This is a genomic window from Aquimarina sp. BL5, from assembly GCF_003443675.1.
Classification (GTDB): domain Bacteria; phylum Bacteroidota; class Bacteroidia; order Flavobacteriales; family Flavobacteriaceae; genus Aquimarina.
This window is the reverse complement of the sequence record NZ_CP031963.1, coordinates 2,749,973-2,807,643: the sequence shown is the minus strand read 5'-3', so window position 1 is coordinate 2,807,643 and position 57,671 is coordinate 2,749,973. Positions and strand designations below refer to the sequence as shown.

Here is a 57,671-nt window from a genome sequence, read left to right as displayed (position 1 = left end):
AGACTTTTCCAAATAATGCTTTTTTCATCATTTTCTTCAACAACTAACCATTGACCTTTTTTTGTTGGTAAAGCAAGTGCTTTGATACCATCAAGAACAAGATATTCTGAAGTTAGAAGAAGTTTACCGTGGCTATAAAAAGATTTTTTCATCAACTTGTTAACGTCTCAGTTTTTCGATTTGTTGTACTACCTCACTATGTGTTACTGTATTCGTTTTAAAATAGTTTACTAATTGTTCCTTTTCTTCATTGGTGGCTTGAAACTGATTTAGGATATTCATTAGATGCATTTTCATGTGCCCTTGCTGGATTCCTGTGGTAATAAGTGAGTTAATCGCGCCAAAATTCTGGGCAAGACCTGCCACAGCTGTAATCTCCATAAGTTTTTTAGCGTTCGGACTTCCAAGTAGGTGTAAAGCTAATTTTACCAAAGGATGTAGTGCGGTTAGTCCGCCAACCGTACCAAGAGCCAATGGTATTTCTATTGAGAAATGAAAAACATCATTCTCAATTTTAGCATTTGTTAGACTTGTATATTGTCCATCTTTTGAAGCAAATGCATGTGCTCCCGCTTCTATAGCCCTAAAATCATTTCCAGTCGCTAATACAACCGCATCAATACCATTCATAATACCTTTATTATGTGTCACGGCTCTATAAGGTTCTACTTTTGCAATTTGGACTGCTCTTACAAATTTCTCTGCGTATTGTAGAGGAGATAATTCTCCTACTTTAGGTAGCTCATTTACAGGGCAGGAAACATATGTCCTAACCAAGCATTCCGGAACATAATTAGAGAGAATACTCATAATAATTTCTATGTTCTTCTCTGCTTCAGAAAAGTCATTATATTCAGAAGCTGCTTTGGTTAAAAAATCAGCAAATTGCTCCAAACAAGAATTGATGAAATTAGCTCCCATAGCATCAGCTGTGCCAAATGTGCAATGCAGCTGATAGTAATTTTCAATTTCCGAAGATTTATCCCTAAGTTCTATATCTATAATGCCTCCACCGCGTTTCTCCATGTTTTTAGTGATGTGAGAAGCGGATGAAATAAGCTCAGCTTTAATGCTATCGAAAAATGTTTTTAGTTTTTGGAGATCTCCTGTATATGTAAAATGTACTTGTCCAACTTTTACAGTTGATAATACTTCTGCTTTAAACCCACCTCTATGCTGCCAAAATTTTGCTGCTTTACTTGCAGCGGCAACTACAGAGCTTTCTTCTATAGCCATTGGGATGGTAAAGCGTTTACCATTAATCAAAAAATTAGGTGCTACAGAAAAAGGTAAATAATAATTAGAAATGGTGTTTTCTGTAAATTCATCATGCAATTGCTGAAGTTTATGATCAGAATTCCAATACGTTTTTAGGGTGCTAACCGTATTTTGGTCATTGTTAAAATGATGTTCAACCAACCACTTAATTTTATCAGATTTAGAAAGCTTAGAAAAGCCTGAAACCACTGGAGCCATATTATTTTTTTACTGTCAGGCTTCAAATATACTATTCTGTTTTTTATCAAACAGTTTTACCAATTCTTAAAATGCTTTTGCTTACATATTTTCAAATTATAGTATCTCATGAATTATAGCGGTTTGGTTGATGATATGCTAATAAATATTCGTTTCTCGGGAAGCTTTTTATTGTATTTAACGTCAATTGTTGTATTTTTCACGGATTTTTTAGTATTCTTGGCGCTAACAATTTTTTATAAAAGTACAATATGAGAATAACCAGATTGTTTTTTGGAATTATAATATTATTAAGCACTGTGACCATTGCACAGGACAAAGCTTTTACTCTAGAAGAAATATGGGGAGGAACTTTTAGAGCAGAAAGGTTGCAATCTTTGCACTCTATGAATAATGGGAAGGAGTATTCTGTTTTAGAAAGAGACAATACTAGTGGAGATACATCCATTGAAGTCTATGACTATGCTACTGGAGAAAAAGCAAATACATTAATAAAATCATCTAATATAGATGACCTTAAATATATTCAAGGGTACGAATTTAGTAAAGATGAAAAAAGAGTCTTACTTTCTAGCGAACTAGAACAAATCTATCGCCGTTCTTCAAGAGGGATTTATCATATTTTTGATGTTCCTTCTAATAGTAGTTTCAAAATTAGTGATAAGAAAATACAGTCTCCAGCTTTGTCTCCTGACGGAAACAAATTGGCATATGTATTTGATAATAATATTTTTGTGCTGAATTTTGTAAGCGGAGAGGAGATCCAGCTAACTGATGACGGTAAGAAGAATGAGATTATAAATGGTATTACGGATTGGGTATATGAAGAAGAATTTGCTTTTGTAAGAGCATTTGATTGGAGTGCTGATAGCAATAAAGTGGCTTTTATAAGATTCGACGAGAAAGATGTTCCAGAATTTTCTATGGATGTATACGGGGCTGAGTTATATCAAAAACAAGATGTTTTTAAATATCCTAAAGCTGGAGAAAAAAATGCAGAAGTTTCATTGCATATAGCCGATTTAGGAAGCATGTCTTTAGATAAAGTAAATCTAGGTGATTATAAAGACTTCTATATTCCTAGAATAAAATGGTCTTCCAATCCAGATATTTTGAGTGTACAAGTTTTAAATAGACACCAAAATAATCTGGATTTAATTTTTGTAGATGCTAAAACAAAAACTCCAAAGGTTGTTCTAAATGAAAAAGATGAAGCTTACATCGATATTACGGATAATCTAACTTTTCTAGAAGACAATAGTTTTATATGGACTAGTGAAAAGGACGGATATAACCATATCTATCACTATAAAGAAACAGGAGAATTGATTAATCAGGTTACTGTTGGTTCTTGGGAAGTAACTGATTATTATGGATACGATGCTAAAAATAAAAGCATTTTTTATCAGAGTGTAGAAAATAAGAATATCAATAGAGATATTTATTCAATTGGTTTAGATGGAAAAAACAAAAAGAGATTAAGTACTAAAGAAGGAACCAATGATGCAGATTTCAGTGCAGATTTCAGTCAATACATCAATTATTTCTCAAGTGCATCTACTCCTTTTGAATTTACCTTAAATAATGCCGCGGATGGAGCGGTAATTCGTGAGATTAAAAACAACAAAGGGTTATTAGATAAGCTTGGACAATACGATGTAAGACCAAAAGAATTTTCTACTATAGATATTAATGGCGAAACATTAAATATGTGGACGATTAAACCAAAGGATTTTGATCCTGCTAAGAAGTACCCATTGTTTATGTATCAATATTCTGGACCAGGATCTCAATCGGTTAGTAATTCTTGGAACAGAAGCAACGATTATTGGTATATGATGTTAGCGCAGCAAGGATACATTGTTGTTTGTATAGATGGAAGAGGTACTGGTTTTAAAGGAGCAAAGTTTAAGAAAGTTACTCAGAATGATTTAGGGAATTTAGAAGTTCAGGATCAGATTGCAGCAGCAAAGCAATTAGGAGCACTAGACTATATCGATGCATCAAGAATTGGAATATGGGGATGGAGTTACGGAGGTTTTATGTCTAGTAACTGTTTATTTAAGGCTCCAGATACTTTTAAAATGGCAATAGCAGTAGCTCCGGTTACTAGTTGGAGGTTTTATGATACTATCTATACGGAACGATATTTGATGACTCCACAGGAGAATGCAAAAGGATATGATGATAATTCTCCAATCAATTTTGTAGATGGGTTAAAAGGTAAATTTTTATTAGTACACGGTAGTGCAGATGATAATGTACATGTACAGAATACGATGCGTTTAATTGAAGCATTGGTGCAGAAAAACAAAGATTTTGATTGGGCAATATATCCTGATAAAAATCATGGAATTTACGGAGGTAACACTCGATTACATCTGTATAATAAGATGACTAATTTTATTAAAACGAACTTATAAATCATTAAACAACTCATAAATTTTACTAACTTAATAATTGAATATGGAATTTAAATTTGGAGGTTCAGAGATAAACCAAAGAACCGTTTTAGGACATCCTTCAGGGCTTTTTGTTCTCTTTTTTACAGAAATGTGGGAACGTTTTTCTTATTATGGAATGCGTGCTTTACTTGTTTTATTTCTTGTAGCTTCTATCGTAGATGGCGGCTGGGGCTGGGAAAGAGATAGTGCATTATTGCTTTATGGATGGTATACGGGATTGGTTTATATCACTCCAATTTTAGGTGGTTTGATAGCTGATAAAATTATGGGGTATAGAAACGCTGTTATTTTAGGAGCGCTATTAATGACATTAGGTCATGCATCAATGGCTTTAGAGGTTACTGCAGACTTATTCTTTTATGCTGGATTAGGGCTTCTAATTATTGGTAATGGACTTTTCAAACCAAATATTTCTTCAATGGTTGGTCAGTTATATAAAACTCAAGGAAAAGAAAAAGACGCAGGGTACACCATTTTTTATATGGGGATTAATGCAGGTGCTTTTCTTGGAATTTTGCTTTGTGGATATATTGGAGAGAAAGTAGGATGGCACTATGGGTTTGGGCTAGCTGGAATTTTTATGTTTGTAGGAATGCTACAGTTTTATTTTGCACAAGGGATTTTTGCTAATATTGGAATTTCGCCTAAAAAAATGGAAGATTTAGATGATGTAATAGAAGATTCAATAGAAGATACCCAGGATGCAATTGAAGATGTAATTGATGAATCTAAAAAATCAAAAGTTACTAGAGATCGATTAATAGTGATTGGAGTTTTCTCATTCTTTGTAATATTTTTTTGGTGGGCATTTGAACAAGCAGGTGGTTCTATGACCATATTTGCTTCAGATTACACTGATAGAGTTCTAGAAGGTGATGGAGCAATGATTTTTAAGATATCAAATGCGGTGTTAACGGTGGTTCCTATGCTAATAATCACTTGGGTATTAGCCATGTTGTTTAAACAAACATTTGGAAAGTATTCTTTGTCTAATATTTTGTTAGGAGTTGGATTTGCAATTATATGGGGTATTGTAATATGGATGTTACAAAGAGAGTTTGTTGCTGATTCTACTGATGTTCCAGCTTCTTGGTTTGGGATATTAAACTCGTTCTTTATTATAGCATTTGCACCACTTTTTTCTAAAATATGGCAAAGTAAATACAATCCAACTGGACCTGTAAAATTTGCAATCGGATTAATGCTTTTAGGTTTAGGATTTGGAATATTGGCTTTTGGTTCTATGGGTATTCCATTAGGAGCAAAAACAGCGTCTGTGAGCATGATCTTTTTAATATTAGCATATTTATTTCATACACTGGGTGAACTTTGTATATCGCCAGTAGGTCTATCATATGTTAGTAAATTAGCACCAGTTAAGTTTGTTGGGTTAATGTTTGGGATCTGGTTTGTCGCTAATTTTATAGCGAATTTAGCTGCGGGAGTAACAGGTAGTTTTATAGACCCTATTGTAGATGAATATGGAATGAGCATTTTCTTTTTAATGTTCACAGTGATACCCGTTGCAGCTGGATTAGTGATGTTAATTCTTAATAAAACATTATTGAGAATGATGCACGGAATTCGTTAATACTAAAAATACTACTTTACCCGTTACCCAAAACGGGTAAAGTTTTTAATAAGGAACAGTTTTTGTTTCGACTAATGTATAAATACAAATTTTAAGCACATGAAAAACCTACTTTTTCTAATTGGATTTCTTTTTGTTTTGCCTACCCAGGCACAAGAGATAAAATGGATGTCGATGAACGATGCATTGGAGGCGCAAAAGAAAACTCCGAAGAAAATTTTTATGGATGTGTATACCAATTGGTGTGGACCTTGTAAATTATTGGACAAGAATACTTTTCATAATAAAGATGTGGTTGAATACGTGAATTCCAATTATTATGCTGTGAAGTTTAATGGCGAAGGAACCGAGGAAATTCGTTATAATGATTTTACTTACACCAATCCTAATCATAATCCAGATAGAAAAGGAAGAAACAGCCAACATTTTTTTGCGAATGCATTAAAAATCAGCGGATATCCAAGTATAGTCTTTTTTGATGAAAAAGGAAATTTAATAGCACCTGTTGTAGGATATAAGACACCACAACAGCTAGAGATTTATCTAAAGATGATTCATACAGATGAATATAAAAAATTGACTAGTGCAGAAGCTTGGCAGCAATATGAACAATCATTTGTGAGTACATTTAGTAATTAAAAAAAATACTTTACTAGAAAAAACTTCTTTTATCATAATTGGTAAAAGAAGTTTTTTTTTTGAATTTTATTGATTGGTTTAATAAGTAAGGTAACCCAATCTACTTTTCTGATACTATGCTACTCCACTATTTTTTTATCCTATTTCATAGCTGATTCTAGAAAATAAAATAGCTAAACATACTAGGAATTATTCCTAATTTTGTATCTTTGTTTTGGAATTATTCCTAATCATAGAGGTTCGTTAAACTTCATTAAAAGAATCTTAAAAACACAATTATGGAGTGCGTTTTGCTATTATAGAGTAAAACAGAGTATATGCATAGCACCAATACCTAATAGAAGAAATATGCCTTATGAGCGGTATTAAGTATGAAATACAGAACAGGAAGCTTAGATCTTATAAGCACACATTCGATTATAACTTTTGTAAGCAAAAGTATGATGAATATGCTCTTATGGATTTAAGTAAGTTTAAAAAATGTTTAAAGAAACCTGAGAAATTAGGTGAGATAGGACATTTGTGTAGTTTTATTCTTTGGGTAAAAAATAAAGATCAGGACGAGTATCGTGATTGTTTAGGAGATTACGGGTTAATTCACCTATTATTTCATTGTCTTGAGAGTAAACATAATGCTGATATTCACGCAGAATATATACATACTCTGTTTAAAGAAGATATAAAACTGGTTTGAGTGTAAGATGTGTTTCTTTTATTGAGATATATGTACATATTATTTTTTGATGATTTTATCAATATACTCACCCTCTTTCCAAAGACCTTGCTTGACTATAGTGCCGTTACTACCAAAGACTTTTCCTTTTCCATTTTTCTTGTTGTGTTTCCATTTTCCCTGATGTTTAGACCCATCAGTTTTGTATAAGGTTCCTTTGCCGTTCATTTGATTTTTTCTAAATGAACCTTCATAACGATCGCCATTAGGCCATGTATAGGTTCCTCTTCCCGAAACTTGGTTATTATAAAAGGTACCTGAGTATGTAGCTGTGTCAAACCAAAAAACATTCCCTTTAATTAAAGTGCCATTTAGTACTTCTACATCAAAGGTTACGCCTTCAGAAATAAACTTATGCCACCCACTTGGTAATTGACGAATCTGTTTTGTAGGGATTGTGTTTATTTGTTGTGCATTACTAGTAAACATAACACCAATAATCAGTACCAATAATAAAAGACCTCTTTTCATAGTATTTTTTAATAATTGTCGCAAATAGATAAGTCATACTTACAGGCTACTGTGTTTTTTGTAAATAACCTGAGTTAAATTGGTGCAACATGTAAATTATAATTCCATTAAAGAGAGTTTTTTCTTACAAAAAAATGCTAAAAACGTAGATTGTTAAATAAATAAATGTTAAATTTTGTAAAAAAACGTATTTCAACGATGATATTTGCACATAATCGTTATATTTGATCAAAATTGAAATAAATAATAAACCAAATCGTTTAATAAAAGTATTTAAAACCCTCCCTATTTTTTAAAGTTTTAAATATTCAACTGAGCTTAACCTATTATGAAAAAACGCTTCATCATTGCCCCTTCAATGCTGTTATTAATTGGATTGCTTTTTCCTCTTATTTCTGCTAATAAGATAGATCCTCCCAAACCTTCTAAAGAACTAAGTCAAGTTCAATCATCTACAGACTTTTTTAAGAATCCGATTTCGGATATGCAAAAAGAACTTTTGGTGGAAGCCATAGAATCTTATTTTAATCAAGCATTAAAGCAACATAAGATTGTTGGAGCTGGTGTTGGTATAGTGAAATGTGATTCGGTTATCTATTTAGGCGGTTTTGGAAAAAGAAATGCTTCCCTAAATGATACTATAAATGCAGAAACTCTTTTTAGAATTGGATCAGTTTCTAAAGGGTTTGCAGGTGTGCTTTCTGGAATGTATGTGGAAGAAGGATTACTTAATTGGGAAGATAAAGTACATGATTATGTCCCATCCTTTCAGTTGGCGAGTAGAAAATGGACAGATAGTGTAACACTTTCGCATATATTATCTCATTCATCAGGACTACCTTATCATAGTTTTACCAATCTAGTTGAAGATGGTGTAGACTTAAATACAATTGCAGGTCAGTTTAAAAGTATTCCAACAATCGACAAGCCAGGAAAAATATATAGTTATCAAAATGCTGTATTTGCGCTTAGCGGCGAGATGATAGAAAAAGTGACTGGCAAATCATATGGCGATGCAATTGCAGAAAAGATTTTTAAGCCACTTAACATGAATACTGCTTCTACAGATTATAATTCATTAAAACTATCTACTAATGTAGCAATGCCCCATAGAAAATATGGTAGACGACGTTGGAAGTCTTTAAAACTAAATCAAAAGTATTATAATGCTATTCCAGCCGGAGGAGTGAATGCCAGTGTAACAGATATGGCTAAATGGATGCGATTTTTGTTAGGCCATAATCCTAATGTGATGAGCGCAGATGGCTTAAAGAATGTTTTTAATCCGGTGATTAACCTTCCTGGTAAAAGGAAATATTATCAGAGATGGGACGGTCATCAAGGATCACACTATGCTCATGGATGGCGTATTCATGATTTTAAAAATAGAGAAACAGGAGAATCAAATAGAATGATTCATCACGGAGGTCACGTAAATAGTTATAGAAGTGAAATTGCTATATTTCCTCAGGAAGACCTTGGGATTACAATCCTTTTTAATAGTCCTACGAAATTAGCAAGAACAGTAATTCCTGACCTTCATAAAATTGTTAAGCAAGTTATGGAAATGCCAGAAGAACAATTATTGGCAGAGGTATCTGACCTAAAAGATATTATATTGTAAATTATATTTATTTAAAAATATATGCTCCCTTTTTATCAGTGCGATGAAAAGGGATTTTTTTTTGCTTACATGTTAGTTCCCATTTATCAAGATAGCTTCTGTAGTTACTTCCATCAGCAATAATCTGTTTAGGTTGTAGCGTTTCGATTACTCTATTTAAATGAATTTTTGGAGAGTTGGTTAAAATAACAACATCAGGATGTAGTTCTTTGATATTATAAATACCAATACTATCTATTACTAGCATTGTTTTCTCCTTATAACTATAAACATTGTTTAACTTTTTATTAGCGGTAAACCGAGAGTTGTTTTCGATGAGATAACCATTCAATAAAAAATTTTTAGACATAGTAGAAATAGAATCTTTGCTGTAAATAGTGAGAGATTGGTTTTGCAGCATGCCTAGAGTTGTATTACGTTGGTTATGAAAAACAATCAGCTCTTCCTTTTCATTATTTTGTTGTTTTTCATACATCAAATTAAACAACAAAAGAATTATACTTACTATGAAGACTACGATTCTCCTTAGATTAAACTTTTTAAACGCAAATATCAACGAGATTATAAGAATGTAGCCAATTAAGAGCATTCTCCAGGAAAATGAAATATGTGTTACTAAAAAAGTTTCTTGTTTTGATACCCAATGGACAACATAATTCATTGCATTTATACAATTTCCAAAAGTGGATGCTATCCAATTAGGTAATATCTTAACTTCTGCTAATATGATTACTAATATTCCAAAACCGAGTATGATTCCTAATACGGGAATGATCACAAGGTTCGCTATAAAAAACAAAAGTGGAAATTGATGGAAATAAAATAATGTTAAAGGTAAGAGGCCTAGTTGAGCAGCTATAGTAACTGTGAAAGTTTCCCATAATACTTTGTCAATATAAAATTTAGGTCTGTATAATTTGGCAATAGATGGCTGTATCCATACAATTGCAAATACAGCTAAATAGCTTAGTTGGAATCCGACAGAAAATAGCAATAACGGACGTAAGCATAATAATATAAACATCGAGACAATCAATGCATTATAAATACTGGTTTTGGATCGAATATGCATTCCTATTGCGATAAAAGAAAACATAGTTACAGCTCTAAGAACAGACGGGGATAAACCTGCGATAACTGCAAAACACCAAAGTAATAAAATGATGATAAAGGTTTTGATAATCTTACCATTTTTCCGAAATCTGTTCAGAGGGTTAAGAATAAGGTTTAGTATTATAAGAAGTATGCCAACATGTAATCCCGAAACTGCAAGGATATGAATGGCACCCGCATCTCTGTAATCTGCGAAAGTTTCACTATCAATATTCTGTCTTTGTCCTAAAAGTAATGCATTGATAATGGATAACTGTTTTTGGGTAAAATGATAACGAGCAAGTTTTTGATTGATATCATTCCTAATGAAAGCGGCTATACGATAGATAGAAATTACTGAAGCTTTCGTACATATTAACTGGTTAAAACCAATTGTGACTTTGTGAAAAATATATTGTTGGGATAGATAATGTGCATAATCAAATTGATTAGGATTTAGGGGTTTTGAGATAGATTGTATTTTAGAATACGTTAGATAGGATTCTCCAGTTGTAAGAGGTGTTTCTAGGTTCTTTTTAGGTATTTGTAACAGTAGATATCCTATTACCTTTTTGTTTTCGATTGATTGGAGAGTAATTACATACTTTTCATAGTAGGAGGTAGGTTTTAGTCTTTCCTTAATATAAAAACGGATCGTTACTGGAGTTGCTTGGTATTCATTCGTAGATAGATTTGTGTAATGATTTGGGTCGTTTTTAGGATGGTGAATTTGTACTAAGATAATTCCGAAAAAAATAAAAGTGATGATTACAAAAACACTAAAAGCATTAGAACTATGAAATGGCTTTTTTGCATACCACCAAGAAATTGCCAAACCTATGAATGATATTGTTAGGTACATGGACACTGACCTAATGTTAACAGAAGTATAATAACCAAAGACGATTCCAATGATCAATGAAAAAGTAAGAATCAGGAAAGGAATATTAAGTAATTTATGCACAGAGTCTAAAGGATTAATTGTGGAGGGTTTTTAGTCCCTACAATTAATCGTGTTATCTAAGAGGCATATGTTACCAGTAAAATCTTGGTTTTTTTAATAAAGAAGTTATAAAAGAAGTTTTTAGTGTAGATTAGCGTAGATAATTTTACGTGTTTCTTTGATAATTATATAGCGCGATATACCCAATATAAATTGTTCCTAAGGGGAGCATTTTTTGAGCATCTTCTTAAAAGTAAGATTTGGAGAAGGAAAAGATTTGTTGATTAAATAGCAACAACTATATTAAATTAAATCGAAAATTACGGTAAGCTGTATCTAAAACGTTTTATACACTGTATATATTTTTAGGAGATACTATAAAATTGATAATTTATTTTTATTAATTATTGCCTATTAACAGGTCTTAGACCTCGTCTTGTTAATTTCATTTCTCTGTTTATAATCGTGACCCTTCCTGCATCTATTTTTACAGTATAATCAGGGTTTGGTCCGTGTGGATCCACATCCAAAAGGATATGCAGAGACGAATTTGATGTCGGGCCGAAGTTATAGGTTTCTTGATACCCTTCATGTGTTAGTGCATCTATTCTTTTTCCGTCATGACGGATAATCATTTCAAACTCACCACCAATGCCAGTTTCATTATCAGGGCGTAAGAATTTTCTACTATAAGGTTGGAATCCTAGAAGACTACCAAAATATTGAGGTTTAGGAGTATGAAACCAATTCTTAAATCTTGGAGCTTCCTCCCATATGAACCCTCTATTATCTCTAAATCTATTAGACATCAAATGGGTCAATGTGGTAACTTCTTTTTTCACATTAAAATGATTTCTATTCAGATGGTAATAAATGAATTGTTCTTCATCATATTCTTCTCCATTTACTTTGGCATCGATAATTTTTTTTACTTCTGAAGGCGCTAAAGAGTATTCCATAATAAAAATGAGTTTTATAGTATACTAATATAAAATTATTTAGGGGAAAAAAACAAAAAAGTTACTAAGAAATAGAAGTTTTATTGATTATAAAATCCTTCTAACTCCCGCAAAACACTTATTCCAATACTTTTCTTCAAGACTTGATATGGTTACTCCTTTAGAAGTAGATGCATGTATAAATTCAATACGCTTTCCAGTAGTAACGACCAATCCTACGTGATTTACAACATTTTTATTTTTGTTAGTCTTAAAAAATAAAAGATCACCAATCTTCACGTTTTTTAGAGAAATTTTGTTTCCTTGCTTAGCCATAGCTTTGGAAGTCCTTGGCAGTATGATTTCTCCTTTCTTAAATGATGTATATATCAATCCAGAACAATCCATTCCTTTTTTAGTCGTTCCTCCATATTTATATCGAGTTCCTTCAAAAGTTTTCGCGTAGTTTATAATACTTTTGATCTTTTTGTTTTTAGGGTTTACTCGGGCTTTCTTACTTGATGTGCTTTTAGTTCTTTGAGTAACGGAAGAGCTTTTTTTAGAGCCTCCACAAGAGGAAAGTGTTATACATATTACAAGTAAAAAATAAAATAGCTTATTCATTTTGGGGTGCTTTATTTTGTGGTTTCTACAATTAAGTTAGCAGTTTTATCACTAGCTCCTTTTCCACCAAGTTTCTTTTCTAAATCGTAATAATCTAAAAACATAACAGCTCTGTTATAATCATCTAATATTTTTGTAAGCTCTTCTTTTAGTTTTTTTGTGTTGAAATCATCCTGAATTAACTCCGTAACTACAGGTTTATCCATTATTAAATTTACTAAAGAAATATACTCTAGGTTGATAATTCTTTTGGCAATATGATATGAAATGGTATTTCCTTTGTAGCAGACTACCTGTGGAACTTTAAATAATGCAGTTTCTAATGTTGCCGTTCCAGAAGTTACTAAAGCTACATTGCTTAAACTTAAAATATCATATGTCCGATTCATAATTAAATGTACTCCTTCTTTTTTTATAAAAGGCTCATAAAATTTTTCTTCTTGGCTTGGAGCACCAGCAATTATAAATTGATAAGATGGGAAATCATCGACTATACTAAGCATAACTTCCAGCATTTTTTTTATTTCTTGTTTTCTACTTCCAGGTAATATTGCAATAATTGGTCGCTCATCTAAGTGATATTGTTTTTTAAAAACATCTGGTATTACTTGATGATGATCAGCGATAGCATCTATAAGTGGATGTCCAACAAAATTTACATCATAGTTGTATTTTTTATAAAAATCTGATACAAATGGCAGTATGACATACATATGATCCACATTGGCCTTGATGGTTTTCACTCTTCCAGCTCTTGATGCCCATACTTGAGGACTAATATAGTAATGAGTAATATAGCCTTTTGGTTTAGCCCACTCGGCAATACGAAGATTGAAACCAGAGTTGTCGATTAAAATAAGTGCATCAGGATTATAGTGTTCAATGTCTTTTTTACATTGCTTTATAAAACCTAAAATTTTAAATAGATTAAGAATGACTTCAAAAAACCCCATAAAGGCCCTTTCTTTGTAGTGCAGAACCATAGTACCACCCACTGATTGCATTAAATCTCCTCCCCAAAACCTGAATTCTGCATCGGGATCTTCTTTAAGGATAGATTTCATAAGGTTGGAACCATGTAAATCACCGGATGCCTCTCCTGCTATAAGATAATATTTCATCTTCAATAAACTTTCTTCATATATTAACTAAATTTACTAATTGCTATACAAACAGCTGCAATAAGTGTAGCAAGAAGTACACCACGTGCTCTATAAGGTTTGTTTTGTTTTAAAAATAAAAAGAAGATTATCAAATTAAGAATAGCTCCTAAAGCAATTAAACTTCCTAAAAAATTATTTTGTTGAGCAGCTTTTAATGTTTCAGTGATACTCAATTCAGAAAATAATAATATATATAAAATGATACCAATGCTATTTGCAAATATTCCAGTAAAAAAACCAATAAGAATTTCTTTTTTAATCATGTAATGGCCAATTGTTTAGTTCTTGTATAAAATGATGTGCGGTAAGATCAAATTGTGTAGGAACGATAGAAACATATCCGTTGTGTAACGCCCATTCATCTGTATCTTCCCCTTTATCTTCATTAATAAATTTTCCTGACAGCCAATAATAGTCTCTACCCATAGGGTTGGTTCTTTTATCAAATTCTTCTACCCAATGTGCATTCGCTTGTCTACAAATTTTAATCCCTTTTATATCTTTTTCATCTAACTTTGGGATATTAACATTGAGGACAATACCTTTTGGCAGTCCGTTTTTAAGCACATTTTCTACGATTGCTTTTACAAATTTCTTAGAAGGTTCAAAGTTGGCATTCATACTATAATCTAATAAGGAAAAGCCAATGGCAGGAATTCCTTCGATTCCAGCCTCTACCGCAGCACTCATCGTACCGGAATAAATTACATTAATAGCAGAATTAGAGCCATGATTGATTCCACTGACACACAAATCAGGTTTTCGCTTCAATATTTCTCTGGTTGCCATTTTGACACAATCTACAGGAGTTCCAGAACAACTATATTCTTTCTGGGGAGCATTTTTGTCAATAGTAATAGGATCGCAGTATAATGTGCTGTTTATTGTAATTGCGTGACCCATAGCACTCTGAGGGCTGTCTGGAGCTACGACAAATACATCGCCAATTTCATTCATAATACTAATCAGAGTCCTTATTCCAGGAGCTGTAATACCATCATCATTCGTTACTAAAATCAACGGTTTTCTTTGCGACATAGAAATGTTTTTTTCACTGGTAAAAATACATTTTTTTTATTCTAAATATATTATTCATAATCAGTAGTGTAGATTATTAGTTCTTTTAAGAAAAATTTAGTATTATTACGGGATAATGGCACGATTTTTAATGTATTTTGCCAGGAACACCCCTAAATTAAAAATGAGCGTATGAAAAAGAGTTTTTTGGTATTGATGCTTACCATAATTGTTTCAGCTGCTTCCTGCAGCTTTACAACAAAAGTTGACAATGATCCTGATAAAGATCGAATACTGATTGATTTAATCAGTTATGTGTTAAGTAAAGGACATTATGATGCAAAGGATATTAATGATGATTTCTCCAAGAATGTTTTTGTTGATTATATAGATGCCTTAGATCCTTTAAAGCGCTATTTTTATAAAAGCGATATAGAAGAGTTTAAGAAGTTTGAAGATTTAATCGATGATCAAATCAGAGATAAAGAGATCGATTTCTTTAACCTTACTTACGAGAGACTACAACAAAGAATGACTGAGGCTAGATCTCTGTACAAAGAAATATTAGAAAGTCCTTTTAATTTCGAAAAGCAGGAAGATATAAATACAGATTATGAAAAGTTGGCATATGCTGGTAATAAAGATGAAATGAAGAACCGCTGGAGATTACAGCTTAAGTTCAATGCATTATCCAGCTATTATGACAAAGTTGATGAGCAGGTAGATTCTATAACAAAAAACAAAGAGTTTAAAAGGAAGTCTGCTGTTGCGTTAGAAGAAGAGTCTCGTGAATTGACAAAAACTTCATTAAAAGAATATTTCGAGTTTGCCGATGATTTAGAGAGAAAAGATTGGTTTTCTATCTATATAAATTCTATAGTAGAAGAATTTGATCCACATACGTACTACTTTGCTCCGCAAGATAAAGATCGTTTTGATATTGCGATGTCTGGAAAGTTAGAAGGAATAGGCGCCAGACTGCAGAAAAAAAATGATAATGTGAAAATTGTTGAAATTATTTCTGGTGGACCCGCTTGGAGAGGAAATAAAGTAGAGGTGGGTGATCTCATTATGAAAGTAAAACAAGAGGATGAAACAGAACCAGTAAGTATTGTGGGAATGAGACTAGATGATGCAGTAAGTCTTATCAAAGGTCCTAAAGGAACTAAAGTTGTTTTAACTGTTAAAAAAGTTGACGGAACAATAGAGAATGTGGAGATTGTGAGAGACGTTGTTGAGTTAGAAGAAACTTATGCGAAGTCTTCTTTAGTTAAAAAAAATGATAAGAGTTTTGGGATAATCAATTTACCAAAATTCTATTTTAATATGCAAGATTACAACCAACGTAATGCAGCAAAAGATGTGAAGCAAGAAATTATTCGTCTTAAAGAACAAGATATGGAAGGTCTTGTCATAGATCTTAGAGATAATGGAGGGGGATCTTTACAGACCGTTGTAGATATTGCAGGTTTGTTTATTGATAAAGGACCAATTGTTCAGGTAAGGACGAAAGGAGAGTCTCCAGAGGTTTTAAGTGATAAAGATCGAAATATTTTATGGGATGGACCATTAGTTATTTTAGTTAATGAACTTTCGGCTTCTGCTTCAGAGATTTTGGCTGCTGCAATGCAAGATTATAAAAGAGCAATTATCATCGGAAGTAAGCAGACGTATGGAAAAGGAACTGTACAGAACGTTATGGATCTTAATCGATGGATGCGTAGTAATGATTTTGGAGACCTTGGAGCATTAAAATTAACAACTCAGAAATTCTATCGAGTAAACGGAGGTTCTACACAACTGGAAGGTGTAAAAAGTGACGTAGTAGTTCCGGATCGTTATAGCTACATTGATATTGGTGAGAAAGATCAAGAAAATCCGCTTCCTTGGGATAAAATACCAGCTGCAGATTATGATTTATGGGATGGTTATATTGACTTTGATCAAACTATTAATAATAGTAAAGCTCGTATGGCAACTAATGAGCAATTAAAACTGATTGAAGAAAATGCAAAGTGGGTAAGAGAAAAGAGAGATGTAAATAAATATTCTCTAAACTATAATGAATACAAAGCGAATATCGAGTTAAACGAAAAACAAGCAGAACGTTTTGAACGCCTAAATGATTATAAAACTAATCTTACTTTCGAATCATTACCATATGAAAAAGATCTTATGGCAAAAGATTCAATCCTTAAGGAAAAAAGAAATAGATGGCATCAAAGCCTAAGTAAGGATGTATATGTAGAGGAGGCATTGAGTGTACTTGAAGATATGAAAATCAACAATATACGTAAATCAAAAAATCCACTTACACTAAAGAATTAATTTGCTTTAATGCAAAAGACAAAATCAAATTCATTATCAAAGCTAGCGCTCCAAAGATTTAAGAAAAATTTTTGGGGCGTTTTGAGTTTTTGGTTTATTATTATTTGTGCTTTCTTGGCTATTATGGCATATGTATTAGCACCGGATAATTCTATGAATGCAAATCAGATGCATTTATCCATTCATTCCAAAGAACCTGGTTTTTCGGTAACAATGTTGACCATACCTTCAGGAACGGGAAATGATCAATCTTACGTTAATAGAATATTCTTTGGTACAAAAAACACGGATACCGAAATCCCTATTGAATCATATAGTTTTAAAGAGACATCGATAGAAATTATCCCATATACTGAAGGAGAGCTTACAGGGATTGCTAAAAATATTGAATTCACAAGTTTTTCTGGTCACTTTCAAAAAGAAGAAATAGAACAAGAATTTATTAAAAACCAAACCTTCATTTTAGGTACGGATAAATATGGAAGAGATTTATTAAGTAGAATGCTTATCGGAATTCGAATTTCTTTTTCGATTGGTTTTATTGCGGTATTAATTTCCTTGCTATTAGGGATATCTTTAGGAGCTATAGCAGGTTATTTTGGAGGAAAGGTAGATGTTTTCATCATGTGGTTGATTAACGTAACCTGGTCTATACCTACCTTACTTTTGGTTATTGCTATTACATTAGCCTTAGGAAAGGGTTTCTGGCAAGTTTTCATAGCCGTTGGGTTAACGATGTGGGTAGAGGTCGCCAGAGTTGTTAGAGGGCAAGTTCTAAGTATAAAGCAAATGCAATATGTAACTGCAGCAAAAGCATTAGGGTATAATCATTTTAGGATAATCACAAAACATATATTACCTAATAGTTTAGCACCGGTAATTGTAATTTCTGCGGCCAATTTTGCTGCAGCTATTCTAATAGAAAGTGGATTGAGTTTCTTAGGTATTGGAGCACAACCACCAATGGCTAGTTGGGGAGCTATGATTAAAGATCATTATTCTTATATCATTCTAGGGAAAGCATACCTGGCGATTATTCCTGGTTTAGGTATTATGAGTCTTGTAATGGCATTTATGCTTATCGGTAATGCATTACGAGATGCATTGGATGTTAAGGGGTAGAAATGTTAAAGGGATTTCAGACATTAGATCATTTCATCCAGTTTTTAAATATCTTTTTTTACTATTCACAAGTTTTATAGCTTCATCTTTACAATAAATATTTAGCTTTTCGTAAATGTTTCTTATATGATATTTTACAGTATTGCGACTTACATAAAGTTTTTCTGCAATAGTAGAGTAACTTTTACCTTTAGTTAATAATTTAAGTATTTCATTTTCTCTTTTAGTGAGTTCTTTAAAATCGTGATCCTGAAAAGATTCAATAACCATTCGTGAAATAGCTGTACTCATCGGAGCACCTCCTTGCTCTAATTGTTCTAGAGCTTCAATAATTTGTAGGTTTTCATTTTTTATAAGATATCCAAGAACACCAGAAGATAGTACATCAAAAACGAATGTATGTTGTTGGTTTTTTGTCAAAATGATTATCTTGATTTCAGGAAATATGTTTCTAATATGTTTTATGTTATCAATGCCATTAATAGCTGGTATATCTATATCTATAAGAATAATATCAGGATGTGATTTTTCGATGTTTTGTAATGCTGATTCATAGTTTTTAAAATTGGCAATTACTTTAAATCTTTTGGAGTTATTTATTACGGGAGTACAATTTGTCTTTAAAAAAGTGCCATTTTCGATTAATGCAATTGTTTTCATACTGTAGATTTGACGTTTTTTGATTGATGAATAATGGCTCCAACTATAGTAGTTGAAAATGACCATCTATGTGGTAGTTATCTATCTTGTGATTTCTTACCCATAAGAAAATGTTAAAATGAGAAAAGTGCATTGAAAATAGATTCCATACGCTTTTAAAGGAGATAGTAAGGTTTTATTCTTTTTAAGAATCTCTCTTTTTAGATCTTCTATATAATACTATGCAAATGAAGAGAATAATAGGTAATAAGATAAGTGACCAATAAGCATATGGATAGTAATGGATTGATATCGGACTAGTATCGCCTAATAAAACAAACGTAGCCCAAAAATGTGGAGAGCTTTCTGATAAAGAGCTATTCCTAAGATATTTTAGTTTAGCCTCTCTTAAAGCTTGTGATTTAGTTTGTTGATTTTTTAAGTTTTTGTAAAACTCGTTCATTATATAGGATGTGGATCTATCATCAACATTCCATAAAGAAGAAACTACACTTTTGGCACCAGAATGAAAAAAACCTCTGGCTAGACTCATCACTCCTTCTCCAGTTTCTTGTTTGCCGAGTAATGTATTGCAACCACTTAGTACTACTAGGTCAGCTTGGTTTTTAGTAAGATATAATTCTTCAAGGTCTAATTTATTATTACTAAAAGCAATCCAAGGCGAAATAGAATCTAGAGCATCTGCATGTGTTGCCAGATGTATGATGTTTTGATCTTTTAGTTTAGTAAGAAAATTTTCTTTAGTAGCATTATCATTTATCAATACTTCTCCAGAAAAGAGGCTACTGATATTATTAACCTCATTCCTATTGTTCTCAATAGGGGGTAGGTTATATTTTTCAAAATTACCTGGAGCAAAACCTAGAAACGAAACTTTACTTTTAGGAGAAACAATATCTGATGAATTTTTCAGGAAGAAATTTGAATATCCATAACTGATCTCCGAATCTTCAATCAGGTATTTAGGCTTTTTAGCTAAATTGCTAGTAGTTACTAATGCTTCAAAAGGAACATAGTTTAAATAATTGTCAGGAATAATAATTAGTTTTTTGCCAGATATAATTTCCTTGATCTTTTCGTTAGGAAATAGATACTTAAAAACTTTATGCCCAATATCAGAGTATGATACAATATCTTTTTCTGTGCCAAAAGGAATAGCGGATTTTTTGATGAATAAATCAACAGTGTTTTTTAGGTTATCGATATTGGGTAATTGTATGAGATGGCTCTCGTCGTTAGTAATGTAAACAAGGTATCCTTTAGAATACTCTCTTTTGCCATAATCACTTCCTTCGTAGATTGGAGTATAACCATTATCATCATCAATAGATTTAAAATCAATGTGGTTAGATATATTGTATTCTACAAGAACGGTTTGATCATCAAGTTTTTTTTGGATAGATTTAAGACTGGTAATAGGAGAAGACTGAACGTTAAACTTAGAGTAATCCGAAAAAATATCTTTTATACTATCCTGTAATTTTTTTAAATTTCTTTTAAGATCTAAAATTTTTATGGTAATAATATCGAGTTCTTTTTTATTGGAACCCTTATTTTTTAATTTATTAAGTAAGTATATATTTTTCTGAAGTTTAATTTCTCTGTTTACTATATTTTCTGGTAGTAAAATTGACTGTTTAAGTCTGTTGTTCGTTATATCTTCTGTTAAAATTAACGCCTTATTTTTTTCCATAAAATAAAAGGCATTGTCGATATCCTCGGCAAGAAAACAAGCTTCTATTGCTCGTCCATATAAGGCAGAACTATGTTTACGCCAATATAGTTTGGATTGAAATTCCTGACTCTCAATACGAATTAGATCGATCATTTCGTCAGCGAGTAAAAATGTATTAATTGATTTATTAAGAGACAATTGATCATCTGTAGATCGATAATGTTTTAAATACGCATCTGCTAGATCCTCTAAAGTTGTTAAAAGATGCGATGAATCTAATGTTTCAGACAATATATTTGTTTGCGAGGAAACTTCCCGGTTATTTAGTTTTTGTCCTGTAAAATAACTAATAGCCTTTTGATAATGAGTAAAACCTTCTTTAAATTTCTGCTGCTCCACCAAACAAAATCCAATATTGGATATGCTAATCGCCAAAGATACGGAGTCATTTTTTGTAAAGTTTCGAATAGCTTTTTGATGGTATTGAATTGCTAGATCCTGATCTACAGTGTTGTAAAGGTTTCCCTTAAGTTCATAAGTTTTTGCGATTAGGATTGAATCCTTAAGATCTTTAGCTATAGACAAAGCTTGATCATAATAGAAAGAAGCTTTTTTCGTGTTTAGATTATCATCCTGATTATAAAGTGTTCCTAAAATAATTTTCAGATTGTATCTTGTTGTTGCTCTTGATTTAATTTGTAATGATAAGGAGTCTGCTATTAAAGCATTTTTAATTCCTTTTTTCAAACTATTTACAGTGCCAATTTTTATATATAATTTACCAGCATTAATGGCATTGGCCACAATGCTTCTATAATCTTTATTATCCCAAAATAGAGAATTTGCTAGTTCAAAATGAACTACAGCATTATGATAATCGTAAATATTAGTATAGCATCTACCTAATTTAGAATATGCATCTGCAGCATAATCGTTTTTAGAATTAATAGCAATTATCTCTTCATTATATGCAATACTTCTAGAATAATTACCTTGTTTATAAGCGAAAAACCCAAGATTTTTTAATCCATGCTGAATTAATGAAGGGTTGGTAGGAGTCATTTTTTTCTTTAATTCTAAAGATTGCTTTGCTGTTCGTATTGCAAGGTCTAGAGAAGTATTTTTATAGTGCCATATAGCATATTTATGGGTTATGCGCTCCAATAAAGAATCGTTTCCTTGTTTTTTGTAAAAGCTAACTAAAGAATCAATTTTAGTACGCTTTTGTACTATAGTTAGATCCGAAGCTAAAATAGTCTCCCAATTGGTAGCAGTTTGTGCATTAGAGTGAAGATAAAGAATAAAAAGTGTTAGGAGTAAATAGTAACTTTTTAAATGCATCAATAAAAAGGGTATATAGTTCTACTCCAAGATAAAAATTATATACCCTTATACCACTTATTTAATATATTTTTAAAACTTATATGAAGTTTTATTATTCATATATATTAATTCTGTCATTTGATCTAATTTTTGAAATAATGTTTCTATATTCATATAAAAGATCAATTGTACTTGGATCGTCATCTTCTTCTGGTAAATCTTGTGCGCCTCTAGAATAATCTATTCCAGACAAGTATGTCAAAAACCAATGTTCTACTTCAGATTCTGGTGTTGCTATTTTGACCAAGACTAAATCAGAATGTTTATTTGAAAACTCCCTACGAATTTTTGTTCGCTTATCTTCGTTTTCTGTATGATATACTAATTTTATTATTAAGCCTTCACCTTCATAACTATTATCGAAAGGCATGCCGTATTCATGTTCTTCTCCTAGATCTTCTGGATCGAAATAGAAAGATTTATTGAGTGAGTTTTTCGTGTTTTTTTCATTTTCAATGAGGGAGTCATCTGTAGAACAGCTTATAGTGATAAATGAAATCAACAATCCCCAAATTACTTTTTTTGTTTTCATACTAGTTTTTAAAGTTTAAATATTATCTATTCTTTATATAATATAGTTACAACAAATTGAAATTCTTACCCTAAGAGTTTATGATTTTTTTCATTCTTAGGAGCGATTTTTGCTAAATGAATTATATAAAGAATTGATAATATATTAGTTTAGTCTTTCTTTAGAGTCAGGTTATAGATAATATTAATAATAAATATCCTCAGAAGATTACGAAAATGCAAAAATTAGAAAGTAAAAACTATTTGGAAGGTCTTTTATCTGGTGATCAATCTGTGATTGACGAGATTTATAAGAATAACTTCCAGCCAGTTTTATCTTTTGTAAGAAAAAATAAAGGAGGTTATCAAGATGCAGAAGAGGTTTTTCAAGATGCTTTATTTCAGTTAATTGTTAGATTAAAAGTTAGAAAATTTGAAATCACATCCACATTCGAAGGATATTTATTTACCGTTTGTAAAAATCTTTGGCGTAAAGAATTAAATAAACGAAAAAATAGGGTAAGAAATACAGATGTAAAAGAACTAGTCATTGAAGAAAATAAACATAGCTCGTTTATTTTGGAACAAGAACGTTGGGAACTTTTTGAGGAAAAGATGAATCAACTCTCGGATAATTGTATCAAACTTTTAAAGGATTATTTTAATAAAGTGTCGTATGATATAATTGTAGAGAAGTTTAATTATTCATCAGAAAATGTAGCTTTCCAAAGGGTTTTTAAATGCAAAAAACGCTTAGCAGAGCTTATTAAAAGAGATAGTAAATATCAAGATTTAAGTTAAAAATGGACGAAGAGATATATAAGAAAATTGAAGCCTATTTGTGTGGTTATATGACTTCTGAAGAGCAAGAACAGTTTGAGCTAATGATGTCAAAGGATATGGAGTTGAAAAAGGAGGTGAATTTAGCTAATGAAATTAATCATCATTTAAACAAGGAAAGCTGGCTTTCTTTGAAGGGAACTAAAAATAAACAGGCAAGAAATGATATAGAAGATTACATTAAGAGTAATGAAGCTACTGAAATAAAATCCAATATAAGTACTGCAGGAAAAAGGTATAAAAAATCACAGTATTCGTTAAGAAGACGAATATTCATTACTTCTATTGCTGGTATTTTTACCATTGTATTATTATCTGCTATTTTTTTAAATCAAAATTCATCTACCACTGATTTGTACTCAAAATATTATACAGAAAATGATCTTCCTTCTATAGTTAAAAGAGGATCTCAAAATGAATTTTTGAATAATGGGATTATAGCCTTCAAAGCTAAGAAGTATGAAAAAGCGATCACTTTTTTCGAAGATTATTTAAAAGAAAATAATGATCCGTTAATATATAGTTATATAGGAATTTCATATCTCGAATTAGATAAGACAAAAGATGCGCTAAGTAGTTTTGATAAGCTATTGCATTCTGTTTCTTTAGATAAATCTAAGGCTTTATGGTATAAAAGCTTGATATATTTAAGGATGAATGATAAGGTAGAATTAAAGAAAACACTTTCTAGTATAATTAGTGATTCCACTAATTTTAATTATAATAAAGCAAAAGAGTTGTTATTGGTTATAGACTAATAGCGATATAATCACGAATTAATTATATCAAAGAAGAAAAAGGATTAAATCATTGATTTAATCCTTTCATAAAATCTTACGTCTTGCTCTTTAACAAAACGGAAATTTCTTAGAAACAAGGAGGTCCTTGTACCCATGTATATCCATTATGATAGCAACAACTTAGTGCTGGATCACAACGTCGTCTTCTGTTTTGATTTTTAGCAAGAACATATACGCCGCCAGTTACATCCTGTTGTTGTTTTTTAGAAAGTGTTTTAGCTCCTTCTAACTTTTTGATTTGTTTCATAATTTCTAGGTTTTTTTAGAGTTTTGATATTGAAAAATATTGCATTCTAACATGCGAAGTAAATGTATTTACTTCTATAATGTTAGCAATCATAACAAACGCCGTCCATACAAATACCAGGATTTCCTGAAGGAGTATCGAAACAAGTTTGTCCGTCAGTCTCCATAGTGCATATAATGATGTTCCCAAAACCACCATTTACAGAGTGTTGTTCTTTTTTACTTAGTCTTTTCGCTTTTTTAATTTTTAGAATTTGATTCATGATTTTTAAGTTTGAAAAGTTTTTATATGATAATATTGATTTCTTATTTATTGGGTTAATAAGGCCCACCTGGATATGTGCAAATACAACCAACACAGATTTTTCCAGGACAACAATTGCTATCAGTAATACACTCTGTAGGACATCCTGAACTACTTCCATTAATTGATTTTTGATCTTCTTTTTTAAGAAGCTTGATTCCGTTTAATTTTGAAAAATCGTTTAACATAATTAATTTGTTTTAAAGTTTTGATATTGAAAAGGATAAAATCCAATAAGTATGGCAATAAAAAACCACACTGACATTCTTCACTATAATCGAATGGATTATTGAGAAGACAAAACAGTTTACGTTTTATTTAATTAATTGGTATTGGGGTTAAACTATTTCCTGATTTAAAGGCTTCGAGATTATTTTCTGTTTAGAAATGAAAACTTATCAAGCTCATTTATTAATTACACACGTCGTAAGTGCAAGTGTAATAAGGATCATTTCCTAGAAAGGGATATTGCTGAATCCACCACCCTTGAGAACGTGGTCCACAACAGAATTGTTCTAAGGTAGGTATATAGCCTCCAGAAATTAATTTTTGTTGTGTCTTGTTTAATGTTTTAACCTCGGTAAGATTTAAAATTGATTGTAACATAATTATAGGTTTAAGAGTTAAAAAAAAATATTCCCCAAAAGTTTAAAGACATTCGGGGAAATATCTGAGTGAGTGTGTGAAGAAAAAGAGTATATAATACTTCTTTTCGTAATTTAGCTTTTCTAAAAAGAAAAGTTTCTTTTCTGGTTTATAGGAAATTTTTAATTGTTTAAAATCCTAAGCCGCCAATTGGATCAGTACCATCAGGACATGTGCTGCTGCAGGATACTGCGATAATTTCAAGATATCCATTACGTCCCATAACGATACATCCACAATCATCTGATACAGGAAATGTAATACCTCCTTTGACCGATCTTTGTTGTTTTTTGTTCAATTCCTGAACACCTTTTACTGCTAAAATTTTTGATAACATATAATTCGATTTAAGTTGGATTGTATTTTAATCAAACACCTACTGATTTTTCTTCAATTTCATAATCGTGTTCATTTTGATTTTCAATCATCATACTAGTAAAGTGAAAAAACTCATCATAGCTATACTTTTTAGGGTATATCGAGGTGTTTATAAGAGAAGCAGGAGTATAGAATAAATTATTCTTTTCTGCCCATTCGGATTGATTTTTAAGAACTCCAATATGGTGTTCATTATTTTTTGGAGTTCCATACTTTTTTATCCAGGTACTAAAAGTTCTATCATTAAACCATTCACTATATGCATTAATAAAACTATCAGATCCGTTATCATGATATAGCTCCATTAATCGTAAACTTATCTGAGTCGCTTGATTATCAAGATCATCTAATGATACTTTCAATCGTATAACGATTTGTAATTGTTCGCTCATCGTCCTTAATACGCGAGTGTATGCTTCAAAAGCACCTTTGCAGTAACCACACATAGGATTGGTTAGACTTACAATCTTAAATTTAGCATTAGGGTTACCTAAGACAATTTCATTAGCAATTGAAGTATTGTCTTCTATTTTATCAGATATACTTAATAAGTAATCAAATATCTGTCTATCACGCTTAAAGTGATTAAGCTTTATATTATCGCCTTTATAATCTTTGTTCTCGACCATATTCTCTTTCACATGAATATAACCTAAAGTAGCCAGTGCAGAAACCATGACAAAAGCAGCAATGGATACTAAGGTGAAGTTAAAAGAAAGACCAAGTAAAGCAACTACAATTAAACCAGTAGATATGGTACTAATAGCTATACATATTGCACACCATTTTTTTATAATAAATGCTTGAGAATATAGGGAATATACAATGAAGGGGATTCCGATAAGGGTTGGCAATAGTAAGGTACTATCAAAGCCATAAAATAGTTGGTATATGGTTAGAATGCCAAAAAATACAATACTTGCGTCTGCTAATGAAAAGTTCTTAAACAGTTTCCCTGTATTGTTATTAATTACATCCCCACAATTAGAGTTCCCTACAGATGTACAAAACTGATGCATAGTATTAGACTGTATACCTAAACTTTCTCTAACAGCAAAAAGACTAAAAACAACTCCAGAAATAGATAATAATAAAAATAGTATTTGGTAAAGATCAAACGGTTTAAAAACTAAAGCGATAATTGAACTCACTAACAAAGCTCCAAACAGAACGTTCTGAATAAGAGATTCTTTTGAGAAAATAGCACTTTTTCCTGTGTTATGCTCTACGGCTATTACCTTAGGAACCCATATTTTCTTAAATTCTTCATAGGTGAATTTTGTATTCTCAAGATCTGTATGTTTCAATTGAATGCTTCCATTCTTATTAATAACAGAAACAATCTCTTCTGTGTTATCCTTTTGTACTAATGAAACAAAACTTTTAGGGAGTTGGTCCAAAGCGTCTATAGGAACTTCTACAGCAATATTATCGATATTAAAATAATCCAGTGTATCTGTAATAGATTGAAAACTTGGATAATTGGGATGTATTTGTAATTGTAGTTCTAAATCCTTTTTGTCGTAGTTGCTGATCCTGTTCTGAATTAAAACAGTTTCAACTATATTTTCAATGTTGTTTTTCATGTATCCTTTAAGATGATTTTGTTTTCGTGTGCTTCACTTCTGATAAAGATACTATAAAAGTTGATCGCCCCATGTCAACTTATAGGCTGATTTCTCTTGATATCAGATATTTCGAAAAAATAATTTTCAAAATTAAAAGCCTTCTAAATTAGAAATTTTAAAACGTATACTCGACGAGGATACTACATAAAATAGGAATGGAATAACCGTAATTTTATAATTTATTTATGTTAATTTACAGTATTAAGATACTGTTATTCAAATGTTTATAGTTTTTTAAAACACTCCAAAAACGTAGTGCTTGATTTGTGTTAAAGTTTGGTTTTATTCGACACTTTGCGCTTCAGACAATAATAGATAGTAACTTTCTTGATTAATTATAATCTAAAAAAACAAACCTTATCTGAATGTAGGTTGATTTTGATACTTTTGTGAATTGACTAGTGATAATCATTAAAAATCGAAATTTGAAAAGAAAGTTTATATATCCGTTGTTGGTTATTATTGTTACCGTTGGCTTCTATTATATAGAAAAAAAAATAGATGTAACTAATACGAAAGATGCAACGGAGCAGATAGTTAAAAATAAAGAACTTAGTTTTTTTTATCTTCCAACATCCACAACAGGTATTGTGGTATCGCATGATAACTACTCTTTATCCTATTCCGAAAAACATGAGCAACCAGAGTGGGTAGCTTATGAATTAAAAAAAGAACATCTAGTCAAAAATGAATTCAAGAGACCTTTTTTTGAAGTTGATAATAAGGTAAGGTCGTCTTCGGCAGATTGGAGAAACTATAAGAACTCAGGATATGATAGAGGCCATTTATGCCCTGCTGGGGATAGAGGGTTTTCGTATGATGCTTTTGAGGAAACTTTTCTTACTTCTAATGTTTCTCCTCAGAATCATGAGTTTAATGCTGGTGTTTGGAATTATTTAGAGCAAAAAGTCCGGTATTGGGCAAGTAAGTATGATGGTGTTTATGTGATCACAGGGGGAGTTTTAACGGATGATCTTAAGACAATTGGTTATGAAGCGGTTTCTGTGCCGAAATATTTTTATAAAGTAATTCTTAATAAGAACTCTAAAAACTCAAAAATGATAGCATTTTTGATTCCTCATGAGGATTCAGATAGGCCTTTAGAAGATTTTGTTGTTACTACCGATAGCATCGAAAAACTAACCGGGATTGACTTTTTCCAGGAGTTACCAGATACTATAGAAAATAAACTAGAAGCGTCTTCTAATAAAAACGGCTGGAAATTCTGATGACTACCATTCGTTAACCCGATTCGCATCTAATTTTACAAAGATAAAAAGTAGAAGTGTAAACCCCCACAATCCTGAACCACCATAACTAAAAAACGGAAGAGGAATTCCTACTGTCGGAAGCAAACCTGTAACCATTCCTACATTTACGGCAAAATGTACAAATAGAATACCTACTACGCTATATCCATAAACCCTACTAAATTGGGATTTCTGTCGTTCGGCTAAATACAGAAGTCTTATGAGTAAGCCAATAAACAGTATAACCACGGTAGCTGCACCAAGGAAACCCCACTCTTCTCCAACAGTACTAAAAATATAATCTGTATGTTGTTCTGGTACAAAGCCACCTTTAGTCTGTGTACCTTCTTTCCATCCTTTTCCAGTCCATCCTCCACTACCAATAGCAATTTGACTTTGATTTGTATTATAACCAATACCTTTAGAGTCTACTTCTTTTCCGAGAACAATGTTGAAACGATCTCGATGTCTTTGTTCGAAAACATTATTAAAAATATAGTTTACGGAAAAGCAAAATCCCGTAATCACCACAATAGTTAGTAAATATCTGGAGTATCTTGGTTTTTGTTTTCTGTTTTTAATTAAAATTAGTAGCATAACGGCTCCAATACCAAGAACTACCCATAAAGGTGTAAATAATAAAGTTAGTATGAATAGGGCAGCAGCAGAGGCTCCAATAATTAGATAGGTAGCTGCAAGACCTTCTCTGTATAATGGAAAGAAAAATGCAGCATATACTAACGCACTTCCAGGATCTGGCTGAGGTATAATAATCAACGCTGGTAATGCTATAATTAAGAATGCTCTTAGCTGATGGTTAATCAAATTAATATTTGTTTGCATATCACTTAAGAACTTCGCTAGTGCTAACGCAGTAGCTGCTTTTGCAAATTCCGATGGTTGCAGCCCGACAGGGCCAAAAGCATACCAAGATGTTGCTCCATTTACATTTTTTCCGAAAATAAAAAGTCCTAAAAGTGATACCAAGGATACTACAAAAATTAGGCCTGCAAATCGTTCATAAAATTTGGTTTCGATTGCTTGAGTGATAATTACAATTATAACACTTAAGACGATCCAGTATAATTGTTTTACATATGGTCTGGAAAAATCGGTCAAAGAGAAAACTTCATCATCATAAGATGCAGAATATATATTTACCCATCCAAAACCGATTAATGATAAAAATAGAAACACAGTTAACCAGTCTATGGCTACAATAGTCGATTTAGCCATTATTGGTTAATTTTAAAAGGTTCTCCGCTATATGGCTTTGCATATTCTTCTTCAAGACTGTGGGTTAGTACCCAGTCTTCAAGATCGGTCCTGGATATGGACCTTTTTATGTGTTTTTCTATCATTAAACTGGCAATTTTACCAGCGTATCTAGATCCCCAATATCCATTTTCTATAAAAACTGCGATAGCTATTTTAGGGTTTTTTTTAGGTGCAAAAGCAATAAATACGGAATGATCTGTTAATTGCATTCTTTGTCCATTAACCTTCGTGTAATTTTCTGCGGTACCTGTTTTTCCGCAAATTTCTATATCCTCTATTTGCAAAGACTTAGCAGTACCCTGAGTGTATACTTGATGCATCCCTTCAATTACAGGTTCAAAATGTTCTTTGTCTATGGTGGTGTATTTTGGTTTTGTAAAGTTTTCTATTTCTATAGGTTGACCGTCAATGGCTTTGATTATATGAGGAGTATAGAAATAGCCTCTATTGGCTATAGCGGCAGTCATATTAGCCAATTGTATAGGTGTTGCTAATACTGCTCCCTGACCAATAGCATTAGATATGGTAGCGGTAGCATACCATTTGTATTTTGGATATTTATATTGCTTGTTGTATAATTTAGAATCAGGAATTAATCCTTTACTACCACTGGATAGATCATTACCTAAATAGTTTCCTAATCCAAAGCTTTCCGCATGTTTTTTCCAATTGTCGATACCCTCTTGCGGAGTGTCATATTTGTTAATACTTCTTAGATATACATTCGCAAAATATGCATTACAAGATTGCGCAATACCGGGAATCATACTTAATGGGCTTCTGTGAGAATGACAACCAAGTTTAGCTTTTTTTCCATATCGAAATCCATGATTACAAGAAAAACTTTCTCTGGTGTCTACAACGCCTTCTTGTAACCCAATCAGTGCGGTAATAGCTTTGAATGGAGATCCTGGAGGATATTCACCTTTTACACCTCGATCAAATAATGGTCTGGAAATAGAATCATAGTGCAGCCTTGTGTAATTAGGAGATCTTTTTCGGCCTACTAATAATTCTGGTTTATAACTTGGAGCGGTAATTAAAGTGAGAATTTCTCCGGTAGCAGGATCTAGTGCTACAATACCACCACGTTTATTTTCCATTAGTTTTTGTCCATATGCCTGTAGTTCCTCATCAATAGTAATGGTTAGATCTTTTCCATTAACAGGTAGTGTATCATATTTGCGATTTTTATAGGGACCAATATCTCGGTTAAATCTATCTTTTTGAATCCTTTTTATTCCTTTTATTCCTCTAAGTTCGTTTTCATATTGTTTTTCTACTCCTTGCATTCCAATCAGATCGCCAGAAAGATAGTAAGGATCCTTTTTTATCAACCCATCATTTACTTCTGCAATATATCCAAGTACATTAGACGCATTTACTGTGTGATAATCTCTAAGAGAACGTTTCTGGATATAAAACCCATCAAACTTCCTCATCTTTTCCTGTAAATAAGCATACTCATCTTTTGTTAACTGAGGAATAACTACAGAAGGAACACGAGGAGAATATACTCTGGCTTTATTCAATTGTTTTACAAGTTTCTCTTTTGTTATTTTAAGGATAGAACAAAATTCTAGAGTATCAAAAGGCTTTAATTCTCTTGGTATTACCATAACATCATACGATGGTTGATTGGTAACTAAAAGTTTACCATTCCTATCATAAATTGCTCCACGTTGTGGATAATCGTATAATACTTTGATAGCATTGTCATCTGAGAGAGCAGCAAAAGAAGTGTTGTAAATTTGTAGATAAAAGAGTCTGGCAATAAAAACAATACCAGTGCTCATTATAATAAGATAAAGTAATAATTTTCTCATGAATCTTTTCTTCTAAACAATACCAAAACCAACATAATTACGATGATGGAGAATAGACTAGAAAATAACGTTTTTTTTGCTATTATTAGTGTATGAGAATAGTTAAATATTTCTAATGAAAAAAGTATAATATGGTGCATGAAAACCATTAAAGTGACATACGCCAATCGTTGCCCAAAACCAACTTTACTGAGCTTGACCGTTTGAAATTCATAGCTTAAACCAAAAACCGATCTTAGAACTACCGGACGTATATAGGTTATAACAATACATGCGGTAGCATGAACACCTCCAGAGTCACCAAACATATCTATCGTAAGTCCCAGAATAAAGCTTAGAAAAAGGAACAAGCTTTTGTTTATATTAATTGGAGCTAATAGTATAAAAATAATGTATATGTATGGATTAAGGTATCCTAGAAAATTAATATGATTGAGAATAAAAACCTGAACCAAAACCAAGCTGAAGAATCTGCCAATATATAAAAGAACGTTATTATTCATCTATTTTGGGGTTTTCTAAAGACTTAATTTCTAAAACATCATTGCTTTTTATGGCGTATAAGAAACCAATATCAGTCATATCATTAAATAGCTGTACGTCAATTAAAAAATAACTCTGATTTTGATCTAGCTTATAATTTAGGATGGTACCAATTCCTATGCCACGAGGAAAAATCGTTGAGCGACCATTGGTAATGATAGTATCTCCTTTTTGTAAAATTGCTTGCCTAGGTACAGTCTCTAATTGCACAATGTTAGGATCTTTACCATTCCAGACTAATGATCCATATTGATTTGAATTTTTTAAACCAGCATTAATTTTAGAGTTACTATTTAAAATAGAAAGAACTCTACTGTAGTTTTTTGAAGTGTTTTCTACAATACCAATAATACCTTTATCAGTAATGACTCCCATATCCTCCTCAATTCCATCTTTTTCTCCTTTATTGATTAAAATGTAATTGTCCGTTTTACTGTAATCATTTCTAAATACGTTTCCTTTTATGAAAGTAAAAGGTTTATTAAATGATGTAGTGTCTATAAACTTTGTAGCAATGGTGTCTGCAGTTAGCCAACTTATTTGATTTCGGAGTTGTTCATTTTCTTCTAGCAAACGTTCATTTTCACTTTTAAGTCCAAAATAATTGTTTATAGAATACCTCCATCCATAAACTCCACCTGTAAGGAAATTTGTAGAACTTATAAATTTACTCTTATGATAACTATGCGATTGTATGGTTAGAATAAGGGATAAGAATAATAGAAGCAGAAATAATAGGAAGTTTTTATTCCGTATTAAAAAATTAATAATCTGCTGCATGGGTTATGAGGTACTAAATTCTAAAAATAATGATTTCGTTATTTTTAATAGTGTTTTTACATACATTAAAAACAATCAAAGGAGAATAACGTAAAAAATAGATTTTAGGTATATTCTAATTATAATTTTCTGAAAACTATTATTTAATCAATACGCTCTTATAGCGATTAATATTTTTCAGAGTAATTCCTGTTCCTCTAACTACCGCTCTTAATGGATCCTCGGCAATGTAAACCGGTAAATCGGTTTTCTGAGACAATCTTTTGTCGAGTCCTCTTAACATAGATCCTCCACCTGCTAAATAAATCCCGGTATTATATATATCTGCAGCAAGTTCAGGAGGAGTTTGCGATAGTGTTTCCATAACTGCATCCTCAATTCTAAGAATTGATTTGTCCAAAGCTTTTGCAATCTCACGAAACGAAATTTGTACTTGTTTTGGTTTCCCTGTTAGTAAATCTCGTCCTTGTACATTCATCTCTTCTGGTGGTAACTCCAGATCTTCTGTTGCTGCACCTATCTGTATTTTTATTTTTTCTGCTGTACGTTCACCTACATATAAATTATGTTGTGTACGCATGTAATATATGATGTCGTTAGTAAAAACATCACCCGCAATCTTTACGGATTTATCACAAACAATTCCTCCTAAGGCGATTACAGCAATTTCAGTTGTTCCTCCACCGATATCTACAATCATATTTCCTTTAGGCTGCATTATATCAACACCAATACCAATAGCTGCTGCCATAGGTTCGTGAATAAGATATACTTCTTTACCATTAACACGCTCAGCACTTTCTTTTACTGCTCGCATCTCTACTTCTGTAATTCCAGATGGAATACAGATCACCATGCGTAGTGCAGGAGTAAATATTTTTTTCTTCAATGCCGGAATATCTTTGATAAACATACTTATCATTTTCTCACTAGCATCAAAATCCGCAATTACTCCATCCTTAAGCGGTCTAATGGTTTTTATATTTTCGTGTGTTTTTCCTTGCATCATTGCTGCTTCTTTACCAGCGGCAATTATTTTCCCAGTAACAATATCACGAGCAACAATAGATGGACTATCGACCACCACTTTATCGTTATGAATAACTAAGGTATTCGCAGTACCTAAATCTATAGCAATTTCTTCAGTAAAGAAGTCGAAAAATCCCATATAAAACAATAAAAAGGGTTAGAATTGAGTAAATGTACTAAAATTAATGTTTAAAATGACGTGTTCCGGTCATTACCATTGCAATTCCGTTTGCATCACAGTAATCTATACTTAATTGATCTTTTATAGAACCACCTGGTTGTATGACAGCTTTGATTCCTGCATTGTCTGCAAGTTCCACACAATCAGGAAATGGGAAGAAAGCATCACTCGCCATTACAGCTCCGTTAAGATCAAAATTGAATGATTTTGCCTTTTCTATAGAGTGCGTTAAAGCATCAACTCTAGATGTTTGACCTGTTCCACTTGCTAACAATTGCTTTCCTTTAGTAAATACAATAGTGTTGGATTTAGTATGCTTACAGATTTTTGAAGCAAATAATAAATCTTCTACTTGTGCATTTGTTGGAGCAACTTTAGTAACAGTTTTTAAATCTTCCGTAGCATCAGTTTTTAAATCTTTATCCTGCACTAAAGCTCCATTAAGACAAGAACGAACTTGTGTTTTTGGTAACTCAATATCTTTTTGGATCAGAATGATTCTGTTTTTCTTTCCTTTTAAAATTTCTAAAGCTTCAGCACTATAAGAAGGAGCAATTACTACTTCACAGAATAATTTATGAATTTCTTCTGCCGTAGCAGTATCAATTTCAGAATTACTAACCAGTACACCGCCAAAAGCAGAAACAGGATCACCTGCTAATGCATCTACATATGCCTGATGTATAGTTGGTCGCTGTGCTAAACCACATGCATTGTTGTGTTTAAGTATTGCAAAAGTAGGTGCTTCTCCTTTAAATTCATTCATCAAGTTTACAGCGGCGTCTACATCAAGAAGGTTGTTATATGATAATTCTTTACCATGTAGTTTGTCAAACATTGCATCAAAGTCCCCAAAGAAAAATCCTTTTTGGTGAGGGTTTTCTCCATAGCGTAACACTTTTCCTTTGGTTTCACTTATTTTAAGCGAAGCAATTTCGTGATCACTGTTGAAGTAATTGAAAATAGCACTGTCATAATGTGAAGAAACATTAAAAGCTTTAGCAGCAAAACGTTTACGATCTTCCTGAGAAATACTACCATTACCTTCAGAAATAGTTTCTAAAAATTCAGCATAGTCATCAACCGAAGCTACACAGGTTACATCAGCAAAATTTTTAGCAGCAGCTCTAATTAAAGAAATCCCTCCGATATCTATTTTTTCAATAATATCTTGCTCCGATGCTCCAGAAGCAACTGTTTTTTCAAAAGGATATAAATCAACAATGACGATATCAATCTGTGGAATTTCATACTGTTCAAGTTCTGCAACATCACTATCGTTATTTTGGCGATTCAGAATTCCACCAAAGACCTTAGGGTGCAAAGTTTTTACTCTACCACCAAGAATTGAAGGATATGAAGTAACATCTTCCACAGGGATGACTTCAACTCCTTGATCTTTTATGAATTTTTCAGTACCACCTGTAGAATAAATAGTAATACCAAGTTCATCTAATTTTTTTACGATAGGTGCCAATCCATCTTTACTGAATACAGAAATTAATGCGGATTTAGCGGTTTTTGTGTTGCTCATGACAGTTTTTAGTTAGTAAAACGCAAAAGTAGCAATTTAGTTACCAATTAGACAACCCATTATCAGTAATTGTTTTAGATATTTTGTAACAAAACTATAAGGAAAACGTCCTATCTTTATATTGTTCAAAAAATAGTACATGCTTATCTATCTTAGAGTGTTAAAAGAGAGTTTTAATTTTGCGATTAATGCTCTTAGAAACAATAAATTAAGAACTTTTCTTTCTTTGTTAGGGGTGACGATTGGTATTTTCTCTATCATTGGAGTTCTTGCCGCTGTTGATTCTTTGGAAAAAGAAATAAAGGGAAGTATCAGTTCTTTAGATAATAGTACTATATATCTTACCAGAGTTTCGTTCGGTCCTACGGATGTGCCTGATTGGAAAAGAGAACAATTTCCAGATGTTACTTTTGAAGAATATCAACTTGTTAAAAGAACTATGCCCAAGCTTAAGGCGGCGAGTTTTTTATTAAATGTTGGTCAGGAGGTTATAAAATACAATGATAAAAGCATCAGTAATGTGAGTATGGCTCCTGTTACTCATGATTATTATGATATAGAAGAATTACAGGTAGTTAAAGGTAGATTTTTTAATGAGCAAGAGTCCAATGGTGGCGCTCCTGTTATTGTAATTGGAGATGAGATTGCCAATAGTTTATTCGGAACGAGTGTTCCCATTGGTAAGAAAATTCGCGTATACGGAAGAAAGTTTACAGTAATAGGTGTTTTAAAGAAAGAGGGGAGTGGTCTTTTTGGAGAATCCAAAGATACTTCAGCAATATTGCCTGTAAATTTGGTGAGAAGAATTTATGGAGATAATAATAAGTTTACGTTTCCTATGATCATTATTAAACCCGAAACGGGAATTGATGTTCCGGAATTTGTGGCTTCCTTAACCCAAAAAGTTCGTTCTTATAGAGGTTTAAAACCCGATGAAATTGATGATTTTTTCATAAATCAATTACAGGGGTTTACCGATTTTATAGATAATATAACAGGAACCATGTCTCGAATAGGTGCTTTTATCGGTATGTTTTCTCTGTTGGTTGGTGGTTTTGGTATTGCCAATATTATGTTCGTTAGTGTAAAAGAACGAACCAATCTTATAGGAATCCAAAAAGCATTGGGAGCTAAAAGAAAATTTATTTTACTTCAATTTTTATTTGAAGCTGTAATACTTGCAGTTTTTGGAGGTTTGATAGGATTAATTTTGGTTTGGTTAATCTCAAAAGGAGCTTCTAGTATGACTGGCGATTTCGAATTTATACTTTCTACGTCAAATATGTTTTGGGGAATGTTTTGGTCAACCTTAATAGGCTTGATCGCAGGTATTTTTCCAGCTTGGATGGCTGCAAGATTAGATCCTGTAGAGGCCATCAGAACTGGAATGTAAAGTACACGATTCCCTTGAATTTTAAACAAATCTTGATAATAGGTAAATATTCATACCTAAAGCGATCAATATGATTACCAACACGGCAATCGGAATTACTTTCATCATAATATTTCTTTTTTTGTTTGGGGTCATTATAACTATTGTCATAGTTCAAAGATACTATGAATCAGAGCTTAAGGAAATAGGTAGAAATACTCGTTTATAATAAAGTGTCCTTATCAGATCTTTTTACTATTACATAAAAATCATTTGATAACTGTCTGTTAATCCATAATTTTTTAAATATTAAATTGAAATAATCTCCAGAACACGTAAAGTTATTAGGAGTTTCAAAAGGAGTAGTTTTTGTAGTTGTAATTTGACTTTTAGAATACCCCGTCAAGGGTAGCTGTAGCTGTGCATGTTCAATTAATATTCCATTCTTAGATGTTTTTCCAATTTCCATTCGTTTGATTCCATCCGTTTTTTGATGAAAAAACTGTTGTAATTCTTAAAATATTATTTAATCTTAATAGTTGGAAAGTTTATTAATGTTGTAGTTGTAATATCAGTAAAGATGTTAGAACCCTTACTGATATTAACAAAAATGGAATTATAATAATTTAACTTCTTGAAGGAAAAACTCCTTGAAGACATATGATGTAATATGTTGACAGCCAAGGCTGCATATTGTTTATTGGTTGATTATTACCAGTTAAGCCTACATCAATATTTCCAGCCAATGGAGCTGTGAATGGTTTTAATGTAGCATCGGAAGGTTGATTACTATAAGTTTTTACTTCCGAGCCGCCAGTATCTTCTGAAGTAGCTAAAGTAGCATTAGATGGATCAGCTAGATCTGCTGCATCTGCTAATACAGGGACTGATATATTGGCAACAGCATTCGCATTAAAAGTAGCGGTATGGTTGTGAGATGGTAATTGATTAGCATTTAGAATATTATACTCCGCACCTCCTCTTTGCCCTTCTCTACGATTAGTTAGGCCTGGTCCAGTTCCAGGGCCTATTGGGACGCGACCTCTTAGGTCTGGTAGTGCGAATGTAGTTCTCCCATCTCCGCCATAGATAGTGCCTAACAATGAAAATAAAGCTTGATTTTGACTGATTGGCATTAATTGTCCTGCACAAAATGCCCAATTTCTCGGTGCAAAACTCCCACCAAATATTCTGATTTCTGCCATTGTTCCTTCCATAATCTTGTGTTTTTAATAGTTGATTTTAATTTTTTTAACTTCTAGAAGGATAAATCCCTTGCAAACAAATAATATAATAAGTACTTAACCAGGGTTGCATATTATTTACAGGTCGATTTCCTCCAGTTTGGCCAATATCGACACCTCCTGCTAATGGAGCAGTAAACGGAGCAAGATTTGCATCTGCGGCTTGGTTGCTATAGGTCTTGACTTCTGAACCATTGGTATCTTCTGAAGTAGCTAAAGTGGCATTAGATGGATCAGCAAGATCAGCCGCATCCGCCAATACAGGTATGGATATATTGGCAACCGATGTTGAATTAATAATACCGATATGGTTATGAGAAGGCATTTGTAGAATATTTAATGTATTGTTTTCAGCTCCACTTTTTTGTCCTATTCGATGATCTGATAACCCAGGCCCGTGCCCAGCTCCAATTGGCACACGCCCTCTTAGATCTGGTAAGGCAAAAGAGGTTCTTCCATCACCTCCATATGTAGTTCCTAGAATTGAAAATAATGCATCGTTTTGCGATATTGCCAGTAACTGTCCTTCGCAAAATGCCCAAGCTCTTGGTGCAAAACTGCCACCAAACATGCGTACTTCTCCAATATATCCTTCCATGATAATTTGATTTAAAGATTAATAATTTAGTTGTTTAGTAAAGCTTTTATATAAAAACTTCTTTTTTTATTTTTATGCTTGTTGTAAAACAATGCCCTTGTCGTATTCCTAGATGGACAAATTTTGTTCCTGATAGAATGCCTGCATCAGAACTAATAGCATTTATTCGTAGTATTTTTCCGTATTTACAATACACATATAATCCTTCCTGAGGATGTGCGTGGATAATCTCACCAGCGGTTTTACCAAGTAAGGGCTGACTGTCTACAGGAGAAACTTCTAGAATTCTTAAAGGAGATCCTTGGTAATATGTGGTTGCTCCACCATATTTGGGATTGCAAGCATTTACTAAATTTTCTATTTCATCCGCTGATTGTGTTTCCCAGGAAATCGTAGTGTCTTTTTCTGTAGGTCTATTGTAATATGTAATTTCTTTTGTTGGCTGAGGTGTAAAGTTTTTAATGTCAGTTACCAGCCGAATTGTTTTTTGAATAACCCCATCAAGCATATAACTCATTTTGGAATTAGCCATTCCCAAGGTTTCCCCAGGAATTATAGGGACAGGTTGTTCTACTAGAATTTTACCAGTATCCCAATCTTCATCCATCTGATGAATAGTAATTGCAGTTTGTTTTTTTCCTTGTTTTATAGACCAAAATAGTGGGTCAGGACCCCTGTTTTCAGGTAATTTTCCAAAATGAACATTCAAGAAGCCATATTTTGGTATTTCTAATACTTCTTTAGGAATCTTGATAGAAAAACCACAAACCAATACCAAATCAGGAGCTTTATTTTCTAACCAAGCTTTGAATGTTGTATTAATATTTTGTTTATTAATGAGATATGTATCAAAACCTTCTTTCTGGATTGATGTCAGCCAAAAATTCTTCTTAGGATTGGATACTTCGGATTCCTGAAAACATACCGCTTCCAAATGATTGTCTTTAGATAGGTTGTTATATATAGAAAGGCAGACGGGAAAGCTTCCAATAAGTATTATTTTCATGAAATCAAGGTTTTGCAATCTACCAGATATGTATCCAGTTGTATTGATTGAATTGTTCATGTGATTTTTTGATATCACTGTTTACCAAAACTAAACAGAGTATTAAAATTGATCAATACGTATAATTACCTGAATTTTAAGGATGATATTAACTAATGAGAGCCACCGGTTTTTTAGCATATCATTTGTAGCGGTTTTTTTTGCTTAATTTGGGTAAATAGTGTGAAGTGTAAAGCGTAGTTATTTAACCTGAGTTCGATGTAAGAAAATTTATGTCAGTCAGAGTGATCCGCCCGAGGCGGATTGTATCGAAGACAAATAAATTTTCTAGAAAAAGCCTAATTTCGATACAATTTTTCTCCGTTTCACTATGAAAAATCACTCAATCTTACGGCTTTTTAGAACTAAATTTTTACATCGAATTCTGTGGAATAATAGATGTGTTGCGAAGAAGAAGTGTAAAAAAAAATAGTTATTTAAGGTAAAGACACTTTCGTTCATAATCTATAACGGCTTTTCCTCTTTTTAAAACATCCGCACCGATTATACCGTCTACTGGTTCCGCTTGATGTGCGATAAGTGCAGTATTTACGTGAGTAAGGTCAAATAAAATGAGTGAAATACTTTTTTTTGACCATTTGCCAAGCTGTAGCGTATTTTTTTTAGAAAGCTGTGTAAGCATGTCTGTAGCACCAGCGCCAGCAGCCTTTACATCACTGTCCTGCGCGAAAAGATTAAATTTTTCTACCGCATCAAAACCAACACACGAGTTAGACGCTCCAGTATCTACAATAAAATTACCCGCTATGCCATTAAGCATTGCTTTTACCTCAAAATGATTGGTTTTGGTATACACAAGTTTAATACGATGATATTCTTTTTCAATTAGAAACTGGCGGAGTGTTGTCATTTTAATTTTTGTCGAATCACGAACAAAAATAGTATAATTAATAAGAATCCTCCGATTATAAATATCCAATTTGATTTCTCTTCAGTCAGAGATTGATAGTTTCCATAATATACAAATGAAGCCCAGTAATATGGTGATTTTTGGGTGTTAGAGATTTCTTTTGCTTCAAGGAAATCTAATTTTGCTTTATGTAATCCGTGGACATAGGAGTTAGAAAGATGTAGATTTTGATAAAAATAGTGCATTAATTGAGAAGTAGTTTTGTCATTTACTTTCCATAACGAAAACAATACATTTGGTACTCCGGCATATTGAAATCCTCTGCCAATGCTAAGAGGGCCTTCTCCTTTGGCTAAAGTGCCAATACCAGTTTCGCAAGCACTTAGTACTACCAAATCAGCTTCTAATTGTAATCCGTATAACTGATTTACTAGGATGTTCTGATCTCTGAATTGTATAGAGGCTGGTCTTGAAAAACTTCCTGCTTCTGCGTGGGTAGATAGATGTAAAATTGAATGTTTTTTTGCCTCATCCAGAAAACGTGCATAGGTTGCTTCTTCTTTTTTTAGAAACACACCATCAAATTTTTGTTGCATGTAGCTTTGTTCTTCAAGAGAGAAAGGAAGTTCTATATTGGTGTTTTCAAAAACCGGGAAGACTCCTAAAATTTTTGGTTTTATATTATTACTATTTGATCTCAAATACTTATTTGCAGAAATTTCATAACTGATAATACTGGATTTGAGTAAAAATGGCATTTTCTCGAAACTCAGAACATTAGTTTTTTTAGTCAATAATGTTTCAAAAGGGATAAAATTGAGTAACCCATCAGGAATAATTACTATTTTTTTAGTGTTTGGAACCTTTAATATGTTATATAATTCAAAACTGCTTTCTGCAAAACCCTTTACATTATTGGTGATAGTAGCGGCTTTGTTGAAATAACCGATATAGTCTTGGATGATGATTCTAAAATGCTCAATATCTTTAGTTTTTGTTATTTCAATTGAATTTGCATCAATTTTGAACTGATACACAGTTTTTTTGCCAAAAAAGTATTCAATTAAAGTAAGATCATCTTGTTTTAGTTTTTCCTGAAGCGCTGAAAGTGAAACTTTTTCTTGTTTTAAAAGAAGATTGGGATATTTTTTCTGAAGCCTTTGAGTTACCTCCTTAAGGTCGATAGATGTCATTTCATATGCCGATGTCCATTTTTGAATTTGTGAGATATCGGCTTTGTCTTCTTTTTGTTTTTCCTTTAAGATGTAGGTGTCATATGCTGCTAGTTCGTTAGTAAGTTCATTGTTTCTCTTTACTAACGAATCGTTTTTATATTGTATTAATAGTTGCTTAGATAGTAAAGCTTCATTAACAAAAGGTGCTTTAGAATTTTCTGCCGCTTCAAATGCTTTTACAACATATTTCGCATCTTTTGTGCTAGTGTGTAAAGAGTATAAAAGATCAATGTAGGTTTCGGTACGATTTCGGTTTTGACTATGCTGAATAATTTTTGTGTTTTGTAATGGATACGTGGTATTTAATTTTGAGTTTACCTCAAAAGCTGCCTCAAGCGCATTAATGGTTAAAATAGGATCTTCTAATTGCTGATGGATATATGCCTGTACATCTAATGCTTTCATTAAGATTCTGTCTGCTATAAGAATTTCCTTTTTCGGAAAATCCATATCCGAAGAATATTCAGGAAGTAGGTACGCATAGATTTCTTTAAGATTTTTTAATGCTTCTGTATATGCTGATTTAGAAAGTAGAATATCTATATAAGCTAATTGCCATTTTGCAATATCTCGTGCTGATGTATTTGGTTTTTTTAATAACTGAAGTTTTGCCTTGTGGATATAGTTTTTTGCATTTTGTAGTTCCTTGTTTTCTAGTGCGATTGCTGCTAAGATTTGGTAAGCATTTACCTGGGTAACATCGATCGAGATTGCTTTTGATGCGTATTTTCGAGCTTCTTCTATTGATCCGGAATTCAGATAGTTAGTGGCTAAATTTGTTAAGATATTTACGTTTTTTGGAGCTATTTCTTCACCTTTTAGAAGTATTGTAATCGCTTTCTGATAATTACTTTTATTGTTATAAGCAACAGATAGGTTCGTGATGGCTGAAATTATTTTAGGAGTATTTTGAGATTGCTCAGCCAGATATAAATAATTAGTAATCGTATTTTCTGCTTTTTGTAAATCTCCAATTTTGATATATAAGTTTCCTAATAGTTGCAAACAATTTTCTATAATATCATAATCTGCGAGCTTATTGTTGTTGAATGTTTTCCATGCTTTTTCGTAATAGACAATAGCTGTTGGGATGTTTCCAAATTGATTGTGGTAATATCCCATGTTGGCATGAAGGATGACCCAGGCTAATTTATCTTCTTCGGTTATAAGTTGATTTTCTTTGGATAGCGTTATTTTACTCAACCTAAGTAATCCAGGTGTAGATGGATTTTGTAAAAAATAATCTAACTGATCATACAGGAATTTTGAAGTTTGCGTTTTTTGTTGACTGTGGAGTACTTGAGTTTCTAGGCATAGGAACATAAGAACCCATAGCAATGATTTAAAATTTCCAAATCCCATAAAACTGAATTTGAGAATTCGGAGTATCGAAATTGTATACGTATCTAACACCCAGACTAGGTCCGATCCGAATAGTTCCTAGATTCATTCCAACAAAAACTCCGGTTTGAAAATTGGTAAAACTATCATCTATTTCTTGCGCGACAAAAGAGTCTAAATCTCGATCAGGAGTGATTATTTGTCCTTGTTCTTCGATAATAAATCCTGTGCCTGTTGTTTCTTGATCATTTGTGCTTGTGATATCTAGTTTTAATTGAATTCCCGCACCCATAGCCAAAAAATTGGTAAAGTTATATCGGTAAGAAGCTGGTACAGCATATACAGAGATACTATTGTATTTGTTCGCTTCAGAGAATTCTATAAGATTTTCTATTCCATTAGCTTGCGTAGATCTGGTTTCAAAATTTCTTATTTCATCAAATGAAGATGCAGACAATAGCAGTTCTGCCTGATAATATCCTCTATACGATTTGAATGGAGAAAGCGTGGCTCCTACAAAATATTCTCTTTGATTATTTAATTCGGGAACTGTAATATACCCTGCTTTTACACCAATCGAAACTCCAGGTAAGAATCGGGTAGTGGCATAATTGGTAATAATAGGTTCGTTTTTGTCAAAATAAATAGCAGTTCTGCTTCGGGTCTTTTTCTTATGAAAGTTTTTGCCAAATTTCATCGAGTATTTTACAAAACCTTTAGTAGAATCAATTTCGGCTACATTTTTCTGTTCGCTTCCAGGAAGGTAAATTCTATTGAATTGAAATATGATTTTATCTTTTTGTAAAATAGTATCTAGACAACTGTAATTTACTTCTCGTTCTTTTGGACAAATTGGGCATTCTGGATACATGCCTTCAATTCTAAGTGAGGATTTGTCAAACATTTCTGGAGTATCCACCTGTAGTTTTATGGTGTTAGCAGGACCTTCTCCGTTATTCTGAAATCGTACTTTGAATTTTAATCGTTTAAATCTCACTAAACGGTAATTCATTAAAAAACCATTAGAGGACATTTTATTGGGATCATGAGAAGTAACAATTTCCATCTCAGTATCCTTTACGGTATGATTATCAAAATTATTGTCAGGGACATATACACTTCTTAGCGTTACAATGGCACTGGTATCTTTGATCATCTCTGGAGTAGTTTTCAATGTTCTAAAGATATTGCGCTCTTCTCCTGGTTTCATATCCTCAAATTCTATGATCTGATAACTTCGGTATAAGGCTTTTGATTCTTCTAGCGTAAGCGGAAAGTTTTTTCGTTTGGTAGTGTCTTGTACGAAAAGCGTTTGATTATATAATGAAGAAGTACTGTTTGAAACTAATAAAGAGCGATCATCATTTTCCGGAAGTATGGTGGTAACAGCATCCAAAGGAACGATTCGTTCTCCATAATGTAATCGAGTATCTTCTATAATAAAATTATCATTCTTAAATTGTCTGTCATTATAAAACAGATATAATTTCCCACTGGAGACATAGTTATTATTATTCTTGTAGCTAGTAATAAACACCATTTCTTGATCAGGAATGGGTTCGCGATTTCTTTTTAAAATCAAATCATCATCTTCAGTGAAAGGAAAATTATCTTCAATAGATGCTTCGTCTTGTACGTTATCGACGTTTACAGATTTTGGTCTGCTTGCGGGAGGTTTTCCGTTGTCATAGTTATTTGTTGCCCATAATTTAGCATCATATTTGCCATTTTTTTTATAGGTATGTGTTGGGGTTGATTTAAAACTATAATTACCATCTCCAAATTCCCAATAATAAGTGTAGAAAGCCTTAGGAGCACCAGCAATTTGATTAAGAGTAGGCATTTTGGCCTTGTAATTTACTTGATTTCCTTGGATTTCATAGGATATTGGTGCTATTCTGGGTATGGTGTCGTTAGTTAATATTTGTCCAATACAGAGAAAAGGAAACAATAAGGTTGTAAATAAAGCCGAAAATCTATTCATGATTTGTTGTTAGTGTTAATAAAGATAAACAAAAAGTTAAATCGCAGATATTACAATCTTTAGTGAATTAAAATTCCGGAAGGTCAACTTCCGGAATTTTTCTGAAATTTACTGTAACCCCCATCACCTAATATGCATATTCCAGTGTGAAGTTTGTCTACGGGAGATCGTTTATTAATGCAACTAATTCTGCTTCTGTTCCAGTAGTCGTAGTTCCAATTACTTCTGTATGATTTTCTCCTATGGTTGCACCTTGGATCGCATACACATATTGATCATCTTGTACAGATACAAAAATGAAGTGTACTTCTAATCCAATAGGTAGTAACCCATAATGTTCAGAGAATAAACCAGTTTCTGGGTTGTAAATATCTAATAGCGCTAATGCTGTAGGTTCTCCGTCATAAGATATGTATACGTTGCTATTAGTATTATCAAAACCTTGTGGTACATCTGCATATGCTATTGTTTTAGGGCCTTCAAAATTATACCATCGGTCTAAATTTGTCCATCCAAAGTTGCTAATAAAACCTCCGTATCCCGAAACTCCTTGTCCATTAGGACCTTCTCTTTGGATTGGTTCTAAACCTCCTTGTTCATCTTCTTCCCATACAATATCACATTGCATTTCGTCTCCATCGCAATTATTGTTCTGACCATTAAAGATTCTCATATCCTCATCAAATTCATCTGCAGGTGCAAAAAGCATAAAATCATTGACAAGTTGTAATTGTTCTCCATTTTGTTTGGCATTTATGTAAAATTCACCGCCAGAAACAAGTGTTTCTACATCTCCATTAGGGCGTTTTCCGTTTGTAGGCATTCTTGTTAGTAGCATCTTTGCTTTGTCATAGATTTCAATTAATTCTATAGTAACAGCGCCTGTAACAGGATTGCCATTTTGATCTTCAAAGCTGTTGACTGGGAAATATAAGATAGTACCTTCTGCTCCATATACCTCGCCAGAACCACCAGCATTTAGAATTGTTGTTTGTAAAGCTTCTTCACGATTTTCTATAATCTCAGTTTCTAATTCTAATCCATCAAGAAATTGCTCCACAATAATGTCATTGTCATCATTGCTACTACAGCTTGTTAATAAAAGAATACTTACACCTAAAAGTAAAAAGTTAATCATTTTTTGTTTTACATTCTTACTATCATTCGGCAATGTAATTGTTGTACTATTTGTTTTCATGTTTTTTAGTTTTAATTGCCCGATATGGACTTTCTAAATTTTGTTGTTTACATCTTCATATCAACAACACTAATTTTTTGTTACCCTCTTTCTTAAAAACTTTTTTAATTTAGATGTCCAGACAAATCATTTATGGGAACTAACAAAGCACATGCTGACCAGAAATATATCAAAGCTCTCTTAAATAATGATAGTAGAGTAATTGAAGAGATCTATGAAAAATTTGCTCCGAAGGTTGTAGGATACATAAGGAAGAATAGCGGAGACGAATCCAAGGCTCAGGATATAATTCAGGAAGTTTTAATTACAATTTATAAACAGACGATAGAAAAAGGACTAATACTTACTTGTCCGTTTGATGCTTATTTCTTTTTACTCTGTAAACGGAAGTGGTTAAATGAGTTGAAAAAGAATACTACAAAAGAGGTAACAATTAATGAAGAGGTAGTATCTATTAACGATGAGAGTGTTCAATTTGCTAACGAAACCTTAGTTTTTGAGGCTAGAAATGAGCTTTTTAAAGAAGTATTTGACCAATTAGGAAATGCCTGTAAAGAGTTGTTAAAAGCCACCTTTACTATAAAGTCTATGGAAGAAGTAGCATCAAAATTAGGACAATCCTATGGGTATGTCCGCAAGAAGAAGTCCCTATGTATTGGCCAGTTAACAAAAATGGTTCAAAGCGCTCCTAAGTATAATAAAATAAAAAATTTGTTATGACCCCAGAAGAAAAATATGAACTTTTTGAGCGAAAAATTAGTGACGAGCTTTCTAATAAGGAAGAAGAGACGTTATCTCGAATAATCGAGGAAGATCAGGTAGTTGCTGAAGAATTTAGAGTTTATAAGGAATGGAGTTCTTATTTGGATGCTAATCTGAATTTAGAACAGAATCAGTCTGATTTAGAACAGAATTTGAAAAAAGTAGGGGATTCGTTTTTTGAGAAAAAGCCAGCTAAAAAAGAAACTAAAGTAATAAAAATGCCTTCTTGGATATATGCAGTTGCAGCAAGTGTTGCGATTGTTTTAGGAGTATATACATTTACTAAAAGTGGTCCAACGTATAATGATTTTGCTGCGATACCGGAATTATCCATTACAGAAAGAGGAAGTGAAGATGGAATTGGTAAGAAAGCTGAAGTGTCTTTTAATTCGAAAAACTATCAGGAAGCGGAGAAATATCTTTCCGAGTTATTAAAAAATGATAACTCCAATTCAGAATATCTTTTTTATTTAGGAATCACTTTGGTGGAACAGGATAAATATGATAAGGCGTCCGGGATCTTCGAGAAACTGCAAGAAGGAACATCTGTCTATAAATACAAAGCTATCTGGTTTGAGGCTCTGAATCAATTGAAGCAGAAAAATATAGGTAGATGTGCTAAGTTATTAAAATTATTGCCACAAGAAGCTGAGGATTATCAGCAAGCACAAAAATTGCTAAAAAAACTTTAAATTTTCTATAAACTACTGATTTTTAAATTGTTAATTAACAATAATTTCTTTAATAAAAGCGTTGTATTATGTAACTTTTAGTGAGTTACAATGATACTTCCTTAATAATTTAAAGAGCATAAGTCATGGGGATAAATGATCACATACAATCGATAGAAAAAGAACAAATTAAACACCTGCATTTTCCGCATAAGGAAGTTCTAAGTGATAAGAGATCTAAACGTGATCGATACCGTAAATTGGTAAGAGGATTGAGTTTGGGTAATTTAGAACATCTAAAGGTCAAAATAGTTTTTGCAGATGATGAAGGTGCTAAAAAAGTAGAAACAACTATTTGGGGAATAACTGATAAATCAGTAATTCTAAAGCAATCGACCATTATTCCTGTAGAGAGAATTATTAGTGTTAATTGAATGTGTTTTTATTTAGAATACATTTATAAAAGTAAAAACCCTGAGAAATCAGGGTTTTTTAGTTATATATTATTATGGGTTGGAATCACCACAAGGACTGTTGAAAAACATAAAACAGCTACCAATAGGTAAGCAAACAAAACAACTACCAAAACTAGCGCAATCGCTATCTGTACTGCAGTTCTGAGGTGGCATTCCGCCTGTTATACTTTTTTGCTGATCTCTGCTGATTACTTTGGTCCCATTTAGGTTTAATAAATTTTTCATTTTTAAAATAGTTTAAGAATATGTCTACTCTATTGTTAATTAGGATTTTCGACTTTCTCCTTTAAAATTGATATTATATGATAATAAAGTTTGCTTTTCAGTTTTACTATTAGTCATTGCATCAAATAGACAGTATTAGTTAATGTCTTAACTGAATAAAATGTTACCCTGATTTATTTTGAACTCTAACAAAAGTTATTAATAACAGACTGAAAATTGAATTAAAATGTTGTTGTTTATTATATTAAAAGAGGCATTGGCGAAAGTTAAATTTGGTTATTTTTGTGGCATGATACTTACCGATACACACACGCATATATACAGCGAATCTTTTGAAGAAGACCAGGATAAAATGATGCAGAGAGCTATTTCTGTTGGAGTAGAACGTTTTTTTGTTCCTGCCATTGATTCTGGGTATACGCAATCTATGTATGATATTGAAAGCAAATATCCAAACAATGTATTTCTAATGATGGGACTACATCCTACGCATGTAAAAGAGAATTACAAAGAAGAGCTCCAGCATGTGGAAGAAGAGTTGGCAAAACGATTAAATGAAGATAGCGATAAAAAATTCTATGCAGTAGGAGAGATCGGGGTGGATTTATACTGGGATAAAACATTTCTAAAACAACAACAAGAATCGTTTAGATATCAGATTCAATTAGCTAAAAAATACAAACTACCTATTGTAATTCATTGTCGTGATGCTTTTGAAGAAGTGTTCGAGGTATTAGAGTCAGAAAAAGGAGAAGATCTGTTTGGGATATTTCATTGCTTTACAGGTACAATTGACGATGCTCGACGAGCTATTGGATATAACATGAAATTAGGTATTGGAGGAGTTGTTACGTTTAAAAATGGTAAGATAGACAAATTTCTAAATGAGTTTTCTTTGGAAAACATTGTTCTTGAGACAGATGCTCCTTATTTAGCGCCCGTTCCATATCGCGGTAAGAGAAATGAGAGTTCTTATTTGATTCAGGTAGTAGAAAAGTTGTCAGAGGTTTATGAAAAGTCTCCAGAAGAAATTGCCCAAATTACAACAGAAAATTCCAAACATATATTCGGAATATAGGTCTCAGATTCTAATATAAATTTTGTTCATTTGTGAGACCAATAAATGTATGGTTGCGATGAAGACTTCACCAAATATATTATTGATCTATACAGGAGGTACGATAGGTATGGTCAAAAATTTCGAAACAGGGGCTTTAATAGCTTTTGATTTTAATGAATTATTGCTCAATATTCCGGAGCTAAAACAATTGGACTGCAATATAGAGACCGTAAGTTTTAAAGAACCCATAGATTCTTCCGATATGGATGTCGAACGCTGGAAAGAACTAGGAGGTGTCATTAATTCTAATTACGAAAAGTATGACGGTTTTGTAGTATTGCATGGTAGTGATACGATGTCTTATACGGCATCAGCTATCAGTTTTATGTTCGAAAATTTAGGTAAGCCTATTATTTTTACAGGATCTCAGTTGCCAATTGGTGATCTAAGAACAGATGCTAAGGAGAATTTGATAACTGCAGTGCAGATTGCAGCTTTACAAAAAAAAGGAAAGCCAGTAATTACAGAAGTTGGGTTGTATTTTGAATATAAACTGCTTAGAGCTAATAGAACTACAAAGATAAATGCAGAGCATTTTAAAGCGTTTCAATCACTTAATTATCCAACTTTGGTTGAATCTGGAGTTCATCTTAAAGTAAATACCTCTTTTTTACAAGTTTCAAATCGTAGAAAAAAAATGGTATATCATACGCATTTTGATAATGATATTGTAATTATTAAAATGTTCCCGGGAATAAATGAAATGATTTTAAGGAGTATTTTTTCTTCGGAAACGATAAAAGGTATAATTATTGAGACCTATGGATCAGGAAATACTACAACCAAATCATGGTTTTTGGATATTATTTCTGATGCAATTAAAAAAGGAATACCTGTAATAAATGTAACACAATGTGCAGGAGGAAGTGTAGAAATGGGTAAGTATGATACAAGTGTTGCATTAAAAAAAGCAGGTGTTATATCAGGAAAAGATATAACAACAGAGGCAGCTGTGGCTAAATTGATGTATTTATTAGGAGAAAAGTTACCTCTTAAAGTGCTCAAAACCATTTATGAAACTTCATTACGAGGTGAAATGTCAGAAAATTAACGCCCCAAATTTTAGTAGTTAACATTTTTTTTGTTATTTGCTCAACCATTTTTTGGGCAAATTTTTTACTAGAGAGGTGGCCGAGTGGTCGAAGGCGCACGCCTGGAAAGTGTGTATACGTCAAAAGCGTATCGAGGGTTCGAATCCCTTCCTCTCTGCATTATTATTAAATTTTTAATAGATTTTGTAATATTTTTTTATCTTTAACCCTTTAACTAATTAAAATTAAGAATCAGCGCAATGAAAAGACTATTTTCTATTCTGGCAATCGCAACAGTAATGGCTTTTGGAAATATGCAAGCAGCCACTGCTCCAGCCCAGTTAACGGCAAACGTGCAATTATTAATTGCTCCAATAACAACAACTATTCAGGCTGAAGAGGAACCTGCAGCAGAGGAATCCTTTCACCAAAACCTTAAAAAACGTTTTATAGAAGGAGGTCCTAGCTTTATGGGAATCGTTCTTTTATGTTTGATTCTTGGTCTTGCGATAGCAATCGAAAGAATTATCTTTTTAAATTTATCCACTACAAACAGTAAGAAACTACAACAAAATGTAGAGGATGCTCTTAATAGTGGTGGAGTAGAAGCAGCAAAAGAAGTTTGTAGAAATACAAAAGGTCCAGTTGCATCTATATACTATCAAGGTCTTGATAGAGCTGACGAAAGTATTGATGCTGCAGAAAAAGCAGTAGTTGCTTACGGTGGTGTTCAAATGGGACAATTAGAGAAGAATGTATCTTGGGTATCTTTATTTATCGCTCTTGCACCAATGCTTGGGTTTATGGGTACGGTAATCGGTATGATTGATGCATTTGATAAAATTGAAGCAGCAGGAGATATGCAACCATCACTTGTAGCAGGAGGTATTAAAGTAGCACTTCTTACTACAGTATTTGGACTTATTGTTGCAATTATATTACAAGTATTCTATAACTACATTATCGCTAAGATTGATAGTATAGTAAATGATATGGAAGATGCATCGATTACTTTAATCGATATGTTAGTAGCTTACAAAAACAAGAAATAATAAATGACTGTTTAGATTTTATTTAAGATAATAAAATCTTCATAGGATATTAGAACATTTATTATTAAAAATAGGGTTGTTGAATTATTACAGCCCAATAAAAATTAGTCACATGAAAATTTCAAAAATTTTATCATACGTTGTACTAGCTATAGGTGCTATAGGTGCGATATTATTGTTCTTAATGAACGGTAATTTTACCACACTTATGGATAACTATGGTATTACAGAAGCGAAAGATTTGGTGAAAGATACATCTTCATCGGCTTTTGCAGAAGCTACTTCATTGGTGAGTCCTATGTACAATCTTACATTGGTTATTTTTGTTGTTATTATAATAGCGACATTAATTGCTGTTTTTTCAGCTTTAGCTAAAAATCCTGCTGGTCTAAAAAATGCTGGTATTGGGATTGTTGCTTTCTTAATCGTTATCGGTATAGGATATGCAATGGCAGAAGGTGTTGAAACTCCAATGAAAGATGGAGAAGTACTTTCTGAAAGTGGATCTAAATTGGTAGGAGCTGGTATTTATGCTTTCTACTTTTTGGCAGCTATTGCTGTTGGCCTGATGGGATTATCAGGTGTTAAAAAATTAATAGGTAAATAATTATGGCAAGAAGATCAGCACCTGAGGTGAACGCAGGATCTATGGCGGACATTGCATTTTTACTTCTTATATTCTTTCTGGTTACTACAACCATTGATACAGATAGAGGTATTAGTCGTAAGTTACCACCGCCTTTGGATGAAACAGTAGAGCCTCCAATTCTAAAACAAAAAAATATTTTTGTAGTAGAATTGAACAAAAATAATGACCTTTTAGTAGAAGAAGCTCCTATGGAGTTAAAGGATTTACGTGCTGCAGCTGTTGCTTTCTTAGATAATGGAGGAGGAAATGGTGATGAAGCTTGTAGTTATTGCAAGGGAGCTAAAGATCCTACTTCTTCGGATAATCCAGAAAAAGCGGTAATATCTCTACGTAACAATAGAGAGACTAGTTATGGTACCTATATAGCGGTACAAAACGAATTAGTTGCTGCTTATAATGAATTACGAGATCGAGAATCACAAAGGCTTTACGGAAAGACATTTACTCAAATGGAAACTGAGCTTAAGGATGTAAACTACTCTGGTAGTAAGGATCGACTTAAGGATCAGATAAAACAAATACAGTTAATGTATCCAGAAAAACTTTCTGAAGCAGAACCAAAGAAATAAGTATAACATAAAAACGTAATTATGTCTAAGTTTAAAAAGAAAAAGGGTGGTGAATTACCCGCTATTTCAACAGCGTCTTTACCTGATATCGTATTTATGTTACTGTTTTTCTTTATGGTTGCAACAGTGATGAGGGAGAATAACTTAAAGATAGAGAATAGACTTCCTCAAGCTGATCAGACGGAAAAGCTTGATAAGAAAAACTTGGTAATGTATATTTATGCTGGAAAACCTAGTTCTAGATATGCAGCAAGTGCAGGTACACAAGCGAGAATTCAGTTAAATGATAAGTTTGCTGAGGTAAGTGATATTAAACCTTTTGTATTAGCAGAAAGAGCTGCTAAGAGAGAGGAAGAAGTACCATTTCTTATTACCGCCCTAAAGGTTGATACTGATACCAATATGGGTCTTGTTGGCGATATTAAAAAAGAATTGAGAGAAGTTCAAGCGCTAAAAATTAACTACACCACAAGACAAGGTGATGCTACTGGTAATATTCAGTAAAAGTTAAAGATTTTAATATATTGAAAAATCCCGCTGATAAGCGGGATTTTTTTATGCCATAAATTGTTGAATTATTTTATATGAATGATCTTTTAGGTAATAGTCTTAGATTAAATAATAATAGTTACAAGAGCTATAATAGATTCAGCAATGTTATTTTTTTTAAGTATTTAATCTTCATTTTCACATAAGTGTTATACTGGCATAACAATTGTTGCTACTTTTTGTAACTGTGATCTGTTAATCCGATCAATATCTAACCTTCCAAGCCAGTGATATTGAATAATAGAAATAATACAGTTGTAATTCTATGATAACCTAGTTTTGATAATAGCTGCTCTAAGTTGTATAAATCAAAACTTCTATAAAATAGTAGGTGAATTAGAATTCCTTTATTCTTCCAAATAATATCACTTTAGGTTCACAGTGTGTGATTTAGTAAGTAATTATTAACTAAATATGTATTATTATGGCTAGAAGATTAGCACCAGAAGTGAATGCGGGATCCATGGCGGATATCGCTTTTTTATTACTCATCTTTTTTTTAGTAAGCACTACCATTGAAACAGACTATGGAATAAGTAGGAGATTACCTCCGCTTCCAGAAGAAATCAAACCTGATGCATTTGTTAAAGAAAAGAACCTATTTAGGGTAGAGTTAAATCAAGTCAATGAATTGTTTGTTGAGAAGAAACCTTTACGATTGGAACAGTTAAAAGCGGCTGCTATCGCTTTTTTAGATAATGGAGGAGGAGTAGCAACAGAATACTGTGGTTATTGCAAAGGCACACGGGATCCAAAATCTTCGGACAATCCCAATAAGGCGATAATATCACTGATTAATAGTCGAGAAACAAATTATGAGGCATATATCGCTGTTCAGAATGAGCTTATAAGCGCTTATAATGAATTACGAAATAGAGAGGCTGTCAGGATATATGGTGTGTCTTTTACAGAAATGAAAGCTCAGCTTAAAGATGTTAATCACTCTGGTGATAAAACGAAACTTCGGGAACGGATAAAAGAAATTCAATCTATGTACCCAGAGAAACTTTCAGAAGCAGAACCTGTAACTGCAGAATTATAATAACTTAAAAACTATTCGTGATGTCAATATTTAAAAAAAAGCCAAAAACTGAGTTACCTGCAATTTCAACAGCATCTTTACCAGATATTGTTTTTATGCTACTGTTTTTCTTTATGGTTGCTACAGTAATGCGAAATGATACGCTCATTGTTAAAAATGAATTACCATATGCGGATCAGATTGAAAAGTTAGAGAGAAAAAATATGGTGATACATATTTATGCTGGTAAACCTAGTTCGAGATATAAAAATGTAGGAACAGAAGCAAAAATTCAGCTTAACGATAAGTTTGCATCAATTCATGAGGTTAGATCTTTTGTTTTGGAAGAGATAAAATCTAAGCCTGAAGAACTGCGACCGTTTTTAACAACGGCAATAAAGGTGGATAAGGATACGAAAATGGGGCTTGTAGGAGATGTAAAAAAGGAATTGAGAGCTGTACATATGCTTAAGATTAATTATATCACAAAAAGGGGGCAAGCATCAAATAATCTACAATAATTTGTTTTTAAGTTACCTCCGTATAATCCCGTGATCTTTCACGGGGTTCTTAATTCTTGTTGTTTTTTAGAAAGTACTTCTGTTTTCTAAATAAATAGATTTATTTTAGTAACCTCTATGGAATGGATGTTAAGAAATGTTAGCCAAATGAAGCGATTGCTTTTGTTTTTAAGCCTTTTTCTCTTGGCTTGTCATGGTTTTGGTCAAGAAACAGCTTCAGATGATCTAGGTCCACAAAAGAAAAAAGCATTAGACTCTCTTTACAGAGAGGATCAATTCTATGTTGGTCTTACCTTTAATTTACTTTGGAATACGCCACCTGATGTTGGTCAATCTGGATTTTCTGGAGGATTTCATTTAGGTTATACTAGAGATATGCCTATTAATAAAAGACGTAATATAGCTATCGGATTAGGTTTAGGCTATTCGATTAATACCTACGGTCAGAATCTATTTATAGGAGAAAATGAGGAAACTGGACAGAGTATTTTTAGTAGCCTTGAAGGAATAGATTTTGATAGAAACAGGTTTACAACACATCTGGTTGAAGCTCCATTAGAATTTAGGTGGAGAACTTCTGTGCCAGATACTCATAAGTTTTGGAGAATCTACACGGGATTAAGAGTTGGGTATTTGTATTATTTTAATTCTAATTTTGAACAACCTGGGAATCAAGTAGGGCAAACAAAAATTGATGAATTAAACCGTTGGAGAGTGGGAGCTACTTTTACCTTCGGATGGAACACTTTTAATTTTCACTTTTATTATAGTTTAAATCCTTTATTTAACAACAATGCGCTTATTGGCACGGAAGAAGTTGGTCTTAATGTTGCTAAAATTGGATTGATGTTTTATATCCTATAGCCAGAAATTAACTAGAGTAAGTTGAGGGATAACACCTATCAAAAAACCAAGTGTAAGTTCTAGGTTAGTATGCGCCTTAAAATGCAATCTCGATGTAGCCACTAGACCATTAGCTATAATCATGGCAGCAATAAATAAAATAAGATTTATTTCGAAATGTATGCTTAATGCAATTGTAAACATGGTAACGGCTCCTGTTCCGATCATATGTAGGCTTGCCTTTATACCAAAAAACACCATAAAAATGGCACTTAAAGATGATAATAAAGCTCCGAGAAAGAAAAAATACAGTTCGGGGTAATTATATGCGTCGATAATCATTTTAATCACTAAAAGCAATAATAATGACTGCAACAATAAAGGGATTTTTCGTTGCTTTACATCTTCTAAATGAATAGAAGTGATAATACCAGTAGTCCTAAGAAAAAAGTAGAGAACTATTGGGATAAGTATGGTAACAACTATTAAGCCTAGAATTTTTGCTTGAATAATATTTTCCGGAATAAATCTAGGGGCAGTAACAAAATAAGTTACCGAGCCAGCTATGGGCATCAATAAGGGGTGAAAAATATATGAAATGCTTTTTAGTAAAAAGTTCATTAAATCTTTTTTCGTAGCCTGGCAACCGAAATATCCAATTGCTCCCTGTACTTGGCTACAGTTCTTCTGGCTATAGGGTATCCTTTTTCTTTTAGGATTTTTGCTAACTTCTCGTCTGTAAGAGGTTTTTTCTTGTCTTCTTCCCCTATCGTAATTTCCAGTATTTTTTTTATTTCTCTTGTAGAAACTTCTTCTCCTTGATCGTTAGTCATAGATTCAGAGAAAAATTCTTTGATCAGTTTCGTTCCATAAGGAGTATCTACATACTTACTATTTGCTACTCTAGAAACCGTACTAACATCCATATCAATCTCATCCGCGATATCTTTAAGGATCATAGGTTTTAGATTACGCTCGTCTCCACTTAAGAAATAACTTTTTTGATAGTGCATTATTGCACTCATTGTTAAAAAAAGTGTTTGTTGTCTTTGTTTAACAGCTTCAATGAACCATTTGGCAGCATCTAATTTTTGCTTGATAAACATTACTGCATCCTTTTGTGATTTAGATTTTTCCTTACTAGCTTTATAGCCTTGTAGCATATTGTTATACTCTCTGGAAACGTGTAATTCCGGAGCGTTACGGCCATTTAATGTAAGTTCTAGTTCTCCTTCCACAATTCTGATAGTGAAATCAGGAACTACGTGTTCTATAAGTTTATTATTACCGGCATAAGCTCCGCCCGGTTTTGGGTTAAGATGCTCAATTTCTTCAATTGCTTCTTTTAATAAATCTTCTGTAATGTCGAATTTAGTTAAAAGCTTATCATAATGCTTTTTACTAAAATGATCAAAAGACTTGTCTAAGATCATTGATGCCAATTTAATTGGTATAGTGATTTCCTTTCTTTCTAATTGAATCAATAGGCATTCTTGAAGATTTCTGGCGCCAACACCCGCTGGATCTAGTTGGTGTACTATTTTCAGGATGCTTTCTATTTTCTCCTCAGTGGTGTAT

Annotated in this window: 58 protein-coding genes and 1 tRNA gene (2 of these 59 running past the window's edge); 24 read left to right on the top strand and 35 right to left on the bottom strand. The window is 32.5% G+C overall.

Features of this window, described 5'->3' with window-relative positions; all coding sequences use genetic code 11:
- Both D1818_RS12110 and D1818_RS12105 read right to left on the bottom strand, forming a co-directional pair.
- On the bottom strand, positions 1-152 hold the 5' end (the start) of the coding sequence (locus D1818_RS12110; RefSeq protein WP_118459264.1) for a GYDIA family GHMP kinase. 793 nt of this gene lie to the left of the window's left edge; the window shows 152 of its 945 coding nt (coding positions 1-152); the start codon lies at positions 150-152; its stop codon lies beyond the left edge, outside the window.
- Between the two features lie 7 nt (positions 153-159).
- Positions 160-1,476 carry a hydroxymethylglutaryl-CoA reductase, degradative gene (locus tag D1818_RS12105; protein ID WP_118459263.1) on the bottom strand — a complete coding sequence of 439 codons (1,317 nt, stop codon included), beginning with the start codon at positions 1,474-1,476 and terminating at the stop codon, positions 160-162.
- Between the two features lie 251 nt (positions 1,477-1,727).
- Here D1818_RS12105 and D1818_RS12100 point away from each other — a divergent pair, with 251 nt between their 5' ends.
- The 4 genes from D1818_RS12100 to D1818_RS12085 all read left to right on the top strand — a co-directional run bounded on the left by D1818_RS12100 (position 1,728) and on the right by D1818_RS12085 (position 6,865).
- Entirely contained in the window at positions 1,728-3,899 is a 2,172-nt protein-coding gene (locus D1818_RS12100) for a S9 family peptidase (protein WP_118459262.1), read from the top strand.
- Between the two features lie 43 nt (positions 3,900-3,942).
- Positions 3,943-5,532 (top strand): peptide MFS transporter, encoded by a 1,590-nt coding sequence (locus D1818_RS12095; protein WP_118459261.1) that lies wholly within the window; start codon positions 3,943-3,945, stop codon positions 5,530-5,532.
- 99 nt (positions 5,533-5,631) lie between these two features.
- Positions 5,632-6,171, top strand: a complete 540-nt coding sequence (locus tag D1818_RS12090) for a thioredoxin fold domain-containing protein (protein ID WP_118459260.1) — start codon at positions 5,632-5,634, stop codon at positions 6,169-6,171.
- Between the two features lie 355 nt (positions 6,172-6,526).
- A complete protein-coding gene (locus D1818_RS12085; RefSeq protein WP_118459259.1) occupies positions 6,527-6,865 on the top strand; it encodes a hypothetical protein in 339 nt (112 codons plus the stop codon).
- Between the two features lie 39 nt (positions 6,866-6,904).
- Here D1818_RS12085 and D1818_RS12080 read toward each other — a convergent pair whose 3' ends face one another.
- Entirely contained in the window at positions 6,905-7,375 is a 471-nt protein-coding gene (locus D1818_RS12080; protein ID WP_118459258.1) for a hypothetical protein, read from the bottom strand.
- Between the two features lie 328 nt (positions 7,376-7,703).
- Between D1818_RS12080 and D1818_RS12075 the strand changes: the two genes are divergently transcribed.
- Entirely contained in the window at positions 7,704-8,999 is a 1,296-nt protein-coding gene (locus D1818_RS12075) for a serine hydrolase (RefSeq protein WP_118459257.1), read from the top strand.
- A 7-nt stretch (positions 9,000-9,006) separates the two neighbouring features.
- On the opposite strand, the gene D1818_RS12070 is transcribed toward D1818_RS12075, so the two are convergent.
- The 6 genes from D1818_RS12070 to surE form a co-directional block, all read right to left on the bottom strand.
- The gene (locus tag D1818_RS12070; RefSeq protein WP_118459256.1) at positions 9,007-11,055 is read right to left on the bottom strand and encodes a ComEC/Rec2 family competence protein; all 2,049 of its coding nucleotides are present in this window, start codon (positions 11,053-11,055) and stop codon (positions 9,007-9,009) included.
- 383 nt (positions 11,056-11,438) lie between these two features.
- Positions 11,439-11,993, bottom strand: a complete 555-nt coding sequence (locus D1818_RS12065; protein WP_118459255.1) for a hypothetical protein — start codon at positions 11,991-11,993, stop codon at positions 11,439-11,441.
- A gap of 87 nt (positions 11,994-12,080) precedes the next feature.
- Complete coding sequence (locus D1818_RS12060) at positions 12,081-12,596, bottom strand: C40 family peptidase (protein ID WP_118459254.1); 516 nt, start codon at positions 12,594-12,596, stop codon at positions 12,081-12,083.
- An 11-nt stretch (positions 12,597-12,607) separates the two neighbouring features.
- Positions 12,608-13,717 (bottom strand): lipid-A-disaccharide synthase, encoded by a 1,110-nt coding sequence (gene lpxB, locus D1818_RS12055; protein WP_118459253.1) that lies wholly within the window; start codon positions 13,715-13,717, stop codon positions 12,608-12,610.
- A 23-nt stretch (positions 13,718-13,740) separates the two neighbouring features.
- Positions 13,741-14,022, bottom strand: a complete 282-nt coding sequence (locus D1818_RS12050; protein ID WP_118459252.1) for a hypothetical protein — start codon at positions 14,020-14,022, stop codon at positions 13,741-13,743.
- The gene (gene surE / locus D1818_RS12045; RefSeq protein WP_118459251.1) at positions 14,015-14,797 is read right to left on the bottom strand and encodes a 5'/3'-nucleotidase SurE; all 783 of its coding nucleotides are present in this window, start codon (positions 14,795-14,797) and stop codon (positions 14,015-14,017) included. Before surE ends, D1818_RS12050 begins: the two co-directional genes overlap by 8 nt.
- A 171-nt stretch (positions 14,798-14,968) precedes the next feature.
- On the opposite strand from surE, the gene D1818_RS12040 reads away from it, so the two are divergent.
- Positions 14,969-17,104, top strand: coding sequence for a carboxy terminal-processing peptidase (locus D1818_RS12040; RefSeq protein WP_118459250.1), 2,136 nt, complete (start codon positions 14,969-14,971; stop codon positions 17,102-17,104).
- A 9-nt stretch (positions 17,105-17,113) separates the two neighbouring features.
- Positions 17,114-18,226: an ABC transporter permease gene (locus D1818_RS12035; protein ID WP_118459249.1), complete on the top strand. Its 1,113-nt coding sequence runs from the start codon at positions 17,114-17,116 to the stop codon at positions 18,224-18,226.
- Between the two features lie 33 nt (positions 18,227-18,259).
- Here D1818_RS12035 and D1818_RS12030 read toward each other — a convergent pair whose 3' ends face one another.
- The 3 genes from D1818_RS12030 to D1818_RS12020 form a co-directional block, all read right to left on the bottom strand.
- Positions 18,260-18,886, bottom strand: a complete 627-nt coding sequence (locus D1818_RS12030; protein WP_162897276.1) for a response regulator transcription factor — start codon at positions 18,884-18,886, stop codon at positions 18,260-18,262.
- A 184-nt stretch (positions 18,887-19,070) separates the two neighbouring features.
- Complete coding sequence (locus D1818_RS12025) at positions 19,071-21,902, bottom strand: CHAT domain-containing tetratricopeptide repeat protein (protein WP_118459247.1); 2,832 nt, start codon at positions 21,900-21,902, stop codon at positions 19,071-19,073.
- A 94-nt stretch (positions 21,903-21,996) separates the two neighbouring features.
- Positions 21,997-22,476 carry a hypothetical protein gene (locus D1818_RS12020; RefSeq protein ID WP_118459246.1) on the bottom strand — a complete coding sequence of 160 codons (480 nt, stop codon included), beginning with the start codon at positions 22,474-22,476 and terminating at the stop codon, positions 21,997-21,999.
- A gap of 215 nt (positions 22,477-22,691) precedes the next feature.
- Between D1818_RS12020 and D1818_RS12015 the strand changes: the two genes are divergently transcribed.
- Together D1818_RS12015 and D1818_RS12010 are read left to right on the top strand one after the other, a co-directional pair.
- A complete protein-coding gene (locus tag D1818_RS12015) occupies positions 22,692-23,255 on the top strand; it encodes an RNA polymerase sigma factor (RefSeq protein WP_118459245.1) in 564 nt (187 codons plus the stop codon).
- A gap of 2 nt (positions 23,256-23,257) precedes the next feature.
- Positions 23,258-24,052, top strand: coding sequence for a tol-pal system YbgF family protein (locus D1818_RS12010; RefSeq protein ID WP_118459244.1), 795 nt, complete (start codon positions 23,258-23,260; stop codon positions 24,050-24,052).
- Between the two features lie 109 nt (positions 24,053-24,161).
- Here D1818_RS12010 and D1818_RS12005 read toward each other — a convergent pair whose 3' ends face one another.
- From D1818_RS12005 to D1818_RS11990, 6 genes are all read right to left on the bottom strand, one after another.
- A complete protein-coding gene (locus D1818_RS12005) occupies positions 24,162-24,341 on the bottom strand; it encodes a hypothetical protein (RefSeq protein ID WP_118459243.1) in 180 nt (59 codons plus the stop codon).
- Positions 24,342-24,423: 82 nt separating this feature from the next.
- Positions 24,424-24,603 (bottom strand): hypothetical protein, encoded by a 180-nt coding sequence (locus D1818_RS25320; protein ID WP_147406119.1) that lies wholly within the window; start codon positions 24,601-24,603, stop codon positions 24,424-24,426.
- A 55-nt stretch (positions 24,604-24,658) separates the two neighbouring features.
- A complete protein-coding gene (locus tag D1818_RS25315) occupies positions 24,659-24,832 on the bottom strand; it encodes a hypothetical protein (RefSeq protein ID WP_158596932.1) in 174 nt (57 codons plus the stop codon).
- Positions 24,833-25,055: 223 nt separating this feature from the next.
- Positions 25,056-25,250: a hypothetical protein gene (locus tag D1818_RS25310; RefSeq protein ID WP_147406120.1), complete on the bottom strand. Its 195-nt coding sequence runs from the start codon at positions 25,248-25,250 to the stop codon at positions 25,056-25,058.
- Positions 25,251-25,419: 169 nt separating this feature from the next.
- Positions 25,420-25,626, bottom strand: coding sequence for a hypothetical protein (locus D1818_RS11995; RefSeq protein ID WP_118459241.1), 207 nt, complete (start codon positions 25,624-25,626; stop codon positions 25,420-25,422).
- Positions 25,627-25,657: 31 nt separating this feature from the next.
- Positions 25,658-27,253 (bottom strand): vitamin K epoxide reductase family protein, encoded by a 1,596-nt coding sequence (locus D1818_RS11990; RefSeq protein WP_118459240.1) that lies wholly within the window; start codon positions 27,251-27,253, stop codon positions 25,658-25,660.
- A gap of 467 nt (positions 27,254-27,720) precedes the next feature.
- Between D1818_RS11990 and D1818_RS11985 the strand changes: the two genes are divergently transcribed.
- Positions 27,721-28,524, top strand: a complete 804-nt coding sequence (locus D1818_RS11985) for a DNA/RNA non-specific endonuclease (protein WP_118459239.1) — start codon at positions 27,721-27,723, stop codon at positions 28,522-28,524.
- A 3-nt stretch (positions 28,525-28,527) separates the two neighbouring features.
- On the opposite strand, the gene rodA is transcribed toward D1818_RS11985, so the two are convergent.
- The 6 genes from rodA to purH all read right to left on the bottom strand — a co-directional run bounded on the left by rodA (position 28,528) and on the right by purH (position 35,716).
- Entirely contained in the window at positions 28,528-29,781 is a 1,254-nt protein-coding gene (rodA, locus tag D1818_RS11980; RefSeq protein ID WP_118459238.1) for a rod shape-determining protein RodA, read from the bottom strand.
- Positions 29,781-31,649, bottom strand: coding sequence for a penicillin-binding protein 2 (gene mrdA / locus D1818_RS11975; protein ID WP_118459237.1), 1,869 nt, complete (start codon positions 31,647-31,649; stop codon positions 29,781-29,783). The genes rodA and mrdA overlap by 1 nt, the downstream gene beginning before the upstream one ends.
- The gene (locus D1818_RS11970; protein WP_118459236.1) at positions 31,646-32,152 is read right to left on the bottom strand and encodes a rod shape-determining protein MreD; all 507 of its coding nucleotides are present in this window, start codon (positions 32,150-32,152) and stop codon (positions 31,646-31,648) included. The genes mrdA and D1818_RS11970 overlap by 4 nt, the downstream gene beginning before the upstream one ends.
- Entirely contained in the window at positions 32,145-32,972 is an 828-nt protein-coding gene (gene mreC / locus D1818_RS11965; RefSeq protein ID WP_118459235.1) for a rod shape-determining protein MreC, read from the bottom strand. Before mreC ends, D1818_RS11970 begins: the two co-directional genes overlap by 8 nt.
- Positions 32,973-33,111: 139 nt before the next feature.
- Complete coding sequence (locus D1818_RS11960) at positions 33,112-34,140, bottom strand: rod shape-determining protein (RefSeq protein ID WP_118459234.1); 1,029 nt, start codon at positions 34,138-34,140, stop codon at positions 33,112-33,114.
- A 43-nt stretch (positions 34,141-34,183) separates the two neighbouring features.
- Positions 34,184-35,716, bottom strand: a complete 1,533-nt coding sequence (purH, locus tag D1818_RS11955; RefSeq protein ID WP_118459233.1) for a bifunctional phosphoribosylaminoimidazolecarboxamide formyltransferase/IMP cyclohydrolase — start codon at positions 35,714-35,716, stop codon at positions 34,184-34,186.
- A gap of 139 nt (positions 35,717-35,855) precedes the next feature.
- Here purH and D1818_RS11950 point away from each other — a divergent pair, with 139 nt between their 5' ends.
- Positions 35,856-37,109 carry an ABC transporter permease gene (locus tag D1818_RS11950; protein ID WP_118459232.1) on the top strand — a complete coding sequence of 418 codons (1,254 nt, stop codon included), beginning with the start codon at positions 35,856-35,858 and terminating at the stop codon, positions 37,107-37,109.
- Between the two features lie 202 nt (positions 37,110-37,311).
- On the opposite strand, the gene D1818_RS11945 is transcribed toward D1818_RS11950, so the two are convergent.
- The 8 genes from D1818_RS11945 to D1818_RS11910 all read right to left on the bottom strand — a co-directional run bounded on the left by D1818_RS11945 (position 37,312) and on the right by D1818_RS11910 (position 46,604).
- On the bottom strand, positions 37,312-37,557 hold the full coding sequence (locus D1818_RS11945) for a hypothetical protein (RefSeq protein WP_118459231.1): 246 nt from the start codon (positions 37,555-37,557) through the stop codon (positions 37,312-37,314).
- A 157-nt stretch (positions 37,558-37,714) separates the two neighbouring features.
- The gene (locus tag D1818_RS11940; protein WP_118459230.1) at positions 37,715-38,305 is read right to left on the bottom strand and encodes a phage tail protein; all 591 of its coding nucleotides are present in this window, start codon (positions 38,303-38,305) and stop codon (positions 37,715-37,717) included.
- A 34-nt stretch (positions 38,306-38,339) separates the two neighbouring features.
- Positions 38,340-38,930, bottom strand: a complete 591-nt coding sequence (locus D1818_RS11935) for a phage tail protein (RefSeq protein ID WP_118459229.1) — start codon at positions 38,928-38,930, stop codon at positions 38,340-38,342.
- A gap of 46 nt (positions 38,931-38,976) precedes the next feature.
- A complete protein-coding gene (locus D1818_RS11930) occupies positions 38,977-39,936 on the bottom strand; it encodes a methionyl-tRNA formyltransferase (protein WP_158596933.1) in 960 nt (319 codons plus the stop codon).
- Between the two features lie 472 nt (positions 39,937-40,408).
- Positions 40,409-40,846, bottom strand: a complete 438-nt coding sequence (locus D1818_RS11925; RefSeq protein WP_118459227.1) for a TIGR02281 family clan AA aspartic protease — start codon at positions 40,844-40,846, stop codon at positions 40,409-40,411.
- Entirely contained in the window at positions 40,843-43,443 is a 2,601-nt protein-coding gene (locus tag D1818_RS11920) for a CHAT domain-containing protein (protein ID WP_118459226.1), read from the bottom strand. Before D1818_RS11920 ends, D1818_RS11925 begins: the two co-directional genes overlap by 4 nt.
- Positions 43,424-45,406, bottom strand: coding sequence for a PKD domain-containing protein (locus tag D1818_RS11915; protein WP_118459225.1), 1,983 nt, complete (start codon positions 45,404-45,406; stop codon positions 43,424-43,426). The genes D1818_RS11920 and D1818_RS11915 overlap by 20 nt, the downstream gene beginning before the upstream one ends.
- A gap of 157 nt (positions 45,407-45,563) precedes the next feature.
- The gene (locus tag D1818_RS11910) at positions 45,564-46,604 is read right to left on the bottom strand and encodes a hypothetical protein (RefSeq protein ID WP_118459224.1); all 1,041 of its coding nucleotides are present in this window, start codon (positions 46,602-46,604) and stop codon (positions 45,564-45,566) included.
- 132 nt (positions 46,605-46,736) lie between these two features.
- On the opposite strand from D1818_RS11910, the gene D1818_RS11905 reads away from it, so the two are divergent.
- From D1818_RS11905 to D1818_RS11895, 3 genes are all read left to right on the top strand, one after another.
- Positions 46,737-47,324, top strand: coding sequence for an RNA polymerase sigma factor (locus tag D1818_RS11905; protein ID WP_118459223.1), 588 nt, complete (start codon positions 46,737-46,739; stop codon positions 47,322-47,324).
- Positions 47,321-48,058 (top strand): hypothetical protein, encoded by a 738-nt coding sequence (locus D1818_RS11900; RefSeq protein WP_118459222.1) that lies wholly within the window; start codon positions 47,321-47,323, stop codon positions 48,056-48,058. Before D1818_RS11905 ends, D1818_RS11900 begins: the two co-directional genes overlap by 4 nt.
- 125 nt (positions 48,059-48,183) lie before the next feature.
- Complete coding sequence (locus tag D1818_RS11895) at positions 48,184-48,471, top strand: hypothetical protein (protein ID WP_162897275.1); 288 nt, start codon at positions 48,184-48,186, stop codon at positions 48,469-48,471.
- Between the two features lie 72 nt (positions 48,472-48,543).
- On the opposite strand, the gene D1818_RS11890 is transcribed toward D1818_RS11895, so the two are convergent.
- A complete protein-coding gene (locus tag D1818_RS11890) occupies positions 48,544-48,738 on the bottom strand; it encodes a hypothetical protein (RefSeq protein ID WP_118459221.1) in 195 nt (64 codons plus the stop codon).
- 289 nt (positions 48,739-49,027) lie between these two features.
- Here D1818_RS11890 and D1818_RS11885 point away from each other — a divergent pair, with 289 nt between their 5' ends.
- The 10 genes from D1818_RS11885 to D1818_RS11840 all read left to right on the top strand — a co-directional run bounded on the left by D1818_RS11885 (position 49,028) and on the right by D1818_RS11840 (position 56,114).
- Positions 49,028-49,816: a TatD family hydrolase gene (locus D1818_RS11885; protein WP_118463691.1), complete on the top strand. Its 789-nt coding sequence runs from the start codon at positions 49,028-49,030 to the stop codon at positions 49,814-49,816.
- Between the two features lie 58 nt (positions 49,817-49,874).
- Positions 49,875-50,909 (top strand): asparaginase, encoded by a 1,035-nt coding sequence (locus D1818_RS11880; protein ID WP_118463688.1) that lies wholly within the window; start codon positions 49,875-49,877, stop codon positions 50,907-50,909.
- Between the two features lie 70 nt (positions 50,910-50,979).
- Positions 50,980-51,067, top strand: a tRNA-Ser gene (locus D1818_RS11875).
- 82 nt (positions 51,068-51,149) lie between these two features.
- Entirely contained in the window at positions 51,150-51,941 is a 792-nt protein-coding gene (locus tag D1818_RS11870; protein WP_118459220.1) for a MotA/TolQ/ExbB proton channel family protein, read from the top strand.
- 112 nt (positions 51,942-52,053) lie between these two features.
- Positions 52,054-52,548 (top strand): phosphoethanolamine transferase domain-containing protein, encoded by a 495-nt coding sequence (locus D1818_RS11865; protein WP_118459219.1) that lies wholly within the window; start codon positions 52,054-52,056, stop codon positions 52,546-52,548.
- Between the two features lie 2 nt (positions 52,549-52,550).
- The gene (locus D1818_RS11860; RefSeq protein WP_118459218.1) at positions 52,551-53,159 is read left to right on the top strand and encodes a biopolymer transporter ExbD; all 609 of its coding nucleotides are present in this window, start codon (positions 52,551-52,553) and stop codon (positions 53,157-53,159) included.
- A gap of 21 nt (positions 53,160-53,180) precedes the next feature.
- A complete protein-coding gene (locus D1818_RS11855; protein ID WP_118459217.1) occupies positions 53,181-53,663 on the top strand; it encodes a biopolymer transporter ExbD in 483 nt (160 codons plus the stop codon).
- A gap of 469 nt (positions 53,664-54,132) precedes the next feature.
- On the top strand, positions 54,133-54,750 hold the full coding sequence (locus D1818_RS11850; protein ID WP_118459216.1) for a biopolymer transporter ExbD: 618 nt from the start codon (positions 54,133-54,135) through the stop codon (positions 54,748-54,750).
- 20 nt (positions 54,751-54,770) lie between these two features.
- Complete coding sequence (locus D1818_RS11845; RefSeq protein ID WP_118459215.1) at positions 54,771-55,250, top strand: biopolymer transporter ExbD; 480 nt, start codon at positions 54,771-54,773, stop codon at positions 55,248-55,250.
- A gap of 147 nt (positions 55,251-55,397) precedes the next feature.
- A complete protein-coding gene (locus D1818_RS11840) occupies positions 55,398-56,114 on the top strand; it encodes a porin family protein (RefSeq protein WP_118463685.1) in 717 nt (238 codons plus the stop codon).
- Here the strand turns inward: D1818_RS11840 and D1818_RS11835 are convergent.
- Together D1818_RS11835 and rpoN are read right to left on the bottom strand one after the other, a co-directional pair.
- Positions 56,109-56,714: a hypothetical protein gene (locus D1818_RS11835; protein WP_118459214.1), complete on the bottom strand. Its 606-nt coding sequence runs from the start codon at positions 56,712-56,714 to the stop codon at positions 56,109-56,111. The genes D1818_RS11840 and D1818_RS11835 overlap by 6 nt on opposite strands.
- Positions 56,714-57,671, bottom strand: the 3' portion of a protein-coding gene (gene rpoN, locus D1818_RS11830; RefSeq protein WP_118459213.1) for an RNA polymerase factor sigma-54. Its footprint extends 503 nt past the window's final position; 958 of the gene's 1,461 nt are visible here — the last part of the coding sequence; the start codon falls outside the window, past its right edge; it ends in the stop codon at positions 56,714-56,716. Before rpoN ends, D1818_RS11835 begins: the two co-directional genes overlap by 1 nt.

What these genes read in the sequence shown, in the direction of transcription:
- rodA (WP_118459238.1), bottom strand. Translation starts at nt 29,781, where the DNA reads ATGGCTAAATCGACTATTGTAGCCATAGACTGGTTAACTGTGTTTCTA.
- D1818_RS11900 (WP_118459222.1), top strand. Translation starts at nt 47,321, where the DNA reads ATGACCCCAGAAGAAAAATATGAACTTTTTGAGCGAAAAATTAGTGAC.
- D1818_RS12075 (WP_118459257.1), top strand. Translation starts at nt 7,704, where the DNA reads ATGAAAAAACGCTTCATCATTGCCCCTTCAATGCTGTTATTAATTGGA.
- D1818_RS12040 (WP_118459250.1), top strand. Translation starts at nt 14,969, where the DNA reads ATGAAAAAGAGTTTTTTGGTATTGATGCTTACCATAATTGTTTCAGCT.
- D1818_RS12080 (WP_118459258.1), bottom strand. Translation starts at nt 7,375, where the DNA reads ATGAAAAGAGGTCTTTTATTATTGGTACTGATTATTGGTGTTATGTTT.
- D1818_RS12065 (WP_118459255.1), bottom strand. Translation starts at nt 11,993, where the DNA reads ATGGAATACTCTTTAGCGCCTTCAGAAGTAAAAAAAATTATCGATGCC.
- D1818_RS12085 (WP_118459259.1), top strand. Translation starts at nt 6,527, where the DNA reads ATGAGCGGTATTAAGTATGAAATACAGAACAGGAAGCTTAGATCTTAT.
- mrdA (WP_118459237.1), bottom strand. Translation starts at nt 31,649, where the DNA reads ATGAGAAAATTATTACTTTATCTTATTATAATGAGCACTGGTATTGTT.
- D1818_RS11845 (WP_118459215.1), top strand. Translation starts at nt 54,771, where the DNA reads ATGTCAATATTTAAAAAAAAGCCAAAAACTGAGTTACCTGCAATTTCA.
- D1818_RS12050 (WP_118459252.1), bottom strand. Translation starts at nt 14,022, where the DNA reads ATGATTAAAAAAGAAATTCTTATTGGTTTTTTTACTGGAATATTTGCA.
- D1818_RS12105 (WP_118459263.1), bottom strand. Translation starts at nt 1,476, where the DNA reads ATGGCTCCAGTGGTTTCAGGCTTTTCTAAGCTTTCTAAATCTGATAAA.
- D1818_RS11915 (WP_118459225.1), bottom strand. Translation starts at nt 45,406, where the DNA reads ATGAATAGATTTTCGGCTTTATTTACAACCTTATTGTTTCCTTTTCTC.
- D1818_RS11910 (WP_118459224.1), bottom strand. Translation starts at nt 46,604, where the DNA reads ATGAAAACAAATAGTACAACAATTACATTGCCGAATGATAGTAAGAAT.
- surE (WP_118459251.1), bottom strand. Translation starts at nt 14,797, where the DNA reads ATGTCGCAAAGAAAACCGTTGATTTTAGTAACGAATGATGATGGTATT.
- D1818_RS11925 (WP_118459227.1), bottom strand. Translation starts at nt 40,846, where the DNA reads ATGACAACACTCCGCCAGTTTCTAATTGAAAAAGAATATCATCGTATT.
- D1818_RS11895 (WP_162897275.1), top strand. Translation starts at nt 48,184, where the DNA reads ATGGGGATAAATGATCACATACAATCGATAGAAAAAGAACAAATTAAA.
- D1818_RS11890 (WP_118459221.1), bottom strand. Translation starts at nt 48,738, where the DNA reads ATGAAAAATTTATTAAACCTAAATGGGACCAAAGTAATCAGCAGAGAT.
- D1818_RS25315 (WP_158596932.1), bottom strand. Translation starts at nt 24,832, where the DNA reads ATGTTAAACGATTTTTCAAAATTAAACGGAATCAAGCTTCTTAAAAAA.
- D1818_RS12030 (WP_162897276.1), bottom strand. Translation starts at nt 18,886, where the DNA reads ATGAAAACAATTGCATTAATCGAAAATGGCACTTTTTTAAAGACAAAT.
- D1818_RS11885 (WP_118463691.1), top strand. Translation starts at nt 49,028, where the DNA reads ATGATACTTACCGATACACACACGCATATATACAGCGAATCTTTTGAA.
- D1818_RS12095 (WP_118459261.1), top strand. Translation starts at nt 3,943, where the DNA reads ATGGAATTTAAATTTGGAGGTTCAGAGATAAACCAAAGAACCGTTTTA.
- D1818_RS12100 (WP_118459262.1), top strand. Translation starts at nt 1,728, where the DNA reads ATGAGAATAACCAGATTGTTTTTTGGAATTATAATATTATTAAGCACT.
- lpxB (WP_118459253.1), bottom strand. Translation starts at nt 13,717, where the DNA reads ATGAAATATTATCTTATAGCAGGAGAGGCATCCGGTGATTTACATGGT.
- D1818_RS11930 (WP_158596933.1), bottom strand. Translation starts at nt 39,936, where the DNA reads ATGAAAATAATACTTATTGGAAGCTTTCCCGTCTGCCTTTCTATATAT.
- D1818_RS12035 (WP_118459249.1), top strand. Translation starts at nt 17,114, where the DNA reads ATGCAAAAGACAAAATCAAATTCATTATCAAAGCTAGCGCTCCAAAGA.
- D1818_RS11870 (WP_118459220.1), top strand. Translation starts at nt 51,150, where the DNA reads ATGAAAAGACTATTTTCTATTCTGGCAATCGCAACAGTAATGGCTTTT.
- D1818_RS11860 (WP_118459218.1), top strand. Translation starts at nt 52,551, where the DNA reads ATGGCAAGAAGATCAGCACCTGAGGTGAACGCAGGATCTATGGCGGAC.
- D1818_RS11905 (WP_118459223.1), top strand. Translation starts at nt 46,737, where the DNA reads ATGGGAACTAACAAAGCACATGCTGACCAGAAATATATCAAAGCTCTC.
- D1818_RS11835 (WP_118459214.1), bottom strand. Translation starts at nt 56,714, where the DNA reads ATGAACTTTTTACTAAAAAGCATTTCATATATTTTTCACCCCTTATTG.
- D1818_RS11970 (WP_118459236.1), bottom strand. Translation starts at nt 32,152, where the DNA reads ATGAATAATAACGTTCTTTTATATATTGGCAGATTCTTCAGCTTGGTT.
- D1818_RS11920 (WP_118459226.1), bottom strand. Translation starts at nt 43,443, where the DNA reads ATGGGATTTGGAAATTTTAAATCATTGCTATGGGTTCTTATGTTCCTA.
- D1818_RS25320 (WP_147406119.1), bottom strand. Translation starts at nt 24,603, where the DNA reads ATGAATCAAATTCTAAAAATTAAAAAAGCGAAAAGACTAAGTAAAAAA.
- D1818_RS11950 (WP_118459232.1), top strand. Translation starts at nt 35,856, where the DNA reads ATGCTTATCTATCTTAGAGTGTTAAAAGAGAGTTTTAATTTTGCGATT.
- D1818_RS11840 (WP_118463685.1), top strand. Translation starts at nt 55,398, where the DNA reads ATGAAGCGATTGCTTTTGTTTTTAAGCCTTTTTCTCTTGGCTTGTCAT.
- D1818_RS11865 (WP_118459219.1), top strand. Translation starts at nt 52,054, where the DNA reads ATGAAAATTTCAAAAATTTTATCATACGTTGTACTAGCTATAGGTGCT.
- D1818_RS11945 (WP_118459231.1), bottom strand. Translation starts at nt 37,557, where the DNA reads ATGGAAATTGGAAAAACATCTAAGAATGGAATATTAATTGAACATGCA.
- D1818_RS11855 (WP_118459217.1), top strand. Translation starts at nt 53,181, where the DNA reads ATGTCTAAGTTTAAAAAGAAAAAGGGTGGTGAATTACCCGCTATTTCA.
- D1818_RS25310 (WP_147406120.1), bottom strand. Translation starts at nt 25,250, where the DNA reads ATGTTACAATCAATTTTAAATCTTACCGAGGTTAAAACATTAAACAAG.
- D1818_RS11880 (WP_118463688.1), top strand. Translation starts at nt 49,875, where the DNA reads ATGAAGACTTCACCAAATATATTATTGATCTATACAGGAGGTACGATA.
- D1818_RS11850 (WP_118459216.1), top strand. Translation starts at nt 54,133, where the DNA reads ATGGCTAGAAGATTAGCACCAGAAGTGAATGCGGGATCCATGGCGGAT.
- D1818_RS12005 (WP_118459243.1), bottom strand. Translation starts at nt 24,341, where the DNA reads ATGAAACAAATCAAAAAGTTAGAAGGAGCTAAAACACTTTCTAAAAAA.
- D1818_RS11940 (WP_118459230.1), bottom strand. Translation starts at nt 38,305, where the DNA reads ATGGAAGGAACAATGGCAGAAATCAGAATATTTGGTGGGAGTTTTGCA.
- D1818_RS12015 (WP_118459245.1), top strand. Translation starts at nt 22,692, where the DNA reads ATGCAAAAATTAGAAAGTAAAAACTATTTGGAAGGTCTTTTATCTGGT.
- D1818_RS12010 (WP_118459244.1), top strand. Translation starts at nt 23,258, where the DNA reads ATGGACGAAGAGATATATAAGAAAATTGAAGCCTATTTGTGTGGTTAT.
- D1818_RS11990 (WP_118459240.1), bottom strand. Translation starts at nt 27,253, where the DNA reads ATGAAAAACAACATTGAAAATATAGTTGAAACTGTTTTAATTCAGAAC.
- D1818_RS11935 (WP_118459229.1), bottom strand. Translation starts at nt 38,930, where the DNA reads ATGGAAGGATATATTGGAGAAGTACGCATGTTTGGTGGCAGTTTTGCA.
- D1818_RS12025 (WP_118459247.1), bottom strand. Translation starts at nt 21,902, where the DNA reads ATGCATTTAAAAAGTTACTATTTACTCCTAACACTTTTTATTCTTTAT.
- D1818_RS11960 (WP_118459234.1), bottom strand. Translation starts at nt 34,140, where the DNA reads ATGGGATTTTTCGACTTCTTTACTGAAGAAATTGCTATAGATTTAGGT.
- D1818_RS12020 (WP_118459246.1), bottom strand. Translation starts at nt 22,476, where the DNA reads ATGAAAACAAAAAAAGTAATTTGGGGATTGTTGATTTCATTTATCACT.
- D1818_RS12060 (WP_118459254.1), bottom strand. Translation starts at nt 12,596, where the DNA reads ATGAATAAGCTATTTTATTTTTTACTTGTAATATGTATAACACTTTCC.
- D1818_RS12090 (WP_118459260.1), top strand. Translation starts at nt 5,632, where the DNA reads ATGAAAAACCTACTTTTTCTAATTGGATTTCTTTTTGTTTTGCCTACC.
- mreC (WP_118459235.1), bottom strand. Translation starts at nt 32,972, where the DNA reads ATGCAGCAGATTATTAATTTTTTAATACGGAATAAAAACTTCCTATTA.
- D1818_RS11995 (WP_118459241.1), bottom strand. Translation starts at nt 25,626, where the DNA reads ATGTTATCAAAAATTTTAGCAGTAAAAGGTGTTCAGGAATTGAACAAA.
- purH (WP_118459233.1), bottom strand. Translation starts at nt 35,716, where the DNA reads ATGAGCAACACAAAAACCGCTAAATCCGCATTAATTTCTGTATTCAGT.